The sequence below is a fragment of the Streptomyces sp. NPDC042102 genome, from assembly GCF_055582305.1.
In genome coordinates this window covers 349,924-406,151 of the sequence record NZ_JBVJDL010000005.1, presented here as the reverse complement: position 1 = coordinate 406,151, position 56,228 = coordinate 349,924, and the positions used below count along the sequence as shown (strand labels likewise).

At 74.3% G+C, this 56,228-nt stretch carries 49 protein-coding genes and 1 pseudogene (2 of these 50 only partly in view); 24 read left to right on the top strand and 26 right to left on the bottom strand.

From position 1 onward, the window contains the following. Window positions 1-429: the 5' portion of a cell division protein SepF gene (locus tag ACZ6KO_RS23985; protein ID WP_401456559.1), read on the bottom strand. The gene continues 18 nt to the left of window position 1, outside the view; 429 of the gene's 447 nt are visible here — the first part of the coding sequence; it begins with the start codon at window positions 427-429; its stop codon lies off the left edge, out of view. A 286-nt stretch (window positions 430-715) separates the two neighbouring features. On the opposite strand from ACZ6KO_RS23985, the gene ACZ6KO_RS23980 reads away from it, so the two are divergent. The 4 genes from ACZ6KO_RS23980 (at window position 716) to ACZ6KO_RS23965 (ending at window position 4,526) form a co-directional block, all read left to right on the top strand. Further along, window positions 716-2,002 (top strand): DUF5685 family protein, encoded by a 1,287-nt coding sequence (locus ACZ6KO_RS23980; RefSeq protein ID WP_469306034.1) that lies wholly within the window; start codon window positions 716-718, stop codon window positions 2,000-2,002. A gap of 88 nt (window positions 2,003-2,090) precedes the next feature. Next, window positions 2,091-2,912: a DUF1684 domain-containing protein gene (locus ACZ6KO_RS23975; RefSeq protein ID WP_469306033.1), complete on the top strand. Its 822-nt coding sequence runs from the start codon at window positions 2,091-2,093 to the stop codon at window positions 2,910-2,912. Between the two features lie 134 nt (window positions 2,913-3,046). Continuing rightward, window positions 3,047-3,931 carry a S1 family peptidase gene (locus tag ACZ6KO_RS23970; RefSeq protein WP_469306032.1) on the top strand — a complete coding sequence of 295 codons (885 nt, stop codon included), beginning with the start codon at window positions 3,047-3,049 and terminating at the stop codon, window positions 3,929-3,931. Window positions 3,932-4,046: 115 nt separating this feature from the next. Next, the gene (locus tag ACZ6KO_RS23965) at window positions 4,047-4,526 is read left to right on the top strand and encodes a hypothetical protein (RefSeq protein WP_469306031.1); all 480 of its coding nucleotides are present in this window, start codon (window positions 4,047-4,049) and stop codon (window positions 4,524-4,526) included. Between the two features lie 34 nt (window positions 4,527-4,560). Here the strand turns inward: ACZ6KO_RS23965 and ACZ6KO_RS23960 are convergent, their stop codons facing one another. The 7 genes from ACZ6KO_RS23960 to ACZ6KO_RS23930 form a co-directional block, all read right to left on the bottom strand. Further along, window positions 4,561-5,457: a DUF4231 domain-containing protein gene (locus ACZ6KO_RS23960; RefSeq protein ID WP_469306030.1), complete on the bottom strand. Its 897-nt coding sequence runs from the start codon at window positions 5,455-5,457 to the stop codon at window positions 4,561-4,563. A gap of 111 nt (window positions 5,458-5,568) precedes the next feature. Next, window positions 5,569-9,537, bottom strand: a complete 3,969-nt coding sequence (gene fxsT / locus ACZ6KO_RS23955; protein WP_469306029.1) for an FxSxx-COOH system tetratricopeptide repeat protein — start codon at window positions 9,535-9,537, stop codon at window positions 5,569-5,571. Continuing rightward, window positions 9,534-10,898, bottom strand: a complete 1,365-nt coding sequence (locus ACZ6KO_RS23950; protein ID WP_469306082.1) for a TIR-like protein FxsC — start codon at window positions 10,896-10,898, stop codon at window positions 9,534-9,536. The genes fxsT and ACZ6KO_RS23950 overlap by 4 nt, the downstream gene beginning before the upstream one ends. A gap of 43 nt (window positions 10,899-10,941) precedes the next feature. After that, entirely contained in the window at window positions 10,942-11,727 is a 786-nt protein-coding gene (locus ACZ6KO_RS23945; protein WP_469306028.1) for an AAC(3) family N-acetyltransferase, read from the bottom strand. Then, on the bottom strand, window positions 11,724-13,976 hold the full coding sequence (gene fxsBH / locus ACZ6KO_RS23940) for a radical SAM/SPASM protein FxsBH, inactivated beta-hydroxylase extension form (RefSeq protein WP_469306027.1): 2,253 nt from the start codon (window positions 13,974-13,976) through the stop codon (window positions 11,724-11,726). The genes ACZ6KO_RS23945 and fxsBH overlap by 4 nt, the downstream gene beginning before the upstream one ends. 29 nt (window positions 13,977-14,005) lie before the next feature. Then, window positions 14,006-14,170 (bottom strand): FxSxx-COOH cyclophane-containing RiPP peptide, encoded by a 165-nt coding sequence (fxsA, locus tag ACZ6KO_RS23935; RefSeq protein WP_401456545.1) that lies wholly within the window; start codon window positions 14,168-14,170, stop codon window positions 14,006-14,008. Window positions 14,171-14,330: 160 nt separating this feature from the next. Continuing rightward, entirely contained in the window at window positions 14,331-15,263 is a 933-nt protein-coding gene (locus ACZ6KO_RS23930; protein ID WP_469306026.1) for an alpha/beta fold hydrolase, read from the bottom strand. 251 nt (window positions 15,264-15,514) lie between these two features. Here ACZ6KO_RS23930 and ACZ6KO_RS23925 point away from each other — a divergent pair, with 251 nt between their 5' ends. Next, entirely contained in the window at window positions 15,515-19,087 is a 3,573-nt protein-coding gene (locus ACZ6KO_RS23925; protein WP_469306025.1) for a DNA polymerase III subunit alpha, read from the top strand. Window positions 19,088-19,296: 209 nt separating this feature from the next. Next, window positions 19,297-20,259, top strand: a complete 963-nt coding sequence (locus ACZ6KO_RS23920; protein WP_469306081.1) for a DNA polymerase Y family protein — start codon at window positions 19,297-19,299, stop codon at window positions 20,257-20,259. Here ACZ6KO_RS23920 and ACZ6KO_RS23915 read toward each other — a convergent pair. Next, window positions 20,236-20,646, bottom strand: coding sequence for a hypothetical protein (locus ACZ6KO_RS23915; RefSeq protein ID WP_469306024.1), 411 nt, complete (start codon window positions 20,644-20,646; stop codon window positions 20,236-20,238). The two genes, ACZ6KO_RS23920 and ACZ6KO_RS23915, sit on opposite strands and share 24 nt — an antisense overlap. 295 nt (window positions 20,647-20,941) lie before the next feature. Here ACZ6KO_RS23915 and ACZ6KO_RS23910 point away from each other — a divergent pair, with 295 nt between their 5' ends. Next, window positions 20,942-21,814, top strand: a complete 873-nt coding sequence (locus tag ACZ6KO_RS23910) for an esterase/lipase family protein (protein WP_469306023.1) — start codon at window positions 20,942-20,944, stop codon at window positions 21,812-21,814. A gap of 30 nt (window positions 21,815-21,844) precedes the next feature. Here ACZ6KO_RS23910 and ACZ6KO_RS23905 read toward each other — a convergent pair whose 3' ends face one another. From ACZ6KO_RS23905 to ACZ6KO_RS23895, 3 genes are all read right to left on the bottom strand, one after another. Beyond that, window positions 21,845-22,915, bottom strand: coding sequence for a lytic polysaccharide monooxygenase auxiliary activity family 9 protein (locus ACZ6KO_RS23905; protein WP_469306022.1), 1,071 nt, complete (start codon window positions 22,913-22,915; stop codon window positions 21,845-21,847). 181 nt (window positions 22,916-23,096) lie between these two features. Further along, a complete protein-coding gene (locus tag ACZ6KO_RS23900) occupies window positions 23,097-23,621 on the bottom strand; it encodes a ribonuclease FAU-1 family protein (RefSeq protein WP_469306021.1) in 525 nt (174 codons plus the stop codon). After that, window positions 23,618-24,574 (bottom strand): GNAT family N-acetyltransferase, encoded by a 957-nt coding sequence (locus ACZ6KO_RS23895; protein WP_469306020.1) that lies wholly within the window; start codon window positions 24,572-24,574, stop codon window positions 23,618-23,620. Before ACZ6KO_RS23895 ends, ACZ6KO_RS23900 begins: the two co-directional genes overlap by 4 nt. Before the next feature lie 52 nt (window positions 24,575-24,626). Here ACZ6KO_RS23895 and ACZ6KO_RS23890 point away from each other — a divergent pair, with 52 nt between their 5' ends. Then, window positions 24,627-25,031: a GntR family transcriptional regulator gene (locus ACZ6KO_RS23890; RefSeq protein WP_469306019.1), complete on the top strand. Its 405-nt coding sequence runs from the start codon at window positions 24,627-24,629 to the stop codon at window positions 25,029-25,031. Window positions 25,032-25,112: 81 nt separating this feature from the next. On the opposite strand, the gene ACZ6KO_RS23885 is transcribed toward ACZ6KO_RS23890, so the two are convergent. Continuing rightward, on the bottom strand, window positions 25,113-26,210 hold the full coding sequence (locus ACZ6KO_RS23885) for a DUF5925 domain-containing protein (RefSeq protein WP_469306018.1): 1,098 nt from the start codon (window positions 26,208-26,210) through the stop codon (window positions 25,113-25,115). 222 nt (window positions 26,211-26,432) lie between these two features. On the opposite strand from ACZ6KO_RS23885, the gene ACZ6KO_RS23880 reads away from it, so the two are divergent. Then, window positions 26,433-27,236, top strand: a complete 804-nt coding sequence (locus tag ACZ6KO_RS23880) for an SGNH/GDSL hydrolase family protein (RefSeq protein ID WP_469306017.1) — start codon at window positions 26,433-26,435, stop codon at window positions 27,234-27,236. Between the two features lie 341 nt (window positions 27,237-27,577). On the opposite strand, the pseudogene ACZ6KO_RS23875 reads toward ACZ6KO_RS23880, so the two are convergent. Beyond that, window positions 27,578-28,288 (bottom strand): annotated as a pseudogene (locus ACZ6KO_RS23875) (serine/threonine-protein kinase); the annotation flags it as partial. 281 nt (window positions 28,289-28,569) lie between these two features. Here ACZ6KO_RS23875 and ACZ6KO_RS23870 point away from each other — a divergent pair. Beyond that, complete coding sequence (locus ACZ6KO_RS23870; RefSeq protein WP_469306016.1) at window positions 28,570-28,839, top strand: hypothetical protein; 270 nt, start codon at window positions 28,570-28,572, stop codon at window positions 28,837-28,839. A gap of 42 nt (window positions 28,840-28,881) precedes the next feature. On the opposite strand, the gene ACZ6KO_RS23865 is transcribed toward ACZ6KO_RS23870, so the two are convergent. The 3 genes from ACZ6KO_RS23865 to ACZ6KO_RS23855 are packed head-to-tail and all read right to left on the bottom strand — an operon-like array spanning window position 28,882 to window position 31,921. After that, a complete protein-coding gene (locus ACZ6KO_RS23865) occupies window positions 28,882-30,084 on the bottom strand; it encodes a CaiB/BaiF CoA transferase family protein (protein WP_469306015.1) in 1,203 nt (400 codons plus the stop codon). Window positions 30,085-30,143: 59 nt separating this feature from the next. Continuing rightward, the gene (locus ACZ6KO_RS23860; protein ID WP_469306014.1) at window positions 30,144-30,947 is read right to left on the bottom strand and encodes an ABC transporter permease; all 804 of its coding nucleotides are present in this window, start codon (window positions 30,945-30,947) and stop codon (window positions 30,144-30,146) included. Beyond that, the gene (locus ACZ6KO_RS23855) at window positions 30,944-31,921 is read right to left on the bottom strand and encodes an ATP-binding cassette domain-containing protein (RefSeq protein ID WP_469306013.1); all 978 of its coding nucleotides are present in this window, start codon (window positions 31,919-31,921) and stop codon (window positions 30,944-30,946) included. Before ACZ6KO_RS23855 ends, ACZ6KO_RS23860 begins: the two co-directional genes overlap by 4 nt. 72 nt (window positions 31,922-31,993) lie before the next feature. Between ACZ6KO_RS23855 and ACZ6KO_RS23850 the strand changes: the two genes are divergently transcribed. Then, window positions 31,994-32,713, top strand: coding sequence for a TetR/AcrR family transcriptional regulator (locus tag ACZ6KO_RS23850; protein ID WP_469306012.1), 720 nt, complete (start codon window positions 31,994-31,996; stop codon window positions 32,711-32,713). A 110-nt stretch (window positions 32,714-32,823) separates the two neighbouring features. On the opposite strand, the gene ACZ6KO_RS23845 is transcribed toward ACZ6KO_RS23850, so the two are convergent. Continuing rightward, a complete protein-coding gene (locus ACZ6KO_RS23845; RefSeq protein ID WP_469306080.1) occupies window positions 32,824-33,999 on the bottom strand; it encodes a type ISP restriction/modification enzyme in 1,176 nt (391 codons plus the stop codon). Between the two features lie 88 nt (window positions 34,000-34,087). Between ACZ6KO_RS23845 and ACZ6KO_RS23840 the strand changes: the two genes are divergently transcribed. Continuing rightward, window positions 34,088-34,249, top strand: coding sequence for a hypothetical protein (locus ACZ6KO_RS23840; protein WP_469306011.1), 162 nt, complete (start codon window positions 34,088-34,090; stop codon window positions 34,247-34,249). 49 nt (window positions 34,250-34,298) lie between these two features. Here the strand turns inward: ACZ6KO_RS23840 and ACZ6KO_RS23835 are convergent, their stop codons facing one another. Next, entirely contained in the window at window positions 34,299-35,048 is a 750-nt protein-coding gene (locus tag ACZ6KO_RS23835) for a GntR family transcriptional regulator (protein ID WP_401456502.1), read from the bottom strand. A gap of 52 nt (window positions 35,049-35,100) precedes the next feature. Then, entirely contained in the window at window positions 35,101-36,423 is a 1,323-nt protein-coding gene (hmgA, locus tag ACZ6KO_RS23830; RefSeq protein ID WP_469306010.1) for a homogentisate 1,2-dioxygenase, read from the bottom strand. 159 nt (window positions 36,424-36,582) lie between these two features. Here hmgA and ACZ6KO_RS23825 point away from each other — a divergent pair, with 159 nt between their 5' ends. The 8 genes from ACZ6KO_RS23825 (at window position 36,583) to ACZ6KO_RS23790 (ending at window position 48,253) form a co-directional block, all read left to right on the top strand. Then, the gene (locus tag ACZ6KO_RS23825; protein ID WP_469306009.1) at window positions 36,583-38,760 is read left to right on the top strand and encodes a right-handed parallel beta-helix repeat-containing protein; all 2,178 of its coding nucleotides are present in this window, start codon (window positions 36,583-36,585) and stop codon (window positions 38,758-38,760) included. Further along, window positions 38,757-39,638, top strand: a complete 882-nt coding sequence (locus tag ACZ6KO_RS23820; protein ID WP_469306008.1) for a cupredoxin domain-containing protein — start codon at window positions 38,757-38,759, stop codon at window positions 39,636-39,638. The genes ACZ6KO_RS23825 and ACZ6KO_RS23820 overlap by 4 nt, the downstream gene beginning before the upstream one ends. Beyond that, entirely contained in the window at window positions 39,635-40,945 is a 1,311-nt protein-coding gene (locus tag ACZ6KO_RS23815; RefSeq protein ID WP_469306007.1) for a hypothetical protein, read from the top strand. The genes ACZ6KO_RS23820 and ACZ6KO_RS23815 overlap by 4 nt, the downstream gene beginning before the upstream one ends. 25 nt (window positions 40,946-40,970) lie before the next feature. Continuing rightward, complete coding sequence (locus ACZ6KO_RS23810; RefSeq protein WP_469306006.1) at window positions 40,971-41,609, top strand: TetR/AcrR family transcriptional regulator; 639 nt, start codon at window positions 40,971-40,973, stop codon at window positions 41,607-41,609. 137 nt (window positions 41,610-41,746) lie between these two features. Continuing rightward, on the top strand, window positions 41,747-43,999 hold the full coding sequence (locus ACZ6KO_RS23805; RefSeq protein ID WP_469306005.1) for a molybdopterin oxidoreductase family protein: 2,253 nt from the start codon (window positions 41,747-41,749) through the stop codon (window positions 43,997-43,999). Between the two features lie 87 nt (window positions 44,000-44,086). After that, window positions 44,087-45,562, top strand: coding sequence for a CitMHS family transporter (locus ACZ6KO_RS23800; RefSeq protein ID WP_469306004.1), 1,476 nt, complete (start codon window positions 44,087-44,089; stop codon window positions 45,560-45,562). A gap of 89 nt (window positions 45,563-45,651) precedes the next feature. Next, complete coding sequence (locus tag ACZ6KO_RS23795; RefSeq protein WP_469306003.1) at window positions 45,652-47,064, top strand: aldehyde dehydrogenase family protein; 1,413 nt, start codon at window positions 45,652-45,654, stop codon at window positions 47,062-47,064. 109 nt (window positions 47,065-47,173) lie between these two features. Further along, on the top strand, window positions 47,174-48,253 hold the full coding sequence (locus ACZ6KO_RS23790) for a Zn-dependent alcohol dehydrogenase (protein ID WP_469306002.1): 1,080 nt from the start codon (window positions 47,174-47,176) through the stop codon (window positions 48,251-48,253). A 93-nt stretch (window positions 48,254-48,346) separates the two neighbouring features. Here ACZ6KO_RS23790 and ACZ6KO_RS23785 read toward each other — a convergent pair whose 3' ends face one another. Then, a complete protein-coding gene (locus tag ACZ6KO_RS23785; RefSeq protein WP_469306001.1) occupies window positions 48,347-49,006 on the bottom strand; it encodes a TetR/AcrR family transcriptional regulator in 660 nt (219 codons plus the stop codon). A 75-nt stretch (window positions 49,007-49,081) separates the two neighbouring features. Between ACZ6KO_RS23785 and ACZ6KO_RS23780 the strand changes: the two genes are divergently transcribed. The 3 genes from ACZ6KO_RS23780 (at window position 49,082) to ACZ6KO_RS23770 (ending at window position 51,373) form a co-directional block, all read left to right on the top strand. Then, window positions 49,082-50,257, top strand: coding sequence for an acyl-CoA dehydrogenase family protein (locus tag ACZ6KO_RS23780; protein WP_469306000.1), 1,176 nt, complete (start codon window positions 49,082-49,084; stop codon window positions 50,255-50,257). Window positions 50,258-50,376: 119 nt separating this feature from the next. Then, a complete protein-coding gene (locus tag ACZ6KO_RS23775) occupies window positions 50,377-50,667 on the top strand; it encodes a YiaA/YiaB family inner membrane protein (RefSeq protein ID WP_469305999.1) in 291 nt (96 codons plus the stop codon). A 67-nt stretch (window positions 50,668-50,734) separates the two neighbouring features. Further along, a complete protein-coding gene (locus tag ACZ6KO_RS23770) occupies window positions 50,735-51,373 on the top strand; it encodes a TetR/AcrR family transcriptional regulator (RefSeq protein WP_469305998.1) in 639 nt (212 codons plus the stop codon). A gap of 55 nt (window positions 51,374-51,428) precedes the next feature. On the opposite strand, the gene ACZ6KO_RS23765 is transcribed toward ACZ6KO_RS23770, so the two are convergent. Then, entirely contained in the window at window positions 51,429-51,890 is a 462-nt protein-coding gene (locus ACZ6KO_RS23765) for a MaoC family dehydratase (protein WP_469305997.1), read from the bottom strand. Window positions 51,891-52,008: 118 nt separating this feature from the next. Between ACZ6KO_RS23765 and soxR the strand changes: the two genes are divergently transcribed. Further along, complete coding sequence (gene soxR, locus ACZ6KO_RS23760; RefSeq protein WP_401456473.1) at window positions 52,009-52,467, top strand: redox-sensitive transcriptional activator SoxR; 459 nt, start codon at window positions 52,009-52,011, stop codon at window positions 52,465-52,467. Here soxR and ACZ6KO_RS23755 read toward each other — a convergent pair. The 4 genes from ACZ6KO_RS23755 to ACZ6KO_RS23740 form a co-directional block, all read right to left on the bottom strand. Further along, the gene (locus ACZ6KO_RS23755; protein ID WP_469305996.1) at window positions 52,433-53,281 is read right to left on the bottom strand and encodes a 3-keto-5-aminohexanoate cleavage protein; all 849 of its coding nucleotides are present in this window, start codon (window positions 53,279-53,281) and stop codon (window positions 52,433-52,435) included. The genes soxR and ACZ6KO_RS23755 overlap by 35 nt on opposite strands. Beyond that, window positions 53,278-53,901, bottom strand: a complete 624-nt coding sequence (locus ACZ6KO_RS23750; RefSeq protein WP_469305995.1) for a hypothetical protein — start codon at window positions 53,899-53,901, stop codon at window positions 53,278-53,280. Before ACZ6KO_RS23750 ends, ACZ6KO_RS23755 begins: the two co-directional genes overlap by 4 nt. 105 nt (window positions 53,902-54,006) lie before the next feature. Further along, entirely contained in the window at window positions 54,007-55,320 is a 1,314-nt protein-coding gene (locus tag ACZ6KO_RS23745) for a serine-threonine protein kinase (protein WP_469305994.1), read from the bottom strand. Between the two features lie 114 nt (window positions 55,321-55,434). Next, on the bottom strand, window positions 55,435-56,228 hold the 3' portion of the coding sequence (locus ACZ6KO_RS23740) for an exo-beta-N-acetylmuramidase NamZ family protein (RefSeq protein ID WP_469305993.1). Its footprint extends 475 nt past the window's final position; 794 of the gene's 1,269 nt are visible here — the last part of the coding sequence; its start codon lies beyond the right edge, outside the window; the stop codon is at window positions 55,435-55,437.

Here is a 56,228-nt window from a genome sequence, read left to right as displayed (position 1 = left end):
GCCGTCCGCCGGGCGCCCGCCCGGTTCGCCGTTGACGATCTGGGTGTCGGCCGGGGTCAGCAGGAAGACCCTGGTCGCCACCCGCTCGATCGAGCCCCGCAGGCCGAAGGTCAGGCCGGCCGCGAAGTCGACCACGCGCTTGGCGTCGGCCGGGTCCATCGAGGACAGGTTGACGATGACGGGCACGCCCTCACGGAACAGTTCGCCGATGCCGCGCGCGTCCCGGAAGCCGTCCGGCGTGACCGTCGCGATGCGCCGGCCCTGCTCGACGGCCGAGTCCGAGGCCACCTTCACCCGCGGGTCGGTGACCCACTGGTCGCCGGAGTGCGGACCCTGCGGTGCCTCCGCGTAGTCGTCGTCGTAGTAACGCTCGTCGTCGCTGTCCTCCACGAGACCAAGCCACGCACTCGCCTTGCGCACCGAACCCATGGACGCCTCCTTTCACCGCGGTCTGTCGTTCTTCTTCTCTCCGCGTCCCTATGGTCGTCCATGATGCTGACAACGCGCCAAGTGGATAGCCGCCGCGCAGGGGTTTCGTGACGGTACTGGTGCAGAACATCCGTTGCACGCTCAAGGTTCCTGGCAGCTACCACTGCTGACTGAGTGAAAATACGACCACTGCCTCCGTCCGGGTGGCCACGGCGGACGTACGGGTGACGGATCAGGCTCGGTACGATGCCCCGCACGTACGCGCACCACACATCGGGGGAGCCAGTTGTTCGGCATCGTCAGACCTTGCACCCACCGGCTCGGGGACCGCTTGAAGACGGAGTGGATGGCCCATCTCTGCGGCCTCTGCCTGGCACTTCGCAAGGACCACGGCCAGTTCGCCCGCATCGTCACCAACTACGACGGCCTGCTCGCCTCCGTCCTGACGGAGGCTCAGTCGGGCCCGGCTCCCGGCGCGCGCCGTACGGCCGGGCCGTGTCCGCTGCGCGGCCTGCGCACCGCCAGCGTGGCCAACGGCGAGGGCGCGCGGCTCGCCGCCGCCGTGTCGCTGGTGCTCGCCTCGGCGAAGCTGCGCGACCACGTCGCCGACCGCGACGGCGTGTTGGCCCGCAAGCCGCTGGCCGCCGCCGCCCGCAGCGTCGCCCGCGGCTGGGACCGGGCCGGTGCCCGGACCGGCGCCTCGCTCGGCTTCGACACCGCGGTGCTCGTCGACGCCGTCGACCGGCAGGCGGGCATCGAGTCGCTGGCCGGGCTCGGCACGCCGGTGCTCGTGGTCACCGAGCCGACCGAGACCGCGACCGCGGCGGCCTTCGCGCACACCGCGCACCTGGCCGGCCGCCCCGGCAACGCCACCGCGCTCGCCGAGGCGGGCCGCTACTTCGGGCGGCTCGCGCACCTGCTGGACGCGGTCGAGGACCTCACCGCCGACCGCGCGGCGGGCGCCTGGAACCCGCTGGACGCCACCGGCACCTCGCTGACCGAGGCCCGCCGGCTGTGCGACGACGCGCTGCACGGCATACGCCTGGCCCTGCGCGAGGTCGAGTTCGTGGACGCCGGGCTGGCGCACCGGCTGCTGGTGCACGAACTGCGCGCCTCGGTCGACCGGGCCTTCGGCACGCGCGGCTGCGGCCACGCCGTCACCGCCTCGGCCGCCGGCCCGGGCCCGTACGGCCAGAACCCCTACGGTCAGCCCCCGCAGGGCCAGAACCCCTACGGTCAGCCCCCGCACGGGCAGAACCCGTACGGCCAGCACCCCCACGGGCAGAACCCGTACGGCGGTCCGGGCGCGCCCGGCGGTCACGGCGGCTCCGGTGGCCACGGTGGCCACGGCGGCTCCGGGGGGCACGGCGGATTCGACGGGCCCGGTGGTCCCGGCGGGCCCGAGCAGAAGCCGCGGCGCGGGCTGCTGGCCGGGTGCGCGGTGGCCATCGGCCTCTTCTGCACCTGCCAGATCTGCTGCACCGAGCACGAGGGCCCGTGGTCGCGCAAGAAGCGGGACCCCTGGTGCGACGCCTGCGAATGCTGCGACGGCTGCTGCTGCCCCTGCGACTGACCCCCACTCAGCTCCACCGGTCCGCCCGCAGGTCCGTACGGCCTACCGCGCCCGCGCTCCGCGCGCGGGTGTGGAAGCCTTGTCCGGCATGAGCGATGACGCCTCGACAGCCTGGCAGCACTGGCACGAACACCGGGTGGAGACGGTGTCCGCGCCCTACGGGCCCCTCGCGCTGACCGGGACCCACTGGCTCTCCGACTACCCGGAAGGTCGAATTCCGGCCGTTCCGGGTCACTGGCGCGAAGCACGGGGCGTACGGGGCGCGGACGCCGTCGTGCTCACGGCCGACCCGCAGGACGGGATCACCCTCGACGGCGCGCCCCTGGCCGGCGAGGCCGTCCTGGACGCCGACGAGGGGCCGCCCGCCCGGTCCCGGCTCGCGGCCGGGGCGCTGCACCTGGTGGTCATCCGCCGGGAAGGGGCCTGGGCGGTGCGCGTCTTCGACCCGGACGCCCCGGCGCGCGCCGGCTTCCTGGGGATCGAGGCCACCCCGTACGACCCGGCGTTCGTGCTGCCCGGCCGCTTCCGCCCCTACGGAGCGGACCGGACCGTACGGGTCGAGAACGCGGACGGGCACGTGCGCGGGCTCGGCCTCGGCGGCGAGCTGCACTTCGAGCACGACGGCGCCGGGCACATACTGCACGTGAGCGTCGACGACGGGGACGGCAGCCTGTGGGCCGTGTTCGCCGATGTCACCAGCACGCTGACCAGCTACCGCTTCCGTTTCCTCAAGCCCGGCGCCCCCGCGGACGACGGCGGTGTCACGGTGGACTTCAACCGGGCCCTGCTGCCGCCCTGCGCCTTCGCCGACCACTTCATCTGCCCGTTCCCGCCGCCCGGCAACACGCTGCCCTTCGACGTGGCGGCGGGCGAGCGGCGGCTGAAAGCCGCCCTTGCGACCCCTTTCTGACGCCACGACACTCCCCAGCAGCGCTTGTCAGGGGCACGGCCAATGCGCGTGCGCCGGGCCGTGCCCCCGACTGCGCCTCACCGGGCCCCACCCCCACGACACGGGGCCCTCGATCCCTCATGGGAGGACGAGCAGTGAGGATCAAGCGCATCACCCCCACCCGACTGATGGCCGTCGCCGCCGGACTGGCCGCCGTCGCCGCACTCGCCGCGCCCACCGCCGCCACCGCTGACCCGCGTGACGGCGGACTCGGCGCCGACCGGCTGGCCGCCGTCGGGGCATCGGTCCTGCGCGCCGATGTCGCCGGAACCGCCTGGCACACCGACCCCGCCACCGGGACGCTGGTGGTCGCCGCCGACTCCACCGTCTCCGAGGCCGCTCTCGCCCGCATCCGCCGGGAGGCGGGCGCGGACGCCGGGGCCCTGCGCATCGAGCGCACCCCGGGCAGGCTCACCAAACTGATCTCGGGCGGCGACGCCATCTACGCCACGAGCTGGCGCTGCTCGCTCGGTTTCAACGTCCGCAGCGGCAGCACCTACTACGTCCTGACCGCCGGGCACTGCACCGACGGCGCCGGCACCTGGTGGACCAACTCCGCCCGCAGCACCGCCATCGGCGCGACCGTCGGCTCCAGCTTCCCGAACAACGACTACGGGCTGGTCCGTTACGACAACACCTCCCTCGCCCACCCCGGCACCGTCGGCGGCCAGGACATCACCAGCGCCGTCAACGCCACCGTCGGCATGTCCGTGACCCGCCGGGGCTCCACCACCGGCACCCACAGCGGCCAGGTCACCGGCCTGAACGCCACCGTCAACTACGGCGGCGGCGACATCGTCTACGGCATGATCCGCACCAACGTCTGCGCCGAACCCGGCGACAGCGGCGGCCCCCTCTACTCGGGCACCCGCGCCGTCGGCCTCACCTCCGGCGGCAGCGGCAACTGCAGCTCCGGCGGGACGACCTTCTTCCAGCCCGTCACCGAGGCGCTCAGCGCGTACGGAGTGAGCGTCTACTGAGCCCCGGGGCTCCGCCCGTCCGTCCCCGCGCGCCCCGCCCGCACCCCTGGACGTCCCCCCGCCTTCTGGGAGGATGTCCGGGGGTTGCGCGGTTGTCGACGGGGGAGGCGCGTGTATGAAGCGGATCGGCGTGACCGGGCACCGGATCATTCCGGACGAGGTGCGCGGCCATGTGGAGGACCGGCTGCGGGCCCTCCTGGCCGGCCACGAGGGCCCGCTGGAGGCCCTGTCCAGCCTCGCGGACGGCGCCGACCAGATGTTCGCGGCGATCGCCCTCGACTGCGGCGCCGACCTCACCGTGGTGATCCCCAGCGCCGACTACGAGGAGGCCTTCGAGGACGCCGCCTCGCTGGCCCGCTACCGCCGCCTCGCGCGCCTGGCGACCCAGCGGATCCGCATGGACTTCGACCGCTCCACCGACGAGGCCTACTACGCGGCCGGCACGTTCATCGCCGACTCCTGCGACCGCCTCGTGGCCGTCTGGGACGGCCAGCCGGCCCGCGGCCACGGCGGCACCGCCGAGATCGTCGCCTACGCGCGCGACCGGGGCAAGCCGGTCACGGTCATCTGGCGCGAGGGCGTCAGACGGGACTGAGCGGGGCGCCGGGCCGGGGCAGCTGCCCGGCCGCTCAACTGCTGTGCCGCGCCAGCCAGTCCGTGTGCTGCGGCGAGACGTAGCGCTCGGTCTCGTACACCGCCGACGGCCACTGGGCCTGCGTGATCGTCGTCTGCATCACCACCATCATCGCCGCCAGGTCCTGCTCGATCAGGGTGTGCGCCTCGATCAGCGGATGGTGGCGGCGCACCTCGTTCCAGGCGATCCCGGCCGCGGCCGCCGCGCTCAGCAGGCCCGTCAGCCGCGCCCCGGGGCCCGTACCGAAGGCGCCCAGCAGCGCGAACAGCAGCGCCAGACAGGTCAGCAGCACGATCGACCACGACCACAGCGCCGTGGCCCGCCGCGACACCTCGGTGCGCCGCCGGTACCAGTTGCGCTGCTCGATCAGCCGGTCCCGTACATACGTCTCCCGCCGCACCTGGTACGTCAGCTCCCGCAGCCGCTCCATCGCCTCCGTGATCTCCGCGCCCGGCGGCAGCTGACCGCTGCCGCGCGGGTCCGACCAGCCCATCTTGCGCAGCTCGTCCAGGCCCTTCTCCAGACGGGTGCGGTACACCCCCGCCGGGTCGGCCACATCGGTGCCGAACGGCGCCCCGTGCACCGCGTACCGCCACGCCAGCGACTTGATGAACTCCGCGGCGCTCCGGTTGAGCTGCCACTGCGGCCGGGCCCGCCGCCGGGTGGCCACGATCCCCACCCCCAGCACCCCCGCGTACGCCAGCGCGCTCAGCGCCCCGAACAGGTGCACCCCGCCGAGCTCCGGCGAGGCGGGCAGGGCCGCCGCGGCCGCCGCCGCCACGAGCAGCAGCAGCTGGGCGCGGGTGGCCCGGGTGGACTCCCGCTGCCGGGAGACCGCCGCCCCGTCGGTGTGGTGGAAGAGCGCCGGCAGGTCGTCGTTGCGAAAGGTCATGCTGTGCGTCACAGCGCCCCCCAGGTTGCCGATCGATCGGTTCGCCGGTGGTGCGGGCCCGGCGGGCCCGGCAGCCGCCCGGCCGCCGCGCCCGCACCGCCGGCCGGCGGATCACACCGCCAGGGGCTCCAGGTCGCGGTGGACCCGGCGCTCGTCGCGGGCGAAGCGCGTGAGCCCGTGCTCCTCGCCCAGCAGCCGCGTCAGTTCGTGCACCACCTCGGTGCGCACCCGCGCGGCCTCCTCCTTGCGGCCCACCGCGTCCAGGCTGACCGCCATGTTCGAGGTCAGCGCCAGGGTCTCCGGATGGTGCGTGCCCAGCGCCTCGCGCAGCCGGGCCGCCGCCGCCCGCTCGATCTCCAGCGCGCCCCGCGGATCGCCGAGGTCGGCGAGCGCGTTGGCCAGGTTCAGGTGCGCGAAGATGGTGTGCGGGTGCATGTCGCCCAGCACGTCCTGCATCAGCCGGATCGTCTGGCGCAGCATCGGCTCGGCCGTCTCCGCCGCGCCCGTCCCCCAGTGGAAGACCGCCAGGTTGTTCAGCGCGGCCAGCGTGTACGGGTGCCGCTCGCCCGGCACCTTCATGTACTCGTCGACCACCTCCTGGGCCAGGTCCCGGGCCGCGGCCGTGTCCCCGGTCGCGTACAGGTCGGAGGCCATGTTCAGTTCACAGGCCAGCAGGTCCGGGTTGACCGAGGTGTACTTGGCCCGGTACCGGTTGCGGGTCGCCGTGGTCAGCCGCCGCGCGTCCTCCAGCTCGCCGGCCCGGCGCAGCGACACGGCGAGGTTCTTGGCCGCCGACAGCGTGCCCGGGAAGGCCCGGCCCAGCTGCCGCTTGTAGATCTCGTACGTACGGCTCAGCAGCTGCACCGAGTCGTCGTAGCGGCCGACCTCACGCAGGTCACGGGCCAGGTTCTGGGCCGAGGACAGGGTGTAGGGGTGCTCCGGGCCCAGCACCTCGGTGCGCCGGTCGAAGACCTCCTGGTCGATCTCGCGGGCCCGCGCGTACTGACCGACCATGCGCAGGTTCAGCGCCAGGTTGTTCGCGGCGGCCAGGGTGCGCGGGTGCGCCTCGTGGAAGATCTGCCCGAAACCCTCGTGGGCGGCGGTCGCCAGCTCCATCGCCTCCCCGTACCGCCCCAGCGCGCCCAGGTCCATCGCCAGACCGCTGGTGGTCATGTACGTGTGCGGGTGCGAGGGGCCCAGCGCCTCCCGCTGCCGCTCCAGGGTGACCTCGTCCAGCTCCTTGGCCTCCACGAACCGCCCCTGCGAGCGCAGGATGTTGGACAGGTGGAACCGCAGGTACAGGTACTGGAGGTCGTCGTTGCCGAGCATCTCGCGCCAGGACTCGCGCAGCTCCTCGCCCAGCTGGTACGCGGCCTTGAAGTCACCGCGCTTCCACAGGTAGCGCACCCGGTCGATCAGCAGCCGCCGGGTCTCCGGCTCCTTGCAGAACCGGGCCTCCGACGGGGTCAGGTGCGGCCAGATCGTGTTGAACCGCGGCCACGTCTCCGGGTTGTCGATCGGCTCGTCGTCGTCCGGCCGGGCCCCCGCCAGCACCCGGTGCACCGCGTGCCGCGCCTCGCGCTGCTCCTCCTCGGTCAGCTGCGCCCGGATCACCGCCTGCACCAGCCGGTGCACCTGGATGCTGTTGCTGACCTGGTCGACCTTGGCCAGCGCGAACCGGCCGATCTCCCGGATGACCCGGCCCAGCACCAGCTTCTCCTGCAGCGAGGAGTCGTACGGCTTGAGCGCGTCGATCATCTCCTTGCTGTAGAGGAGGTTGGCGCTGATCGGCTCCGGGGCGAAGAAGGCGCACAGCTGGAGCAGCCGCACGGCCGCCGGAGAGCGGGACTGCAGCCGCTCTATCGACACGTTCCAGGTGGCCGCGACCGGCTCCGGGTAGCCCGCCGGCTGGTTCAGCGCCAGGACCCGCGCGGCCTGCTGGGCCAGCTGCTCCAGGTACGCCGAGACGGGCGTCGCGGTCTCCGCGATCCAGGCGCCGGCCTGCTCGACCGCCAGCGGCAGGTCACCGACCGCGATCGCCACCTGCTCGGCGTCGTCCTTGGTCAGCCCCGGGGCGCGCCGCTGGAGGTGCTCCACCGACTCCTCGCGCAGGAACACGTCGACGGACAGCGCGTCGCCGTACTGCGACCAGCTCTGGTTGCGGGAGGTCACCAGCACGTGCCCGGGCCCGCCCGGCGGGAAGAACCGCTTCAGGGCCTCGGGGTCGTCGGCGTTGTCGAAGACCAGCAGCCAGCGCGCGGAGGGCACCCCGCGCCGCAGCAGGTCGATGGCCTCCTGGGAGGCGGCCGCCATGTCCTCGCCGGCCTGCGCCCCCAGCCGTACGGCGAGCTCCGCCAGGCCCGCGACCACGTCGTCGGTCTGCTCCGAGGAGATCCACCACACCAGGTCGTAGTCCGCCATGAAGCGGTGCACGTACTCCAGCGCCACCTGCGTCTTGCCGACCCCGCCGAGCCCGTACAGGGTCTGCGGCTGCGGCAGGACCACGGCCATGCCGCCGCCGAGCTGGTCGCGCATCCGCTCCAGCACGATCGACCGGCCGGTGAAGCCGGGGTTGCGGGGCGGCGCGTTCCAGATCTTGGGCACGGTGCCCGGGAAGCGCGGCCCGGGCCCCGAGGCGCCCGCCACCGTGTCGGCCAGCGCCATGGGCCGCTCCACGGCGCGCAGCAGGGCCGCCGTCGCGTGCACCTCGTCGAGGCGGAACAGGTCCACCGGGTTCCGGTCGATGTACGGGGTGCTCAGCCGTACGTCGCCCACCCGCAGCGGTATGAGCTGGCGCCGCCCGCCGGTCGGGTCCTCGGCGGCGGCCCGCTCCCACACGTCCACGGCGCGCGCGGACTTCAGGTACGCGCTGGAGAGCAGCACCACGGTGCGGGCGGCGGTGTCGATGCTGAACCCGGCCCCGCCCAGCGTGTCGCCGGGCGCGGTGTTCGCCGGCCGCTCGGCGGAGACGTCCCGGGGCACCACGCGGAAGCCGGCCCGGGTGAGCACCGACTCGATCCAGTCGGCCCACATGCGGTTCTCGGCGACGTACGACAGGAAGAGGTCGGCGGGCAGCGCGGGGCGGCGGCGCGTGAAGGCGTCGCGGATGCGCAGCCGCACCTCCTCGTTGATGGACGGCATGGCCGTGACCTCGCCGCCGCTGACCACGGTGGTCAGCCGCTCGAAGGCGGAGAGCAGGGAGTTGGTCAGCCCCGCCTCGTCGCCGAAGGTCGCGAGCGTCTCCTCGTACGCGTAGTAGGGCCGGTACGGGATCTCCACCGCGCCCCAGTAGGAGGTGAGGTCGTCCCCGGCGAGCCCGCTGGGGAAGCGGTCGAACTTCAGGCGGGCCAGGGCCCGGCCCGCGTCCGCCTTCTCCTTCTCGCCCTCGTCGATGCGCATCGGGACGGGGTAGATCTTGATGCCGCGGTCGCCGAAGCGGTCGTCGATCTGGCGGGCGACGGCGGCGGCCCCGTCGATGGACTGGTCGGAGAGGGTGAAGCAGTCCACCAGGATGTCGGGCAGGTGCACGGTGCAGATGTCCGCGATGTCGGACAGTCCGGTGCGGCTGTCGATCAGGACGTAGTCGTAGTTGTGCTTCATGTCGTCGCGTAACGCGTCGAAGAAGTGCCCGCCGCCCAGGCGGTCGTAGAAGTTGTCCCAGTCGAAGGTGGACACGGTCGCCGAGTACTCGCGGTTCTGCCGGCCGGCCGAGACGAAGTCGAGGGTGCCGCCGTCGGGGAACTCCCAGCCCAGGGTCTCCGGGGTGAGGGAGACCGCGTGCGGCTGGATCCGCGCGTAGTCCTTGTGCCAGTCGTCGGCGCGCTGCACGGGGCTGGTCGCCGCCCACGCGTACTCGCTGATCAGGTCGATGACCCCGGTGGTGGCGCCGAGCGTGGAGGGGTCGAGGAAGGGGTGGAAGAACCGGTGCAGGCCGGGCGCCTCCAGGTCCCAGTCCACCGCCAGCACCCGCTTGCCGTTGGCGGCCAGGATCCAGGCGGTGTTGGCCAGCGCCATGGTCCGGCCGGTGCCGCCCTTGTACGAGTAGAAAGTGACGATGCGTCCGTCACGACTGGCTGTCATTCGGCGTCCCCCGCATCGGTGGTCTGGTCGGCGTTCCCCGCGTCGGACGGGAACGGGGCCGGCCGTGACGGGCCCGGACCGGTCATTCCCATCGGCCCGAGCAGCCGGGGCCGTTCGGTGTGCGCCCCGCCCGCGGGCGGGTACACCTGGGCGTGTCTGAGGAACTGCTGGGCGGCGGCCTCGACCACCTGCGGCAGGATCTGCCCGAGCGTCTCCATGTTGGCCACGCCGTTGGCGGCGGCCCGGCAGGCGGCCCGGCCCTGGCCCATCTTGACCGGCATGGTCTCCTCCAGCTGCTGCACCAACTCCCTCTCCTTCGCGCGGCTCTGGTGGTCGTAGCGGTTCCACGGCACCACCACGCTCACCCACGGCCGGGGCTCCTGGTCGAAGGCGGCCAGCCGCTGGCGCCGCTGCTCGTCGGCCACCGCCCAGCGGTCGACGATCAGGATCTCCGGGCGGGTGGGCGGCGACTTGCTGTCGAAGTGCCCGGCCTCGTCGTCGAAGGAGGCCATCGTCGTCCGGTAGTTCAGGGTGCGGACCAGCTCCTCGGCGAGGTGGGCCACGGGCCGCTGCGCGGCCGGGTGGTAGGGGTTCCAGTCCAGGGCGGAGTCCCCGTAGTACTCGGGGCTGCGGCCCTCGGGCAGGTCGTGCCGGGTGGCGGCGGCCACCGACACGTGCAGGGAACGGGCGGTGCCGCCCGGGCCGGCGCCGCGCGGGCCGAAGGCGCTGGGGACGCCCCGGTAGTCCAGGGGGCGGCTGGAGTCGAGGCGGACGGACTCGGCGACCCTGACGATGCGCTTGGCGAGTTCGTACACCGCCCGCTCGTACTGCTCGGCGTACCCGCGCAGCTTGATCAGGCCGTACAGGCCGTCGGTGACGTAGCGGTCCCCGAAGGTGTTGTGGTTGAACTGCAGCCGTTCGGCCGGGCCCGGCAGCTGCGCCGGCGGCACCGGCACCCACAGGGCGGGCACGATGGCCTCGGCGTTGGTGTTGTTGGCCGCGCCGTGCCGGATCGCCCGCTGGGCGAAGGCGAACCACTCCTTGCCGCACATCTCACTGGCGAAGTACCGCGGCGAGAACAGGGGGACGAACACCCGGCAGGTGGCCAGTGCCGCGCCGAGCCGCTCCGACCAGCCCTCGCCGCTGCGTATCTCGCGGTCCATGAAACCGGCGTCGGACCCGGCCGGAAGATCGGTCAGCGCCATCACATGGCTGCAGAGATCACGGAAGAGCCGCTCGACCCACATGTCGGGGTCGGGCCCCCCGGCCCCGAATCTCGGCGTATGCGCATAGCTGAGAAAGAAGTACGGCTGCACTGATGCGGGCACACGACCCCCGTCCCGAAGATGCGAGAGAAACATCATTCCGGAGCTGCTTCACCACATCCCCTCATGGTTCAGTCAATCAGCGTCTGTTTTCGGTCATCCAGGCCAGGGCGTGATCGACCGCGTCGGGCAGCGAGAACAACATCGTCTCCGCCCTCCCGCCGGCCCCGCCCAGCCGCCCCCGGCGCACCAGGGAATACGGGAAATCCTTGCCGATCCGCTCGAAATCACCGTCGTCGAGCGCGACGTCCTCGTATGCGGTCCACTGATCACCCCCCGGTAGGTTCACCACACACGCGTACATGCGCAAGGGGGGCTTGGGAATTCGGTACTCCGCGAGATGGAACGCCGTACAGGCGGAGAATCCCACGTTGATCATGAGTACCTGGCCCCCCTCGCAGCACAGCGTCCCCAGTGGTGACTCCTCCCCCACATGGCAGGTCAGCCGGTGATCCGCACAGATCCGTTCCGCATCCCGGCCGAGCGCCGCGAACGAGGTCTGCGGATGCGCGCTGCGCGCGGCCCCCGGCGCGGTGCGCACCGCCTCGGCGAACGCGCCCATGCCCTGGCTCGGGGTGCGGCGCGGGTCGAAGGCGGGCATCCGGTCGCGGAAGGCGCGTACCTCGTCCTCGTCCATGCCGCGGATCCGGGCCAGATGGGCGCTGGAGGTGGTCGAGTTCTCCGGGGTGAAGGCGGGCACGACGAGGGTGCCGCGCGGGCCGAGTACGCCGACCAGCGCGTCCCGCAGCGCCGTCGGGGACAGCCCGGTCCCGCCGAGCGCGGCGTGCACGAGCAGCCGCGCGCCGGGGCGCACCCCGGCCAGCCGCAGCTGTCCGGCGAGCCCCGGCGCCCCGGGACCGCTCACGCGTCGACCGCTTTCAGTTCCCACCGCAGCTCCTCCACCAGGCGTTTGCCGCTGCTGGTCAGTTCGGCCGCCCCGGACAGCCGGTCCAGGGCCCGGTGGATCCGGTCGGAGGCGGGCGCCCGGCCCGGCTCCGTGGCCCGGCGGTAGGCCTCGACCGCCACCCGCTCGTGGACGTCGGCCAGCAGCCGGGACACCGGCACCGGCCGCTCGCGCCAGGGCGAGGGGTGCTGCCAGGCGCCGTCCAGGGCGTACAGGTCGGCCACCTCCGTCAGCGCCCGCAGCCGGGCCCGGCGCCGGCCGGTCAGCAGGGCCAGCGCCGTCTCGCGCACCCCGGCGGCGTACGGCAGGCCCAGCGCTCCCGGCCCGTGCCGGCCCGCCTCGCCCCGGTCCCCGGCCCGCGGGCCGCCCGCGAGCGGGGTCAGGGTGGTCAGCCCGGCGGCCGCCGACCGGGCGAACTCGGGCACCGACCGGTGCAGCAGCGCCCAGGCCGCGCCGAGCCGCTCGCGCCACTCCGCGGCCTCGCCCGTGCCGAGTCTGAGCCGGGGCGGGCGGGCGAAGCAGTTGCGGTGCGGGTCGAGGTCCTCCAGTGCCAGCGGGGCGGCGTCCGGTGCCGGGGCCCAGCCGCGCACCGGCTGCCACCGGGCGTCGCCGGCCGCCGCTCCGAAGCGGTGCTCGCGGCCGTCCTCGCGCACCGCGTAGCCCTCGCCGGTGGCGCGCAGGCCGGCCCGGCCGTCCGTGCCGGGCTCGCGGGCCCGCAGCAGGCCCAGCGTCGGCAGGTACACCTCGCCGTCGCGGTAGCGGATCTCGGCCGGCAGCTCCAGGCCGCCGCGCAGCACCGCGGCCGCGGCCAGCGCGGCCAGCCGCCGGGCGGCCCCCGGCCGGTCGGGGCGGCCGGCGGTCGCCCGGTCCAGCGCGGTGAGCACCCAGGTACGGGTGTACGGATGGCCCAGGACGGCGTCGAGGGCGGCCTCGCCCGCCGCTCCCGCGCCCTCGACGGCGGTCAGCAGGGCCCACGCCCGGTCCCAGTCCGCGTCGCCGGCCAGGTCGGCGTGCAGCCGGGCGAGCAGGACCCGGGTCAAGTGGTCGTGGACGGCGTCCAGTTCTCCGGTGTCCGTCAGCGCCGCCGCGGTCGCCTCGGCGGCCGTGCGGGCTTCGACGCCCTCGACGAGTTCCCGCAGGTCGGCGCAGTACACGGACGGGTTGTCGAAGCCATTGGCGGCACGGTAGCGGTGCGTGTAGAGGCCGCCGCCGCACGAGCGTACGACGGGGCAGCGGCGGCACGTGTCGCTGACCCCGGCCAGGCCCAGCTGCCGGGCGCGGACCCCCGGATGGGCCGCGACCTGGTCGAAGGAGTGCGCGAAGACGTCGAAGCCGGTGGCCGCGGCCCCGTCGTAGGCGGTCTTGAGGGAGTCGACCTGTTCGAGGGTGCCGTCCGTCTCGACCACCACGAGGTCGGTGGGCGCGAGCCCCAGCGACTCGGTCAGGCTCGGTCCGCCGCGCAGGGTGCTCAGCAGCGACTCGAAGAGCCGTACGGGGACCGGCCGGCCCAGCCGGTCCCAGTGGTCGAAGACGCGCAGCAGCCAGCGCGCGTACGCGTCGGGGGTGCCGTCGGGGCGGGCCGGCGGCGCCTCCCAGGTGGCGTGCGGCAGGAGGAAGTCCACGCGCGGCGGTTCGAGGGCGACCAGGGCGTCCAGGACGGCCACCGGGTCGTTGGCCACGTCCACGGTGCACAGCAGGCCCAGGTAGAGGTGGCGGTAGCGCTCCGAACGGAGCAGGTCGACGGCGGCGAGGACCAGGGGGTGGCTGGTGCGGCCGTCCGCGAAGCGGCGGTGCCGGTCGTTGGCGGCGCGGTCGCCGTCGAGCGAGACCCCGACGCGGACGTGGAACTCGTCGAAGAGGTCGAGGTGACGGCGGCTCAGCTGGAGGCCGTTGGTGTGGATCCGCAGGTCCAGTGCGGCGGTGCCGGCCAGGGCCCGGGTGAACTCCTCGCACACCAGACGGAGTCGGGCGGTGCCGGCCAGCAGGGGCTCACCGCCGTGGAGGATGACCGTGACGGACGGGAGCGCATGGGCGCGGGCGTGGTCGGCGAGCCGCGACGCGGTGTGGGAGACAGCCTCGGGGGAGATCACCTTCGGCCGGGCTCGCCAGCTCTGGTCTGCGTGTTCGTAGACGTAGCAATGATCACAGGCCAGATCGCACCTGCTGTGGACTTTCAGGACGATCTCGCGAAATGCGATCAGGCCGGTCATTCCACCAGTCTAGAGCGCTTACTCCGGGCTCAGAGAGCAGAGTTGAAGATGGGTGTCTGAACCGTGCGACCGGATTCCGTCGGCAGGACGCGACCGAGGGCGGCGGTGGCGGCGGCGCTGCGGACGTCGATCTCCGCGAGCGGGACCCGGCGGGTCTTGTCCGTGCCGGTCGGAGGGGTTGCGGAAGTGTTCACGACACCGTCCTTGGAGAGGCCATGTGAATGGTTGGAATGGGCATGGAAAATGACAAGAGCGAGTCCGCTGGTGTCAGCGTGGACTTTACCTGTCTGCGCCCTATTGGCAACCGAGACATGACGCCGGGTCAAGCGTTCTATCGAAAGCGTGACGGATTAGTCAGGTCGCATTCCGCGAGGGTTCACCGAGGGGGTCGGAGAAGGGGTTCGGCAGGGGGTCGGCGGGGGTTTCGCGCAGCAGCCAGGTGAGGACCTCGGGGAGCGCGCGGAAGGCGGCGAAGTGGGCCGCCTGCGGGTCGATGGTGGTGGTCGCGCCCGGGATCCGCCGGGCCAGCCAGCGGGAGTGCCCCACGGGCGAGAACACGTCCTGCTCGCCGTGCCAGATCAGCACCGGGCAGCGGATGTCGGCGGGGTCGAACCCCCAGGGCCGGGAGAAGGCGAGGACGTCGTCGATCCAGCCGTACGCGGAGGTGCGCAGGCCCTCTCGGTAGTTGCGCAGCAGCATGGTGCGCAGCCCGCTGTCCGAGACGATCATCCGGTCGTTCTCCGTGAGCTCCCGGCGCAGTTCGTCCAGCAGCTGCGCGGGGTTGCGGCGGATGCCGTCGGCCCGCGGGATCAGCCGGGCGGCCAGCTCCTCGGGATCGGCCGAAGCGGTGGTGTACTCGCGCACGTTGGAGGCGCCCATGCCCTCGAACCAGTCCAGGTCCTCCGCGTCCCGCGGGGCCAGTGCCACCAGGACGGCGGTCCGGGTGACCCGGTCGGGCAGCAGCGCCGCGCAGGCCAGGGCGCCCGGGGCGCCGCCGGAGCGGCCGGCGACCGCGAAGGTGTCCAGCCCCAGGGCGTCGGCGATCGCGGCGACGTCGGCGGCGACGTCGGCGACGGTACGGCCCTGGTGGCGGTCGGAGCCGCCGTAGCCGGGCCGGTCGTAGGCGATGAGCTGCATCCGGCGGTGGTAGAGGACCATGCCCCGGGGGGCCGGTCCCAGACGGCTGCCGGGCATGCCGTGGAGCAGGAAGACCGGCTTGCCGCGGGGGTCGCCGAACCGCTCCACCATCAGATGCCGCCCGTCCGCCACGCGCACCCGATCGCGCACGCGTTCCCTCCCTCACGGTCGACGCGCGTTGTCACCGTGATTGTGCGCGCTGGGGGAGGAGCGCGGTAGGGCGCACTTCGCGGGACCTTCCGGTGACACCGGGCCGTCGCGAGCGGGTGACGGGTCGGGCGAAGCCTGCGCGGGCGAACCGAGCCCTCAAAAAGTCGAACATACGTTTCGTACGGGCATTCGAATTGGTCTATGGTGGAGGTGGGGGAGGTGTTCTATCGAGGGAAAGCAGGAGGCCGCGGGTGGCTGGATTCACGCATCTGCACACCGTTTCCGGGTTCTCCATGCGCTACGGAGGCTCGCACCCGGAGCGGCTGGCGGAGCGTGCCGCCGAACGGGGCATGGACGCCCTCGCCCTCACCGACCGCGACACCGTCGCGGGCGCGGTGCGGTTCGCCAGGGCGTGCGCGAAGGCCGGGATCCGCCCGCTGTTCGGGGCGGACCTGGCCGTGGCCCCGGCGCCCCTGCCGTCCGGAGGGACCGGCCGGCCGCCGGCCGCCGGGACCTCGCACCGCCTGCGCGCCCCCGTCAAGGGCGGCGCCTTCGTCGACGAGTCCGCCGCCCGCGCGGTCTTCCTGGCCCAGGACGGGGCCGCCGGCTGGGCGGAACTGTGCCGGATGATCACGGCCGCGCACGCGGGTGGACACGGGACCGGTCCGGCCGGTGCCTGGGACGCGATCGACGGCGAGACCGGTACCGCGGGCGCGGCCGGGACCGGCGCTGGGACCCGGGGCGGGGCCGGCGCCGGGCAGCCCGTGGTGCCCTGGGACGCTCTGCGCGGGGAGGGCGTGTACGTCCTGCTCGGGCCCGGGTCCGAGGTGGGGCGGGCGCTGGCCGCCGGCCGGCCCGACCGGGCCGCGCGCCTGCTCGCGCCCTGGCGGGAGGTGTACGGCGACGCGCTGCGCCTGGAGGCCGTCGACCACGGCCGCACCGGTACCGGCCCCGGCTCGCTGCGGCTGGCCGCCCGTACCGTCGGCTTCGCCGCCGACCAGGGCGTCACCGCCGTCCTGACCAACGCCGTCCGCTACGCCGACCCCGGCCAGGGGCCGGTCGCCGACGTCCTCGACGCCGCGCGCCGGCTCGTGCCCATCGATCCCCGCGGCCCCCTCGACAGCGGCGAGCGCTGGCTCAAGGACCCCGGCGCCATGGCCGACGCCGCCGACCGGATCGCCCGCGCCGCGGGCCTGCGCCCGGCCGACGCCCGCCGCCTGCTGGAGGACACCCGGCGCACCGCCGAGGGCTGTGCCGTCGACCCCGAGGACGACCTGGGCCTGGGCTCGGTGCACTTTCCCGAGCCCTGGCTGGTCGGCGCCGCCCACCGCACCGCCCAGCGGGTGCTGGAGTCCCGCGCCGCCGCGGGCATGGTGCGGCGCGGCTACGCCGGCCGGCGCGCGTACTGGGACCGGATGCACCACGAGCTCGACATCATCGCCCACCACGGATACGCCTCGTACTTCCTGACGGTCGCCCAGGTCGTGGACGACGTACGGCGCATGGGCATCCGGGTGGCCGCCCGCGGCTCCGGTGCCGGGTCCCTCGTCAACCACCTGCTCGGCATCGCGCACGCCGACCCCGTCGAGCACGGCCTGCTGATGGAGCGCTTCCTGTCCAAGCGGCGCTCCGTGCTGCCCGACATCGACATCGACGTGGAGTCCGCCCGCCGGCTGGAGGTCTACCGCGAGATCATCGGCCGGTTCGGCGCCGAGCGCGTCGCCACCGTCGCCATGCCCGAGACCTACCGGGTCCGGCACGCCGTCCGGGACGTGGGAGCCGCCCTGTCCATGGACCCGGCCGAGACCGACCGGCTCGCCAAGGCCTTCCCGCACATCCGCGCCCGCGACGTCCGCGCGGCCCTCGCCGAACTGCCCGAACTGGCCGGCGTACGGGCGCGGGCCGAGCGGTACGGCCGGCTGTGGGACCTGGTCGAGGGCCTCGACGCGCTGCCGCGCGGGATCGCCATGCACCCGTGCGGGGTGCTGCTCTCCGACGCCTCCCTGCTCACCCGCACCCCGGTGGTGCCCACCAGCGGCGAGGGCTTCCCCATGTCCCAGTTCGACAAGGACGACGTGGAGCACCTCGGGCTGCTCAAACTCGACGTGCTCGGCGTACGGATGCAGTCGGCGATGGCCCACGCGGTCGCCGAGATCGGGCGGACCACGGGGGCGCGGCTGGACCTGGACGACCCGGCGCAGGTGCCGCCGGGCGACCGGGCGACGTACGACCTGATCCGCTCCGCCGAGACGCTCGGCTGCTTCCAGATCGAATCGCCGGGCCAGCGGGACCTGGTGGGCCGGCTCCAGCCGTCGACCTTCCACGACCTGGTCGTGGACATCTCCCTGTTCCGCCCCGGACCGGTGGCCGCCGACATGGTGCGCCCCTTCATCGCCGCCCGGCACGGGCGCGCGCCGGTCCGCTACCCGCACCCGGACCTGGAGGGTCCGCTGCGCGAGACGTACGGGGTGGTGGTCTTCCACGAGCAGATCATCCAGATCGTCGACATCATGACCGGCTGCGGGCGCGACGAGGCGGACCGGGTGCGGCGCGGGCTCTCCGACCCCGAGTCGCAGGGGCGGATCAAGGTCTGGTTCGCGCAGCGCGCGGGGGAGCGGGGCTACGGGGCCGACGTGATCGCCCGGACCTGGGAGATCGTCGAGGCGTTCGGGTCGTACGGCTTCTGCAAGGCGCACGCGGTGGCCTTCGCCGTGCCGACGTACCAGTCGGCCTGGCTCAAGGCCCACCATCCGGCGGCCTTCTACGCCGGACTGCTCACCCACGATCCCGGCATGTACCCCAAGCGGCTGCTGCTGGCGGACGCGCGGCGGCGCGGGGTGCCGGTGCTGCCGCTGGACGTGAACCGCTCGGCGGCGACCCACCGTATCGAACTGGTGTCCGACGAGCCGCGGGTGTGGGGGCTGCGACTGGCGCTGTCCGACGTCCACGGCATGAGCGAGGCGGAGGCGGGACGGATCGAGGCCGAGCAGCCGTACGCCTCCCTGCGGGACTTCTGGGACCGGGCCCACCCGGGGCGGCCGGTGGCCGAACGGCTGGCACAGGTGGGCGCGCTGGACGCGTTCGGCGCCAACCGCCGGGACCTGCTGCTGCACGTCTGCGAACTGCACGGCGCGCAGCGGGCCGCCGGTGCGCGGGGTGCGCGCGGCCCCCAGCTCCCGCTGGAGGGCGGGCGCGCCACCGCCGCCCTCGGCCTGCCCGACCTCGGCGACGCCGAGCGGCTCAGCGCCGAGCTGGGCGTCCTCGGCATGGACGCCTCCCGGCACCTGATGGACGACCACCACGCCTTCCTGGCGGAACTGGGCGTGACCCCGGCGCGGCGGCTGCGCGAGACCGAGCACGGGCAGACGGTGCTGGTCGCGGGCGCGAAGGCGGCCACCCAGACCCCGCCGATCCGCTCCGGGCGGCGGGTCATCTTCACGACGCTGGACGACGGGACGGGCCTGGTGGACCTGGCCTTCTTCGACGACAGCCACGAGGCCTGCGCGCACACCGTCTTCCACTCCTTCCTGCTGCTGGTGCGCGGTGTCGTCCAGCGGCGCGGGCCGCAGAGCCTGAGCGTGGTGGGGGCGGCGGCGTGGAACCTGGCGGAGCTGGCCGAGGTGCGTGCCACCGGCGGCCTGGACGCGGTCGCGGCGCGCCTGGCGGAGCCGCTCCCGGTGGCGGCGGACCCGGGTGACTCCGGGCGGCGGATCCAGCTGCCCACCGGGTACGAGATGCACCCGTGGGCGGACCTCCAGCCGGCGGGCGAGGGCGTGGCGACGGGGCGGAAGCTGTGGCATTCCAGCCCGGGGAGCGCGGGATGACCCGGTACCGGCCGACCCCCGGCCCACTGGAGCAGGTGCTCGGCGGAGCCCCCGGGGCTTCAGCCCCGCCGGCGATTGAGGCGCCGGGTCCGGAGCGGGGGCCCGGCGATCCAGCCCCGCCGGCGTTTGAGGCGCCAGGTTCCGGGCGGGGAGCCGCGGCTTCGGCCTCGGTGGTGGTCCGGGCGTCGGGTGCGGTGCTGGCCGTGCGGATGCGGGCGCCCGGGGGCGGGGGGATCGGGGCCGAGGCGTACGCCGGGGTGCTCGGGCTGTTCGAGGCCGTCACGCCCGCCGTGCAGCCGGTGCCCCCCGACACCGTCCTCCTCGACCTCCGCGGCGCCCTGCGCTACTTCGGCCGTGACGCGGCCGAGCTGGCCGCGCTGATCCGGGTCAGGGCCCTCGCCCTGTACGGCGTCGAGTGCACCGTCGGCGGCGCCGGCAACCCCATGCTGGCCCGGATGGCCCTCCGCGCGGCCGGCCCCGGCGGGACCCTGATCGTCCCTCGGGACGAAGCCTCCGTACGGGAGTTCCTCGACCGCAAGCCCGCCGTCGCCCTCGACGGCATCGGTCCCGGGACCGCCCGCACCCTGTGCCGGTACGGCCTCGACACCATCGGCCGGATCGCCGCCGCCCCGCCCGCCACCCTCCGCCGCATCCTCGGCCCCCGCGCCGGCCGCGAGCTCCACGAGCGGGCCAACGGCATCGACCGCACCCCGGTCCGCCCCGGCGCCGCCGCGCGCGCCCTGGCCGGGGAGCGGTCCTTCGACCGCGACGAGCTGGATCCCGTACGCCACCGCCGGGCCCTGCTCTCGCTCACCGAGGAACTCGGCGCTACCCTGCGCGCGCGGGGCCGGGTGTGCCGGTCGCTGACGCTCACCGTGCGCTGCGCCGACCGTACGGCCGTCACCCGCACCCGGAGTCTTCCCGAGGCCACCGCCCACTCGGCCGCCCTGACGGACGCCGCCTACGCGCTGTACGCCGCCCTCGGCCTCCAACGGGCCCGGGTCCGCGCGGTGTCGCTGCGCGCGGAGGACCTGACTCCCGTCGAGCGGGCGTCCCGGCAGCTCAGCCTGGATCCCGAGGACGACAGGGCCCGCCGCCTGGAGGCGGTCACGGACCGGATCCGGGGCCGCTTCGGCCCGGCCGCCATCTCACGCGGCAGCCTCGCCGCCTAGGTGTGATGCGCCCGGGCGCGCCGTCCGGACCAGGGCCAGCAGGCTGAGGGCGAACATCACCACGCCCAGGGGGACATGGACCGAGGGCACGTGCGCGATGCCCAGCACGACCTGCGCCGAGGCGAGGAGGAGGAACCCGGTGGCGTACAGGACGGGGCGCGGGGAACCGCCGCCCGGGCGCCAGGCCAGGACCGCGGCGAGTACGTACAGCATGGCGGCCGCGTACATCACCTTCGAGCCGACGTCGTGCATCAGGTACCCGTGGGACGAGGTCAGCAGCATGCCCGCGGTGACCGCCTGGAAGAACAGGGTCAGGGTCTGCAGGGCTGTCGCGGTCCTGAGGAAGGTGAGGCCGCGCGGCGCGCCGGCCGGTGTTCGTCTGGTCATGCTGTCTCCTGCGTCTCGAGGGGTCCGGCCTCAAGACACCGGGCGACTCACCGATGTGACGGCCTGTGAGCCAGATCACTCGCAGAGGGGCGGGCGGGTTCGGTCCACGACGACCCTGCGGCGCGGTCCGCTTATCACACGCGCCGTTCGACACCCGATTTTTTACTGACGCGTAACTTCCAACTCTTGCTACTGGACCGTAATTTAACGGCAGCAGCACCCCTTGTGATCCGGATCACGGGACGACGAACCCCCACGACCATCCCCTTGAGTCGAACCGCAAGGAGATCACACGATGCTGCCCTGGAGACGCCTGCTCCGCCCGCTGGCCGTCCTCGCCCTCACCGCCGCCGCGCTCGTCGCCCCCACCGGAACCGCGCAGGCGGCGCCCGCCGCCACCACCGCCACGAGCAGCGGCTGGAACAACTGGTCCTGCAAGCCGTCCGCCGCGCACCCGCGCCCCGTCGTCCTCGTGCACGGCACCTTCGGCAACTCCGTCGACAACTGGCTCGGCCTCGCGCCGTACCTGGTGCACCGCGGCTACTGCGTCTACTCGCTCGACTACGGGCAACTGCCCGGCGTGCCCTTCTTCCACGGGCTCGGCCCCGTCGACAAGTCGGCCGAGCAGCTCGCCGTCTTCGTCGACCGGGTGCTCGCCGCCACCGGCGCCAAGGAGACCGACATCATCGGCCACTCCCAGGGCGGCATGATGCCGAACTACTACGTCAAGTTCCTTGGCGGCGCCGCCAAGGTCAACGCGCTGATCGGGCTCGCCCCCGACAACCACGGGACGACCCTGCTCGGGCTCACCAAACTGCTGCCCTACTTCCCCGGCGCCGAGGACCTGATCAGCTCCGCCACCCCGGGGCTGGCCGACCAGATCGCCGGATCGGCGTTCCTGACGAAGCTCAACGCGGGCGGCGACACCGTCCCGGGGGTCAGTTACACCGTCATCGCCACCCAGTACGACCAGGTGGTCACGCCGTACCGCAGCGCCTTCCTGACGGGGCCGAACGTACGCAACGTGGTCCTGCAGGACCTGTGCCCCGTCGACTTCTCCGAGCACGTCGGGATCGGTCTCACCGACCGGATCGCCTGGCACGAGGCGCTCAACGCGCTCGACCCCGCACACGCCAAGCGGACCACCTGCGCCTCCGTCTTCGAGTGACGCGCAGGTGGTCCGGACGGACCGCCGGGGTCAGCGGCCGTGCCGCCCCCCGACGGTCCGGCGGCGGGCCACGGCGAACAGCACGGCCGTGCCGACGGCCAGGACGCCCGCGCCGCCGATCGCGATGAGCGGGGTGGTGCTGTCGCCGCCGGTCGCGGCCAGGCCGGTACCGGCCTGGCCGTCGGCCTCGCCGGTGCCGGCCACCGCGGTCGCCCCGCCCCCGGGGGCGTGGGGGACCGCGCTGCCCGGAACACCGTTGGTCTTCGGGTCGTTGTCACCGTGACCGTTGTGCTCGACCGAGGACTTGCTCTGCCCGGCCGCGATCTGCTGGTCGGTGGGGGCCGACGGCTTCGATGCCGGCTTCTCCGACGGCTTGGCGGAGGGCTTGGCGCCGCCCTGGCCGCCACCGTTCTGGTTGCCGCCGTTCTGGCCGCCGCCGCCCGGCACCGGGGCGGTGCCGCTGTCCTTGCCGAACACCACGTCCGAGCAGGTGTAGAAGGCCTCCGGGCTGTCCGAGCGCTGCCAGATGCTGTAGATCAGGTGGCGGCCGGACTTGTTCGGCACGGTCCCCGTGAAGACGTAGTCACCGTTCTGCATGCCCGGGTCGGTGACCTTCGCGAACGGCGCGGGCTCCAGGTCCGACCACTTCAGCGGCTTGGCGGGGTCGTAGCCGTCCTTGGTGACGTACAGCTCGAACGACCCCTTGTGCGGGGCCGTGCCCTTGTAGCGGAAGGTGTGCGGGCCCGCCGACATCGGGCTGGCCGGCCAGTCCCCGCGGGCCAGGTCCAGACCCTGGTACTTGTCGTTGCCGGCCGAGCACAGCTGGCCGTTGGGGATGAGCGAGCGGTGGTTCCCGGCGGCGTTGGCGATGTTGACCGCGTTCCAGTCGTAGAACGCCTGGGTGCCGCTGGCCGCCACGGCCGCCTTGCACGCGGCCGACTTCGGCGCCTCCGGCCCCTCGGCGTAGCACGCGGCCACCCGGCTGACCGGGTCCGTCATCGAACCGTGGGCGGCGGCCGGGGTGACGGCGTACGCGGTGACGGCGAGCGGCGCGAAGCCGAGCGCGGCGAGACGGGTGACGGTACGGCGGCGTGCGGGCATCGGTGGGATCTCCTTCGAGCAGCGGTCGGGCCGTGCGGCGCCACGCCCCCCGTGGGTCGCGACGCCGCCCCGTGCCCTGTCCTGTCCCGGCCAAGCTAGCCGCCCTGACCACGGCTTCCGCCGGGATCTGGGCCCCGGAGGGGATCCTTAGGTTCCCTTTAAGGAAGGGCTAAGCGCCCCGTCAGGATGCGCCCCCGAGGGCGCCCCCGAGGGCGTGCCCGGGGTGCTCGCCGAGCAGCTTCGCGAAGCCGCCGGAGCGGGCCAGGTCCTCCAGCTCGTCGAGGGCGGCGACGGCCGCGCGGGCCGCCTCCGGGTCGCGCCCGGCCAGGCCGCTCGCCGCGAACTCGTCCTCGTCCAGGCGCCGTACGTCCGTCAGGTCCGCCGAGACCCACAGGTCGAGATCGAGGTCCTCGACGAGGATCCCGTCCTCCCCTACGGCCGTGGGGCGGGTGATGTCGCAGTACCAGCCCTTGAGCGCACCCGCGCCGGTACGGACCTCCTTGACCGCGAACCAGCGGTCCCGCCAGAAGTGCTCGACGAACACGTCCCCCGGCTCGAAGCGGACGAAGCCGAAGTCACGGACGCCGTCCGCCGCCCACGGGGCGCGGACGGTGACGCGCGCGCCGTCGTCGCCGAGCCGCTCCGCGGGGTAGCTGATCTTGGTGCGGCCGCCCTTGGTCAGCGTGACGGTGACGCGGTCGGTCACGGCTGGTCCTTCCTCAGTCGTCTGGCGTGCCGTACCTCGGTGGCGCAGATCTCGTAGCCGAACCGGGCGTTGACGGCGAGCATCGGTGCGTTCCCGGCGTCGTTGCCGGTGAACGCCTCCGTGTAGCCGGCCGCGCGGGCCCGGCGCAGGGAGTCGGCCTTGGCGAGCCGGGCCAGGCCGCGGCCGCGGTGGGCGCGCAGGGTGCCGGTCATGCCGGAGGCGTAACGGGTGCGGCCGTCGGTGAGGGCCGCGGTGAAGGCGGCCACCGCGCCGTCGACCAGGACCACGGTGGTGAGGTCCTTGTCGAGGTCGGGGTTGTGCCAGGTGTGCCGCAGCCAGTCCTCGTAGTCGTCGAACTCGGTGTCGATGTCGCCCGGTTCGTCGGCGGTCGTCTCCGCGTCGGCCTCGAAGAGGGGGCGGGGGTCGGCGGCGAACGCGGACCCGGGGCGCAGCTCGACGCCGGCGGGCAGGTCGGCCGGGGGAGCGGGGAGCGTAACGGTGGCCAGGTCCAGGCGCAGGAAGTGCGCGCTCCGGCTCGCACGGTAGCCGTGCCGCTCGGCGAACGCCCGGTGCCCGGGCTCGTCCAGCACCCACGCGTACACGTCGACGGCGCCCTCGGCCGCCAGGTACGCCTCGGCCGTGCGCAGCAGGGCGGTGCCGGCCCCGCGCCCGCGGTGGGCCGGGTCGACGTAGGCGTTGAGGTACGACTGGCCCGGCTCCGGGCTGTCATGGGCGATCCCGACCTGCGCGGTACCGACGACGTGGCCGTCGGGGGTCTCGGCGACGAGGATGCGGTAGCGCCGGGCGGGAGGGGAGTTGGTGAGTTCGGACGCCACCCCGGCGGCGGTGGTGATCATGAAGGGCAGGGTGGCGCGGCGCACCCGTACGACGGCCTCGGCGTCCACGGGGTCACCGGGGCGGAGGTCGCGGATCAGAACGGTGGTATCGGTCACGGGCCCCGACGCTACGCATGGTCGCCGCCGGACCGCCTCCGAATTACCGGTGATGAGGGAGAATCGGCCGGTGACCTCGACGAACCTCAGGATCTCCCTCGACGCGTCGGCCGCGGCGGCGCCGTACGAACAACTGCGCGCGCAGATCGCCGACCAGGCCAGGTCGGGCCGGCTGCCGGCCGGTTTCAAACTGCCGACGGTACGGGGGCTGGCGCAGGAGCTCGGGCTGGCGGTGAACACGGTCGCGAAGGCGTACCGGGCGCTGGAGGCGGACGGGGTGATCGAGACGCGGGGACGGCACGGCACGTTCGTGGCGGCGGCCGGGGACGCGGCGGCGCGGGAAGCCGCGGCCGCGGCGCAGGACTTCGCGGACCGCGCGCACCGGCTGGGGCTGACGCTGGACGAAGCCGGTGCCGTCGCGGTGGAGGCGTTGCGGGCGCGGTACGGCCGGCCGTGACCGGGGTGCGCCCGCCCGGCGTGTGAGCGCACCCTGGTCACGGCCGGCGCTCCGGGGGAGGGCACGGGGGCGGAGCCCCCGTCACAGGTACAGGCCCGCGTCCGCGCCCTGGGGCTGGGGCGGGAGGATCGCCGCCGGGCCGGAGCCGCGGCGCAGGGCGAAGAGCTCCGCCAGCGTCGCCCCGTCCCGCGCCACCCCCTCGTCCGTGCCCAGCCACTCCACCGCCTCGCGGTGCGTCAGCCGGCCCACCTCGATCCGCGCCAGGCACCGCCCGGGCCGGACCACCGCCGGGTGCAGCCGTTCGAGGTCCTCGTTCGTGGTGACGCCCACCAGCACGTTGCGCCCCTGCCCCAGCAGCCCGTCCGTCAGGTTGAGCAGCCGTGACAGCGCCTGCCCGGCCGTGTGCCGGGCCTCGCCGCGGATCAGTTCGTCGCAGTCCTCCAGCAGCAGCAGCCGCCAGCGGCCCTTCGACGCCCCCTCGTCCTCGCCGATCGCGATGTCCATCAGGTAGCCGACGTCGTTGAACAGCCGCTCCGGGTCCAGGACGCAGTCCACCTGGCACCAGTCCCGCCACGACCGGGCCAGCGTGCGCAATGCGGAGGTCTTGCCCGTGCCCGGCGGGCCGTGCAGCAGGAGCAGCCGGCCCGCGATGTCGTCCGGGGTCACCTTCATCAGGCGGTCCATCGCCCCGGCCACCGGCGCGGTGTAGTTCGGCCGTACCTCCTCCCAGGTGCCCGCCGCGATCTGACGCGTCGTCCGGTACGGGCCGCGCCGCGGCGAGACGTACCAGAAGCCCATCGTCACGTTCTCCGGCTGCGGCTCCGGTTCGTCCTGCGCCCCCGCCGTCGCCTCCCCGAGCACGCTGGCCGCCAGCTCGTCGCTGACCGCCGTCACCGTCACGTCCGCGCCCCGGCTCCAGCGCGAGACGAGCATGGTCCACCCCTCGCCCTCGGCGAGCGTGGCGCTGCGGTCGGTGTCGCGCGCCGAGCGCAGCACCGTGGCCGCGGGCGGCAGCAGGGTCACTCCGGCCTTGACCCGTTCGATCGTCACGCTCCGCGAGTACGGCTGCTCGCCGGACGCGAACCGGCCGAGGAACAGCGCGTCGACGACGTCCGACGGGGAATCGCTGTCGTCGACGTTGAGCCGGATCGGCAGCGCGTCATGAGGGTTGGCTGGCATGGCGCCCATGATCCGGCACGAAGTGCCCTTGCGCACCCGTGTTTCCCCGGTTCGTTCGCTGGAACGGGTGTCGTACTTCCCCCTTCAAACGCTCCGCGCGTGAAGATTCGGCCCGCATCTCCACCCCGAATCTTCTTGGCATGGACACTTCCAGACAGCCCCTGTGCGCCGGTACCACGGAACTCGGCAGTAACCCCCACACGAAGCCGCAGGAGCCGCACCATGAAGCTGTCTCGTTTCGCCGCCCTGTCCTCGTCCCTCTTACTCGCCGCGGGCGCCGCTCTGTTCGGCGCCGGCCAGGCCTCCGCCGCCGCCGACTTCGGCTACGTCGCGCTCGGCGACTCGTACTCCTCCGGCGTCGGCGCCGGGAACTACGACGGCACCAGCGGGAACTGCAAGCGCACCGCCCGCGCCTACCCGGCCCTGTGGGCCGCCGCCCACGCCCCGCAGACCTTCTCCTTCGTCGCCTGCTCCGGCGCCCGTACGGACGACGTCCTCTCCGGGCAGCTCGCCCCGCTCAACTCCGGCACCGACCTCGTCAGCATCACCATCGGCGGCAACGACGCCGGCTTCGCCGACGTCATGACCACCTGCGTGCTGCAGTCCGAGGCCACCTGCGTCAACCGCGTCAACCAGGCCAAGGCGTACGTCACCTCCACCCTGCCCGGCAAGCTCGACCAGGTCTACAACGCGATCGACAGCCGCGCTCCGGGCGCGCACGTCGTCGTCCTCGGCTACCCCCGCTTTTACAAGCTGAACGGCACCTGCACCGCGGGCCTGACCGAGAACGAGCGGGCCGCCATTAACGGCGCCGCCGACCACCTCAACGCCGCCATCGCCAAGCGCGCCGCCGACCACGGTTTCACCTTCGCCTCGGTCGTCGGCTCCTTCACGGGCCACGAGATCTGCTCCTCCGGGACCGCGTGGCTGCACAGCGTCAACTGGCTCAACATCGGCGAGTCGTACCACCCGACGGCCGCCGGACAGTCCGGCGGCTACCTGCCGGTCTTCACGAACGCCGCGTAACCGCTCCCGCGGGACGAGGGGAGGAGGCCCCGCCGGGCGGGGCCTCCTTGCGCGGTCCGGGCGGGCGGGCGTCAATCGAGCAGGCGCCACCCCAGGACGGTCAGGGCCGTCAGCAGCGCCACCAGGGCGAGGACGCCGAGCGCCAGCACCGCCCCCGCCCGCCGCGACCCCGACTCCGGCTCCGGCCCCGGCCCCCGGTCCGGCTCCTGTTCCGGCGTCGGTTCCGGAGCCGGGCCGCGACTCCCGCCCCCGGCCCGGCTCTTCGCCCCGTCGCGTTCCGGCGCCGTCCGGTCCGCGGCCGCCCGGTCCGCCGCCGGCCCGCCCGCACCCGGCGGCGACCCGCCCGCGGCGACCACCCGCAGCAGCTCCGCCGCCCGCGCCGCCGGCATCCGCGCGGCCGGATCCTCGTGCAGCAGCCCCTCCAGTACGGGCGCCAGCGCGCCCGCCCGGCGCGGCCGCGGGGAGTCCACCGGGACGGGCGGGATCCCCTCCACCGCCGTATACAACAGCACCCCCAGCGCCCGCAGATCCGGCTCCTCGTCGTCCGGTGCCACGTCGTCCGGCGTGCCGGACCCGAAGCCGCTCACGTGCACCCGGCCGTCGTTGCCGATCAGCACCGTGCCGGGCCCGACGCCCCGGTGCGGCACCCCGGCGCCCTGCGCCGCGCGCAGCGCCGCCAGGACCTGGACCCCGATGCCCGCGGCCTCGCGCGGGGACACCGGACCGTCGGCGGCCAGCACGTCCGCGAGCGAGAGCCCGCGCACGAGCTCCATCACGATCCACGGCCGGCCGTCCTCGCTCGCCACGTCGTGGACGGCCACCACGGCGTCGTGCGCGATCCGCGCCGCCGCCCACGCCGCGCGCTCCCGGCGCGCGTACATGAGCCGTACCCGCGACGGGTCCAGTCCGTCCGGGGCGCGGACCTCCTTGACCGCCACCTCGCGGCCCAGCACCTCGTCCCGGGCCCGCCACACGATGCTCGTGCCGCCCCGGCCCACCTCGTCCAGCAGCCGGTACCGGCCCGCCACCACACGCTCCGGATCCTCGCTCACGCGCGCCCCCCACCGTGTCACAGGTCGATCACCCCAAGTTAGCGCCAGTCCGGCATTTTGCCCCCCGCCGTGACGGAGCCGGTCCGCTCGGTGACGGTCGTGCGACGACGGCCCCCCGGAGCACGGGTTTTGTGCGGAGAGTGACTGCCGACTCCGCTGAGTAATCGTCAACTCCCCGTACGGATAGGGGTAATTCACACGACCGGGATACCCGGCAGCGACTCGGGGGCGATAGGGTTACCCTGCCCGGGCCGGGTGCCCTCGTTTGGGTGGGGAGAGACATGGAACAGATAACAATGCGCAGCAGGCCGCCCCGCGTGCCTGCCATCACGTGCGGCAGCAGCGCGACCAGCTCGCGCCTCGACCGCCACCTCGCCGTGCTGGGCGGCCCCGCCGTCCCGCACCGGGAGGCGGCCGAGGCGACCTTGCTGATGCGCGAGCTCACGTCCCGCGACCACACGCACGTCCAGCGGAGCCGGAGCGCGCGCGTCTCGCTCTTCGCACCGCTGCGCCGGCTGCGTCGCACGCTCTTCGGCAGCCGCCGCCACTAGGGGGGCGTACCGCACCACCACCCGTCCCCGACCCCGGCTCCCTCAGGCGACCACACCGTCCCGGCGCAGTGCCGAGATCTGCGCGTCCGTCATCCCCAGGGCCCGCAGCAGGACATCGGTGTGTTCGCCCAGCGCGGGCACCGCGCCCATGCGCGGTGCCGTGCCGCCCGGCAGCACGATCGGCGGCAGCAGGGCCCGCAGCGGCCCGGCCGGCGATCCCACCTCCCGCCAGCGGTCCCGCGCCGCCAGCTGGGGGTGATCGGCCAGCTGCGCCACCGAGTTCAGCCGCGCGCAGGCGATGCCGGCCGACTCCAGGCGCGCGAGCGCCTCGTCCGCGCCGAGCCGGCCCAGCGCGTCGGCGACCGCCGCGTCGGTCTTCTCCCGGTTCGCGGTCCGCGCCGCGTTCGTCGCGAACGCCGGATCCTCCGCCAGCTCGGGCCGCTCCAGCACCTGCCGCGCCAGCCGCCGCCACTCCCGGTCGTTCTGCACCGACAGCAGCACCCGGTCCCCGTCCGCCGTCCCGTACGCGTCGTAGGGCGCGATCACCGCGTGCGCCAGGCCCGTGCGCACGGGCTGCTCCCCGCCGTGCATCGTGTGGTGCAGCGGATGTCCCATCCACTCGGCGAGCGCGTCCAGCATCGCGATCTCGACCGGGCCGCCGCGGCCGGTCGTACCGCGCCGCAGCAGGGCGGCGAGGACGCCGGAGAACGCGTACATGGCGGCCGCGATGTCGGCCGCCGGGATCCCGGCCTTGACGGGCCGTCCGGGCGTGCCCGTCACCGAGACGAGCCCCGCCTCGCACTGCACGAGCATGTCGTACGCCCGCTTGTGGGCGTACGGGCCCTGCGCGCCGTAGCCGGAGACGTCCACGGCGACCAGCCGCTCGTAGCGCCCGCACAGGGTCGCCGCGTCCAGGCCGAGGCGGGCGGCGGCGCCCTGGGCGAGGTTCTGCACGAACACGTCCGCGCCCGCCAGCAGCCCGTGCAGGACTTCCCGGCCGCGCGGGTCCTTCAGGTCCAGGGCGATCGACTCCTTGCCCCGGTTCGTCCACACGAAGTGCGAGGCCAGGCCCTGGGCGGCGGTGTCGTAGCCGCGCGCGAAGTCGCCGCCGTCGGGGCGCTCGACCTTGATCACCCGCGCGCCGAGGTCGGCGAGCTGGCGGGTGGCGAAGGGGGCCGAGACGGCCTGTTCGACGGCGACGACGGTGATCCCGTCCAACGGGAGGGGTGCGGCGAGCTGTTCCATGACACCGATGCCTACCGGGTGCGGACCGCTCCTGTCACCCCCTGCCGGGGACGGCGGTGTCAGTCCCGGCCGCGCGCGAACCCGCGGGCGGTCAGCGGTACGAACACCACCAGCAGCGCCAGCGACCAGAGCACGGCCCCGGCCACCGGGTGCGCGGCCGGCCAGGCGGCGCCGGCCGCCGCCTGCGCGCCCGGGCCGCCGCACAGCTCGCGCACCGCCGAGGCGACCGCGCTGATCGGGTTCCACTCGGCGACCGTGCGCAGCCACGCCGGCAGCCCGGCGGTCGGCAGGTAGGCGCTGGACAGCAGCGGCAGCACGAAGGTGGCGCTGCCGAGCTGTCCGGCCGCCTCCTCGCTCGCACTGATCAGCCCGAGGTACGTGCCCACCCAGGCCATGGCGAAGCGGAACAGCATCAGGACGCCGAACGCCCCGAGCGCGCCCGGCAGTCCGTTCTCCACGCGCCAGCCCATGGCCAGGCCCACCAGCATCAGCGGGACCGTGCCGACGGCCGTGGTGACCAGGTCGGCGGCCGTCTGGCCCAGCGGTACGGCCGCCCGGCTCATCGGCAGTGACCGGAACCGGTCGGTCACCCCGCGGTGGGCGTCCTGCGCGGCGGTGAACATACCGGTCATCAGCCCGCCGGCGGCGGTCGCGGCGAGCAGGCCCGGGACCAGGAACGCGCGGTACTCGTCGCCGGGCATGGCCATCGCGCTGCCGAAGACGTAACCGAAGAACAGCAGCATCGTGATCGGCATCGTCTGGGTGAGCAGCAGCAGCGCAGGGGCGTGGCGGGCCTTCTGCAGCTGCCGGGTCAGGACGGCGGCCCCGTCGGACAGGGCGGTGGTGCGGGTCGCGGTGCTCATGCGGCGTGCTCCTGTGCCGGTGCGGTCGTGGTCGCTGCGGTCGAGGTCAGGCGGAGGAAGACCTCGTCGAGGGTGGGCGGGCGCAGGCTCGCGTCCGTCACCGCCACCCCGGCGGCGTCGAGCCGGCGGATGATCCGCGGCAGGGTGACGGAGGGGTCCAGCACCGTGACGCCGGCCGTGAGCCGTTCCTCGTCGAGGACGGGGCGGCCGCCGGTGAGCTGGTCCAGGACGGCGGCGGCCCCGGCGAGCGCCTCGGGCGCGCCGACGGTGACCTCGGCACGGGCGCCGATCCGGGCCTTGAGCGCGGCCGGGGTCCCGGTCGTCGCGGCCCGGCCGCCGTCGATGAGCACGATGTCGTCGGCGAGCCGGTCGGCCTCCTCCAGGTACTGGGTGGTCAGGAGCACCGTGGTGCCCGCGTCGGCCAGCGCCCGTACCTCGGTCCAGATGTGCTCGCGGGAGGCCGGGTCCAGGCCGGTCGTCGGCTCGTCGAGGAACAGCACCCGGGGGCGGGTGAGCAGGCCGGCGGCCAGGTCGAGCCGGCGCCGCATGCCGCCGGAGTAGGTGCCGGCGGTGCGGTCGGCGGCCTCCTCCAGCCCGAATCGCCCCAGGAGTTCGTCGGCGCGGGCCCGGCCGGCGGGCCCGCGCAGCCCGGTCAGCCGGGCGAACAGCCGCAGGTTCTCGCGGCCCGTCAGATCCCCGTCCACGGAGGCGTACTGGCCGGTGACGCCGATCGCGCGGCGCACCGCCACGGGATCGCGCACCACGTCGTGCCCCGCGACCAAGGCGCGTCCCCCGGTCGGGCGGGTGAGGGTCGCGAGGATGCGGACCGCGGTGGTCTTGCCCGCGCCGTTGGGCCCCAGCAGGCCGCAGACGGAGCCCTCGGGGACGGCGAGGTCGAGGCCGCGCAGGGCGTGGACCGTCCCGAAGTCCTTGGTCAGACCCTCACTAAGTACGGCGTACGTAGTTGTTGTCATGGCGGAGACCCTACCTCACTACGTACGGTGTACGTAACTAGGATGGGGGAGCGACGCGAGAGAGGACGAGGCATGGCAGCGAGCGGGCGCCCCACCGGCCCCGAGGTGATCTGGACCAGGCCGCAGCGCGCGGGCCGCGGCCCGCGGCCGGCGCACAGCCGCGACTCGATCGTGGCGGAGGCGGTGCGGATCGCCGACGCCGAGGGGATCGAGGCGGTCTCGATGCGGCGGGTGGCGGCCGGGATCGGCGCGGGCACGATGTCGCTGTACAACTACGTGCCGCGCAAGGAGGACCTGTACGAGCTGATGGTCGACGCGGTGGGCGGCGAGTACGACCTGGCCGCGCCGACCGGCGACTGGCGCGCCGACCTGCTGGGCGTGGCCCGCCAGGGCCGGGCCCTGATGCACCGGCACCCGTGGCTGCCGCGGCTGCTCACCCCCGCCTACGGCTTCGGCCCGAACGTCCTGCGCTACCTGGAGCACTGCCTGACCTGCCTGGCGCCGCTGGACATCGCGGCCGCGGACAAGCTGGAGCTGGTCGCCGCCGTCAACGGGACGGTGGCGACGTACGTGGGCGGCGAGCTGGCCCTGGCGGAGCGGGCCCGCGCGCTGCCGTGGAGCGAGGAGGAGGAGCAGCGGGTCCGCGCCGACTACCTCGGCGCCCGGCTCGCGACCGGCGCGTACCCCCTGCTGGCCGGAGCCTTCGGGGCGGCCGGCACCGCCGCCCCCGACATGGACGAGGTCTTCGACCGCACCCTGCTGCGCCTCCTGGCGGGCTGGTCCGCCCGCTGACACCACGCGCGCCGGGACCCGCCGACGCCGCGCGCAGGCTGGGGGCGGGGCCCGGTTCGCGGCGGCCGGCGCGCCGCCCGCCCGTGCGGGGCGGACCGGCCGCGGACGGTTCAGAGCAGGGCGAACTGGCCGCCCGGGCCCTCCTCGTGGTGGTCCAGGACCGAGGCGGGCCGGCGGGACCAGCGCGGCGGCGGCAGTACGCCGGCCGCCCGCAGCTCGGCCGCCGGCAGCGGCGGGCCGGGTTCCAGGGCGCTGCGCGCCGGGGCGAGGTCGGCCAGCAGGGCCAGCGTGGTCAGCAGCGCCAGCAGTTCGGAGGTCCAGGCCTGGGGCCACTCGGCCGGACCGAGCGCCTCCAGGCCGTCGAGTCCGCGGTGTGCGGTCCGGGCGGCGAACCACCGCTCCAGCACCCGGACGCCGCCCGTCTCGTACGCCCAGGCCGCGGCCGGGACGGGGGAGACCGCCCCGTCGTCCAGGTGCAGGGTCTCGGTCTCCGGGTCGTACGACAGGGCCGTCGGCCGGGCCGGGACCGCCCGGCGCACGTACGGCCGCCGCCCGCCCGGCAGCCGCGGCGGCTCCCCGCCCCGGGCGCCGCGCAGCTGGACGGTCAGCAGCCGGTGGCCGAGCTCGAGGCCCGCCCGCCAGCCCTCGGGCCCGGCGGGCAGCGGGACTTCGTGGCCGCGGGGGCCGGGCCGGCCGGCCGCGAGGATCCACGACAGGACGTCCTCCGGGGTCACCCAGGTGCGGTAGCGCTCACCGAGGTACGCCAGCAGCCCCGGCGCCAGGTTCGGCTCGGTGCCGCCCGGGCGCCGGTGCAGCGGCCGGACCCGGACGGTCCGGCCGGGCCCGGGGCCGACGGCCGGCAGATGGGCGCTGACCAGCAGTTCCGGTCCCGCCTCCACGGCGAAGAGCTGGTGCTCGTCCTGGACCCGCCACAGCTCCGGCCGGGCCGCGTCGATCAGCCGCTGGTCGGGCAGCAGCCACTGCTCGTCGAAGGGGTCGCGCAGCACCCTTACCGGCTCCGGGCACGGTCCGGGCGCCCGGGAGAACCGGTCGGTGGCCGTCCGCTGCCCCGGCAGCGCGGCCGCGCCCGCGTCGGGCGTCCGGGCCCGGCTCGGGCGGAACAGCCGCTCCCGCTCGGCGGCTTCGGCCCCGGCCAGGGCGGTCCAGCGGGCCCGCAGGGTCGCCGGGTCGGGCGCGGCCACCCAGGCCCGCCCGAGCCGCAGCCCCGGCACCGACCAGGGCATCAGATCGTCCAGCAGCGGTACGTCGTCGCTCACCCGGCCGATGGTAGCGACGCCGCCCGGAGCCCGGGCCCCGTCCAGGCCGAAGCGTTACGCTCCTTATGTATGGATATCTCCCGACGAGGAGACGGTCATGAGCCAGTACGACGAATACTCGACCCCGTCCCAGGCCGAGGGCGAGCGGCTCGACGAGGACATGGACGAGAAGGAGAAGAGCCAGCGGCACCCGCAGACGATGCGGACCACGCCGTCCCAGGCCGAGGGCGAGCGCCGCGCGGAGGACGAGGAGAAGTAGGCCCGTCGGCAGCACCGCCGGCAGGTGAGCGGGGCCGTGGGCCAGTGGGTCAGTGGGCGTCGACGGTGACCGTGAAGGAGAACCGGTCGCCGCGGTACCGGATCCGGGCGACGTCCACGACCCGGCCGTCCTCGTCGTACGTCACCCCCGTGTAGTGCAGGATCGGGCTGAGCAGCGGGACCTGGAGCAGCTCGGCGGTGAGGGGATCGGCCAGCCGCGCCTCCACGGTGTCCGTGATCCGGCTGATCCGCACGCCCACGACGTCCCGCAGCACCTTGGTCATCGGCCAGCGCTCCAGATCGGCCACGTCCACGGCCTCCGCGAGCTCCGGCCGTACCGCGTTCTCCGCCCAGTTGGTGGGCTCCCCGCTCTCCCCGTCGCGGCGCAGCCGGCGGTAGGTGACCACCTCCGCGGTGTCCGGGAAGTGCTCCAGCAGCTCCCCGGGCACCGCGGTGCGCTCCTGGCCCAGCACCGTCGTGCGCTCCCCCGACTGCTGGGCCACGATCGCGTCGACCGAGCCCAGCAGCCGGACCGGCGCCCCGCGCTGGGCGCCCGGCTCGATGAAGGTCCCGCGCCGCCGGTGCCTGCTGATCAGGCCCTCCTGCTCCAGCTCCTTGAGGGCCTGGCGCATGGTCAGCACGCTCACCCCGTAGTGCTCGGCGAGCTGTTCCTCGGTGGGCAGGCGCAGCGAGGCGTCCGGGGTGCGCCCCAGTATCGAGGCGCGCAGCGACTGCGACACCTGATACCAGAGGGGCAGCTTCCGGTTCAGCACCAGCGAGTCGGGGGCGAAGGCGGTCACGGGCGGTTCTCCGTACGGGCGGGGCGACGTGCAGGAATCCTAAGGCGGCGCCTCAGGCGCGGAAATGCCGCTGGAGGCCCTGCCACACGTCGTCGTAGCCGCGCTGGAGGTGCTCGGCGCCGGCCGCCTGGGCGGTGGCGGTGATCGGCCAGCGGGTCTCGAACATGAACGCCAGCCCGTCGTCGATCTTCTGCGGCTTGAGCTCGGCGGCGCTGGCCCGGTCGAAGGTCTCCCGGTCCGGGCCGTGCGCGGACATCATGTTGTGCAGCGAGCCGCCGCCGGGCACGAAGCCCTCGGCCTTGGCGTCGTAGGCGCCCTCGATCAGGCCCATGTACTCGCTCATCACGTTGCGGTGGAAGTACGGCGGCCGGAAGGTGTCCTCGCCGACCAGCCAGCGCGGGGCGAAGACGACGAAGTCCACGCCCGCCAGCCCCGGGGTGTCCGAGGGCGAGGTCAGCACCGTGAAGATCGACGGGTCCGGGTGGTCGTAGCTGATGGTGCCCAGCACGTTGAAACGGCGCAGGTCGTAGACGTACGGCACGTGCGTGCCGTGCCAGGCGACGACATCGAGGGGGGAGTGGTCGTAGGTGGCGGCCCAGAGGTTGCCGCAGAACTTGTTGATCACCTCGACGGGGGTCTCGACGTCCTCGTACGCCGCGACCGGGGCCTGGAAGTCCCGGGCGGCGGCGAGCCCGTTGGCGCCGATCGGGCCGAGGTCCGGCAGCTCGAACGGCTGGCCGTAGTTCTCGCAGACGTACCCGCGGGCGTCCGCGTCCAGCAGCTCGACGCGGAAGCGCACGCCGCGCGGGACGAGGGCGACGTGGCCGGGCTCGGCGCGCAGCAGGCCGAACTCGGTGCGCAGCAGCAGCCCGCCGCGCTCGGGGACGATCAGCAGCTCGCCGTCGGAGTCGCTGAAGACCCGGTCGGTCATCGAGGCGTTGGCGGCGTAGAGGTGGATGGCCATGCCGCTGCGCTGGGACACGTCGCCGTTGCCGCCCAGGGTCCACAGGCCGGCCACGAAGTCGGTGCCGGGCACGGGGTCGGGCAGCGGGTTCCAGCGCAGCCGGTTGGGGTCCGCGACGCTCTCGGTGAAGGGCGCGGAGCGCAGTGCCCCGTTGTCGATCCGGGTGAACGGCGGGTGCGCGGCCGAGGGGCGGATCCGGTAGAGCCACGACCGGCGGTTGTGGGCGCGCGGCTCGGTGAACGCGCTGCCGCTGAGCTGCTCGGCGTAGAGGCCGAGGGGGGCGATCTGCGGCGAGTTGCGGGCGATGGGGAGGGCGCCCGGGACGGCCTCCGAGCTGTGCTCGTTGCCGAAGCCCGTGAGGTACACCAGCCCCTCCGCCGTCTTCCTGGCCCGCTCGGCCTGCTCGCTCATGCCTGCTCCCGCTCCGTCGAAGGAATCCTATGGTCGACAGTAGGATTCCCGGCCCGCGGCGTCAACGGCGGACGGGAACGGGTGGCGGAAAGGTGCCGTGCGGAAAAGGCCGTGCGCGGGGGGATCCCAAAAGATGAACAATGCTCTACTCTCTCGCGCATGTCGTGGACCCGCAGGTTCCCTGCCGTGCCGGCGGCGCTCCTCGCCGCCCTCCTCGCCCTGGTGTCCCTCCTGGCCCTGCTCGCCGCCGCCCCGGCCGCGCAGGCGCACGAGGAACGCCCCGTCGCCTTCCCGGACGGCTCCGGATCCGTGCCGCAGTACCGCACGGGCGAGCCCGACCTCATCGTGTGCAAGACCGACCGGGCCGCCTTCGAGCAGCGCATCGCGGCCTTCCCCGAAGAGCTCAAGGCGCGCAACCTCGCCCTCTTCGCGCGCTGCGAGCAGAGCGGCTTCCGGCACATCCAGGAAGCCGTCGACCGGGTCGACCGGCCCGGTATGACCATCGCGATCCTGCCCGGTCTCTACGAGGAGGAGCCCTCGCTGCCCGCGCCGACGGGGGAGTGCGCGGCGCTGAAGGCCCCCGACTCGGCGCTGGGCTACCAGATCCTGTCGTACGAGCAGCAGGAGCGCTGCCGCCACAACCAGAACCTGGTGGCCATCCTCGGCAAGACGAACCTGCAGATCGAGGGCACCGGCGCGAGCCGCCTCGACGTCGTCGTCGACGCCAAGTACCAGAAGCTCAACGGCATCCGCGCCGACAAGTCCAACGGCATCTACTTCCGCAACTTCACCGCCCAGCGCACCACCTTCAACTCGCTGTACGTGCTGGCGGGCGACGGGTTCGTCATCGACGACGTGCTGACCCGCTGGAACGACGAGTACGGCTTCCTGACCTTCGCCAGCGACCACGGCCTGTACAAGAACTGCGAGTCCTACGGCAACGGCGACTCCGGCATCTACCCGGGCAGCGCCTCCGACATCAACAACGGCCGCGGCTACGACGTGCCCCGCTACTCGATCGAGATCACCGGCTGCCGCAGCCACCACAACATGGTCGGCTACTCGGGCACGGCCGGGGACTCCGTCTGGGTCCACGACAACGAGTTCGACCACAACATGGGCGGCGCCTCGATGGACAGCGCCTTCCCCGGCCACCCCGGACTCCCGCAGAACCACGCCAAGTTCGAGCGCAACCTCATCCACGACAACAACCAGGACTACTACCGCCACGTCGCGGACGGCACCTGCGCCAAGCCGCCCGTCGAGCGCGGCTACGAGCAGGGCGTGGTCTGCCCGCAGATCTCCATGCCGCCGGGCACCGGCATCATCACCGCGGGCGGCAACTGGAACATCTACGAGAAGAACTGGGTCTACGGCCACGAACGCGCCGGCTTCTTCCTCTCGGCCGTCCCCGCCTTCATCCGCGGCGAGGAGGAGTGGTCCAAGCAGACGGACACCTCCCACCACAACCGCTACGCCGGCAACATCCTGGGCAGGGACAAGGCCGGCGCCTCCCGGCCCAACGGCATGGACGTCTGGTGGGACGGCCAGGGCAGGGGCAACTGCTGGCAGTCCGGACCCGACGGCTCCACCCCCGGTACCCTGCCGCGGTGCGGTGCGGCGCGCGGCGACGTCTCCGGCGCCTCGGCCCGCCTGGTCGGCGAACCGGTCAAGCTGGCCCAGCTGATGGTCTGTGCCGACTACAACGTGCAGGCGCGCCGGCTGCCGGCCGGCTGCGACTGGTACGGCGCGCGGGGCCTGGAACGCGTGGAGACCCAGGTCGCCGCCGCCGTCGCGGCCGTCCTCCTGCTGGTCGGCGGGGTGCTGTGGTGGCGCCGGCTGCGCGGCTCCCGGCTGGGTACGGCCGCCACGCTCGCGGGCCTCGCGGGCCTGGCCCTGGACGTGGCCGGCTCCACCATGGCCCTGACCGCCACCCCCGTCCCGGCCCTGGCCCTGCTGCTCCTGGGCCTGTGGTGGACCGGCGCCGGCCTCGCGCTGCGGCCCGACCGCCCCTGGCTCGCCCGCGTCACCCTGCTGCTGGGCGCCCTCACCCTCCTCGACGCCTTCGACAAGGCGGTGCTGATGATCCCGTGGATCCCGGTCGGCCCCGCCTGGATCCGTGCCCTGCTCGCCGTCCTGTGGGTGCTCTGGGCCGTGATCGCCTCGGCCCGCCCCGGTCCGGCCCCCGCCCGTCCCGGCGGCCCGGGCGGCGCCGACCCGGCGGGCGACCGTACCCCCGTACCGCCCGCCCCGGCCCCGGCCCTGAGCGCGGCCGCGGACCACCCGACGGCTCCCGCCCCGGGCGGCGCCGACCCCGCCCCGGGAGCCGCGGCGTGAACGCCGGGCGCCGGGCGGCGGTACTCGCCCTCGCACTCCTGCTCGCCGCAGCCGGACTGACCGGCTGCGGCGGGCGGGCCACCACCCACCACAAGCCGGGCACGAGCCACGAGCAGGCCTCGGGAAACGTGGGCAGGCTGCTGGACACCACGGACGCGACGGGCCACCGCTTCCGCGAGGTCCCGGCCGACGGCGCACCACAGGTACGGCTGGCCGTCCGCCCCGACAGCGAGGACGGCTGGAACCTGCAACTGACCGTCCAGAACTACCGGTTCACGCCCGACAGCACCGGCGGCGCGGCCCTCCCGGGCGCCGGCCACGCCCACCTGGAGCTGGACGGCCGCAAACTGGCCCGGCTGTACGGCCCCTGGTATCACCTGCCGGCCGCGCAGGTGCCCCAGGGGACGCACACCCTGACCGTCCGCCTCTACGCCGACGACCACACCGCCTGGGCCGTCGGCGGCAAGGCCGTCGAGGCCACGGCCCCGCTCACCGCCGCCCAGCCGGGCGCCTCCGGCCAGGGCCACGACCACGGCGCCCCGCCCGCTTCCGCCCCGCCGGCGTCCGCCCCGGCCACCACGCCCCCGGCTCCGCCGGCCGGAGGCGGTGAGGAGGCCGACCGCACGATCACCGTCACCGTCCGCGACGGCAAGGTCGCCCCCGCGCCCGGCCGTACCGAGGTCAAGCGCGGCGAACGGGTGGCCCTGCGCGTCACCAGCGACCGCGCCGACACGCTGCACGTCCACGGCTACGACAAGGAACTCGCCCTCCCTCCGGGCCAGGAGGCCACGCTCGTCCTCACCGCCGACCGCACCGGACTCTTCGAGGTGGAGACGCACGCGTCGGGCCTCCTGCTGACCCAGCTCGTCGTCCGGTGACCGGCTCCGGAGCCGACCCCCACGCCGCCCCGGCCACCGTGCTGGCCCACGGCGTGGGCTCCACCCACGACCTGCCCATCTCTCCCTTCTACGCCTTCGCCGGGGCCTTCACCGCGCTCTTCGTCTCCTTCCTCGCGCTCGCCCTGCTCTGGTCCACCTCCCGCTTCCGCGGCGACCGCTCCGGCCTGCCGCTGCCCGCCGCCCTCCAGCGGGTGGCCGACGCGCCGGCCACCCGCACCACCCTGCGCGTCCTCGGCCTCGCCGCCGCGCTGTTCGTCGCCGCCCACCTCCTCCTCGGTCCCGACGACCCCGACCGCAACCCCGCGCCCGGCGCCGTCTACGTCCTGTTCTGGGTCGGACTCGTGCCCGCCTCCCTCCTCCTCGGTCCCGTCTGGCGCCTGCTCAACCCGCTGCGCACCCTGCACCGCCTGATCTGCCGGGCCACCCGCCGCCGGCCCGACCGTCCCCTGCCGCCACGGCTCGGCCTGTGGCCCGCGGCCGCCGGGCTCCTGGCCTTCACCTGGCTCGAACTCGTCTCACCCGAACCCGCTTCCACCACCCCCCTCCTGATCGCCCTCGCCGCCTATGCCACCCTCCAGCTCGCCCTCGCGGCCCGCTTCGGCGAGCGCTGGTTCGCCGACGGCGACGCCTTCGAGGCGTACTCCGGCCTCCTCGCCCGGCTCTCCCCCCTCGGCCGCCGCACCGACGGGCGCCTGGTCCTGCGCAACCCCTTCCACGGACTCGACGCGACGCCCGAGCGGCCCGGACTCGTCGCCACCGTCTGCGTCCTGCTCGGCTCCACCGCCTACGACGGCCTTTCCGACAACCCTTCCTGGATCAACGCCGTCCAGACCTCCCCCCTCGGCCGCACTCCCACGGCCACGCTCGGACTGCTCGCCACCATCGGCCTCGTCGCCGCCCTCTACTGCCTGTGCACCCTCGCCACCCGCCTCGTCAGCGGACCCCACCCCCGTCCCCTCACCGCCTTCGCGCACTCACTCGTGCCCATCGCCCTCGGCTATCTCATCGCCCACTACTTCTCCCTCCTCGTGACCGAAGGACCACGCACAGTAAGCATGGCACTCGGCACTGACAACGCCTCCCCGGCCGCTCCACCCCTGGCCCCCGGGGGCCTCGCCGCCCTCCAGGTCACCGCCGTCGTCGCCGGCCACGTCCTCGGTGTCGTCGCCGCCCACGACCGCTCCGTACGCCTCTTCCCGCCCGCCCGGGCCGTGGCCGGCCAATTGCCACTGCTCGTGCTGATGATCACGTACACCCTCGGCGGGATCGGTCTCCTCCTGAACTGACCCGCCCCGGCCCAGGAGCGGCATGATGGACCCCGTGCCTCCCGCCCACCCTCTCCGCCGCACCCCGATCCAGCAGCGCAGCGCCGACCGCCTCGCCCGGATCCTCGACGCCTGCGCCGAACTCCTCGACGAGACGGGGTACGAGAACCTCAGCACCCGCGCCGTCGCCCAGCGCGCCGGTGTGCCCATCGGCTCCGTGTACCGCTTCTTCGGCAACAAGCGCGCCATGGCCGACGCCCTCGCCCACCGCAACCTCGACCGCTACGCCGAGGGCATCGCGCACCGGCTCGCGGGCCTGCCGGGCACCCACTGGCGGCCGGTCGTGGACGCCGTGCTCGACGAGTACCTCGCCATGAAGCGCTCCGTCCCCGGCTTCGCCCTCGTCGACTTCGGCGTCCCCGCGCCCCCGGCCGGCGCCGACGGCGACCCGCACCGCGCCTCCGACGACCCCAACGACCTGGTCGCCGCCCGCCTCACCGAACTGCTCTGCGGCCACCTCCGGCTCGACCCCGCGCCCGAACTGCGGCGCGCCGTCCTGGTCGCCGTCGAGGCCACCGACGCCCTGGTCCAACTGGCCTTCCGCGCCCACCCCTCCGGCGATCCCGACATCGTCGCCGAGACCCGCGCGATGATGCACGCCTACCTCGCCCGCGTCCTCGACTGACCCGGCCCTCCCGGCACCACCGGGCCGGGGCCGGTGCACCCCTCGCCACCCTCCATACCGTTCGGTATGCTCGGTCCGCCCGCGCCCCGGCGCCCACCCGCGCCCCCGTGCCGACGCCTGCCGCCCCTGGAGGGCCCATGCCCCGCACCGCCCTGCGCATCTGCCCCCTCTGCGAAGCCACCTGCGGCCTCACCCTCACCCTCGACGGCGCCACCGTCACCGGCGCCCGCGGCGACCGCGAGGACGTCTTCAGCCGCGGCTTCATCTGCCCCAAGGGCGCCGCGTTCGGCGCCGTCGACGCCGACCCCGACCGGCTGCGCACCCCGCTCGTACGCCGCGGCGGCCGGCTCGTCGAAGCCACCTGGCAGGAGGCCTTCGACGCGATCGCCGCCGCCCTGCCCGCCCTGGTCCGCGCCCACGGGCCCGACGGCGTCGGCGTCGTCCTCGGCAACCCCAACGTCCACACCATGGCCGGCGCCCTCTACCCACCGCTGCTCCTCAAAGCCCTCGGCACCCGCAACCTCTTCACCGCCAGCACCCTCGACCAGATGCCCAAGCACGTCTCCAGCGGACTGCTCTTCGGAGACCCCTTCGCCATCCCCGTCCCCGACCTCGACCGCACCGACTTCCTGCTGCTCCTGGGCGCCAACCCGCTCGACTCCAACGGCTCCCTGTGCACCGCCCCCGACTTCCCCGGCCGCCTGAAGGCCCTGCGCGCCCGCGGCGGCACCCTCGTCGTCGTCGACCCGCGCCGCACCCGCACCGCCGCCCTCGCCGACCGCCACCTCGCGCCCCGCCCCGGCAGCGACGCCCTGCTGCTGGCCGCCCTGGCGCACACCCTCCTCGCCGAGAAGCTCGCCGACCCCGGCCCGCACCTGGAGCGGCACACCGAAGGCCTGCCCCGACTCGCCGACGCCCTCGCCGACTTCACCCCCGAGGCCGTCGCCCCCGCCTGCGACCTGGCCGCCGACGAGATCCGCGGCCTCGCCCGGGCCCTGGCCGCCGCCCCCACCGCCGCCGTCTACGGCCGGATCGGCAGCTGCACCGTCGAGCACGGCACCCTGGCCAGCTGGCTGGTCGACGTCCTCAACCTCCTCACCGGCAACCTCGACCGCCCCGGCGGCGCCCTCTTCCCGCTCTCCGCCACCGCGCCCCGCCCGGCCGGCCCCGGCAAGGGCTTCTCGCTCGGCCGCTGGACCAGCCGCGTCTCCGGCCACCCCGAGGCCAAGAGCGAACTCCCCATCGCCGCCCTCGCCGAGGAGATCGACACCCCGGGCGAGGGCCGGATCCGGGCGGTGATCGCCATCGCCGCCAACCCCGTCCTGTCCGCGCCCGACGGCGACCGCCTCGACGCGGCCCTGGCCGGGCTGGACTTCATGGTCTCCGTCGACCCGTACCTGAACGAGACCTCCCGCCACGCCCACGTCGTCCTGCCCCCGCCGCCGCCCGCGCAGAGCGCCCACTTCGACTTCGCCTTCAACGCCTTCGCCGTCCGCAACCAGGCCCGCTTCAGCCCCGCCGCCGTGCCCCTCCAGCCCGGCCGCATGGACGAGTGCGAGATCCACGCGCGCCTGATCCTGGCCGCGTCCGGCATGCACGGCACGCCCGCCACCGCCGTCGACGAACTCGCCGTCACCACCACCCTCACCCGGGCCGCGGCCGACCCCGCCTCCCCGCTGCACGGCGAGGACCCCGACCGCCTCGCCGGCCTGCTCACCGGGACGAGCGGCCCCGAACGGCGCCTGGACCTGATGCTCCGGCTCGGCCCGTACGGCGACCGGTTCGGCCTCGGGCCCCGCCCGGCGGAGCTGCCGGACGAGGCGGGCGACGGACTCACCCTGGAGCGCTTGCGCGCCCACCCGCACGGCATCGACCTGGGCCCCCTGCGCCCCCGGATCCCGGGCGTACTGAACACCCGCAGCGGCGGGATCGAGCTGCTGCCGGAGCCGATCGCGGCCGAGCTGCCGAGACTGCGCGCGGCGCTCGGCGCCCGCCCCGCGACCCTCGTGCTCGTGGGCCGCCGCCATCTGCGGTCCAACAACAGCTGGCTGCACAACGTCCCGGCCCTCACCGGAGGTTCCAACCGCTGCACCCTCCAGGTCCACCCCGAGGACGCCGGCCGGCTGGGCCTGGCCGACGGCGGCCGGGCCCGGATCACCGCCGACGGCGGCAGTCTCGACGTACCCGTCGAGGTCACCGACGCCGTCCGCACGGGCGTGGTGTCCCTGCCGCACGGCTGGGGCCACGACCGGCCCGGAGCCCGGCTCTCGGTGGCCGCCGTCCGGCCCGGTCACAACGTCAACCAGCTGCTCGACGGCAGCCGCCTGGATCCGCTCTCCGGTACCGCCGTCCTGAACGGCTTCCCCGTGGAGCTCCGGCCCCTTCCCTAAGATCACCCGCCTGACCTGGGGTTTTGCTCGTATTGCTCACGCGCCCACGTCTTGTTGGCGTAAAGATGCGGGACCTACCGTCCCTGCATGCTGACCTTCCTCGGCTTCGCCATGATCGGGACCTTCCTGGTCCTGATCATGATGAAGAAAATGTCGCCCATCGCGGCGCTCGTCCTCATTCCCGCGCTCTTCTGCGTCGTCGCCGGACAGGGCGCGCAGCTGGGCGACTACGTCATCGACGGCGTCGGCAAACTCGCGCCGACCGCCGCGATGCTCATGTTCGCCATCGTCTACTTCGGCGTGATGATCGACGTCGGCCTGTTCGACCCGATCGTCCGGGTCATCCTGCGGTTCTGCAAGGCCGACCCGATGCGCGTCGTGGTCGGCACCGCGCTGCTCGCCGCGATCGTCTCGCTCGACGGCGACGGCTCCACCACCTTCATGATCACGGTGTCGGCCATGTATCCGCTCTACAAGCGCCTCGGCCTGAGCCTGGTGGTGATGACGGGCGTCGCCGCCACCGCCAACGGCGTCATGAACACCCTGCCCTGGGGCGGCCCCACCGCCCGCGCCGCCTCCGCGCTGGGGCTCGACGCGGGCGAGATCTTCGTGCCGATGATCCCGGCCCTCGCGGTCGGCCTGCTCTGCGTCTTCCTCCTGGCGTACGTCCTCGGCATCCGCGAGCGCCGCCGCCTCGGCACGCTGGCGCTCCCCGGTACGCCGGAGACGGACGCCGTGACCGAGCCGGAGCCGGTGTCCGTGGCGGCGGCCCCCGGCGGCGGCGCGTCCGGCAGCGGCCGTGCGCCCTCCCGCCCGACCGGAGGCTCCGGTACGACGGGCGCCGACGCCGAGTCCGCCCCCGGCGCCGAGTCCGCGGCGACCGGGTCCGACGCCGACGCCGACGCCGACGCCGAGGACGGCTTCCAGGGCCTCGATCCCCACCGCGAGACCCTGCGCCCCAAGCTCTACTGGTTCAACGCGGGCCTCACCCTCGCCCTGCTCACCGCGATGATCACCGAGCTGCTCCCCATCCCGGTGCTCTTCCTGCTCGGCGCCGCCCTCGCCCTCACCGTCAACTTCCCCCACATGCCGGACCAGAAGGCCCGCATCGCCGCCCACGCCGACAACGTCCTCAACGTCGCCGGCATGGTCTTCGCCGCCGCCGTCTTCACCGGCGTCCTCACCGGCACCGGCATGGTCAAGCACATGGCCGACTGGCTGGTGGACGCCGTACCCGAGGGAATGGGCCCGCACATGGCCCTGGTCACCGGCCTGCTCAGCCTGCCGCTCACGTACTTCATGTCCAACGACGGCTTCTACTTCGGCGTCCTGCCGGTCCTCGCCGAGGCCGGCGCCGCCCACGGCGTCTCCCCGGTGGAGATCGCCCGCGCCTCCCTGGTCGGCCAGGCCCTGCACATGTCCAGCCCGCTCGTCCCGGCCGTCTACGTGCTCGTCGGGATGGCGAAGGTCGAGTTCGGCGACCACACCCGCTTCACCGTGAAGTGGGCCGCGCTCACCTCCCTCGTGGTCCTGGCCGCGGGGATGCTTTTCGGCATCATCTGAGGCGTCGGGGGCCGGCCGACCGAAAACTACCGGCGCTCGTTTGTAAGGTGTCGGCGGAGGTCCACGCGTTCGTGCTCGGGAGGAATGCCATGAAGGTCCACGACGGGATGTACATCGACGGCGCATGGCGGCCCGCCGCCGGCCGCGAGCGGATCGATGTCCTGAACCCGGCCGACGAGCAGGTCATCGCCGGTGTCCCGGCCGGTAACGCCGACGACGTGGACGCGGCGGTACGGGCCGCCCGCGCCGCCTTCCCCGGCTGGGCCGCGACCCCGCCGGCCGAGCGGGCCGCGCTGATCGGCGCGGTGCGCGACGTCCTGGTGGCCCGCAAGGGCGAGTTCGCCGAGGTCATCACCGCCGAGCTGGGCTCCCCGCTCGGCTTCTCGGAGAAGATCCACGTCGGCGCCCCGGTCGCGGTGGCCTCCACGTACGCCGACCTGGCGGCGACGTACGGGTTCGAGGAGCGGCTCGGCAACTCCACCGTGCTCATGGAGCCGGTCGGCGTGGTCGGGGCGATCACGCCCTGGAACTACCCGCTGCACCAGATCGTTGCCAAGGTGGCACCCGCTCTCGCCGCCGGGTGCACCGTCGTCCTCAAGCCCGCCGAGGACACCCCGCTGACCGCGCAGCTCTTCGCCGAGGCCGTGCACGAGGCGGGCGTCCCGGCCGGTGTCTTCAACCTGGTCACCGGCACGGGCCCGGTCGCCGGGCAGGCGCTGGCCGCCCACCCGGAGGTGGACCTGGTCTCCTTCACCGGATCCACCGCCGTCGGCAAGCTGATCGGCGCCACCGCCGGCGCCGCGATCAAGCGCGTCGCGCTGGAGCTGGGTGGCAAATCGGCCAATGTCATCCTGCCCGGGGCCGACCTGCCCAAGGCCGTCGCCACCGGTGTCGGCCACGTCATGAACAACGCCGGCCAGAGCTGCAACGCGCTGACCCGGATGCTCGTCCACCGCGACCAGTACGAGGAGGCCGTCGCCCTCGCCGCCGACGCCATGGCCGCGTACCCGGTGGGCGACCCGCAGGCGGAGGGCACCCGCCTCGGCCCGGTCGTCAGCGCCAAGCAGCGCGACCGCGTGCGCGGATACATCGAGAAGGGAGTCGAGGAGGGCGCGCGCCTGGTCGTCGGCGGCCCCGACGCGCCGCGCGGCCACGGTTACTACATCGCCCCGACCCTCTTCGCCGACGTCACGCCCGACATGACCATCGCCCAGGAGGAGATCTTCGGCCCGGTCCTGTCGGTCCTGGCGTACGAGGACGAGGAGGACGCGGTACGGATCGCCAACGGCACCGTCTACGGTCTGGGCGGCGCGGTCTGGGCGGCGGACGAGGAGACGGCGGTCGCCTTCGCCCGCCGGATGGAGACGGGCCAGGTGGACATCAACGGCGGCCGGTTCAACCCGCTGGCGCCGTTCGGCGGCTACAAGCAGTCGGGCGTCGGCCGCGAGCTGGGCCCGCACGGTCTGGCGGAGTACCTCCAGACCAAGTCCCTGCAGTTCTGACCCCGGGCGAGGCGGGCGGCGCGGCAGCCGCCCGCCGCCCGCCGTCCACCGCCCGCCGTCCACCGCCCGCCGCCCGCCGCCCGCCGTTCAACAGACGAGAGAAACCACCATGGTCCGCGCCGCCGTCCTGCCCGCCGTCGGAGCCCCGCTCGAGATAGTGGACATCGTGCTGCCCGAGCCCGGTCCCGGCCAGGTCCGGGTCAAGCTCGCCGCCGCCGGGGTCTGCCACTCCGACCTCTCCCTCACCAACGGCACCATGAGGATCCCCGTGCCCGCCGTCCTCGGCCACGAGGGCGCGGGTACCGTCCTCGCGGTCGGCGAGGGCGTCACCCACGTCGCCCCCGGGGACGGGGTCGTCCTCAACTGGGCCCCGTCCTGCGGACGGTGCCACCACTGCGCGATGGGCGAGGTCTGGCTCTGCGCCCACGCCCTCACCGGTGTCGGCGCCGTACACGGCCACACCGCCGACGGCACCGAGCTGCACCCGGGGCTGAACGTGGCCGCGTTCGCCGAGGAGACCGTGGTGGCGGCCAACTGCGTGCTGCCCGCACCGGCCGGTGTCCCGCTCACCGAAGCCGCGCTGCTCGGCTGCGCCGTCCTCACCGGCTACGGCGCCGTCCACCACAGCGCCCGCGTCCGCTCCGGCGAGTCCGTCGCCGTCTTCGGCGTCGGCGGCGTGGGGCTGGCCGCCCTGCAGGCCGCCCGGATCGCCGGAGCCGGCCCGGTCGTCGCCGTGGACGTCTCGCCCGCCAAGGAGGAACTGGCCCGCGCGGCCGGCGCCACCGAGTTCGTCCTCGCCTCCGACACCACCGCCAAGGAGATCCGGGCGCTGACCGGCGGCCAGGGCGCCGATGTCGCCGTCGAGTGCGTCGGCCGGGCCGCGGCCATCCGTACCGCCTGGGAATCGACCCGGCGCGGCGGGCGCACGACGGTCGTCGGCATCGGCGGCAAGGAGCAGCAGATCACCTTCCACGCCCTGGAGATCTTCCACTTCGCCCGCACCCTCACCGGCTGCGTCTACGGCAACAGCGATCCGGCCCGCGACCTCCCGGTCATCGCCGACCACGTCCGCGCCGGCCGCCTCGACCTCGGCTCCCTGGTCACCGACCGGATCGGCCTCGAGGGCATCCCGGCGGCCTTCGACGCGATGCTCGCGGGCAAGGGCGGCCGCTCCCTGGTCGTCTTCTAGGGCCACGGCACACCTAGGCCACGGCACAACCAGACCACGGCACAACCAGACCACGGCACAACCAGACCACGGCACAACCAGGCCGCGGCACGACTAGGCCGGGTCCGCCTCCGGTCCGCGCACCGTCGCGAACTGCAGGGCCAGGCCGTCCAGGAGGGCGGCCAGGCCCGTCTCGAAGGCACCCTCGTCCACCTCGCGGCGGCGTTCGGCCAGCAGGTGCGCCCGCCCCAGGTGGGGGTAGTCCGCCGGGTCGTAGGCGGCGGCGTCGTCCACGAAGCCCTGGGCGAAGGAGCCGACCGCCGAGCCCAGGATGAAGTAGCGCATCAGGGCGCCGATGCGGGTGGCGTGCGCCGCGGGCCAGCCCGCGGCCGTCATCCCGCCGAACACCGCGTCGGCCACCCGCAGTCCGGCCGGCCGGCGCCCCGGTCCGCGCGCGAGCACCGGCACCAGGTGGGGGTGGTCCGCCAGCGCGTCGCGGTAGGAGTGCGCCCAGTCGTACAGCGCCGTGCGCCAGTCACGCGGGTCACCCTCCTCGAACATGGACAGGTCCACGCGGGCGCTCACCGCGTCCGCGACCGCGTCCAGGATCTCGTCCTTCGTACGGAAGTGGTTGTAGAGCGACGGTCCGCTGACCCCGAGCGAGGCCGCCAGCCGCCGCGTCGACAGCGCTTCCAGACCCTCCGCGTCCACCAGCGCGCCCGCCGCCGTGACGATCCGGTCCCGGCTGAGGAGGGGCTTGCGCGGTCTGGCCATGCGCCACATAGTAGGGCCTGCCCACTAAAAACTACCGCCGCTAATTTATTGGCCGCGGCCCGTCGAGGGGTGGTCATGAACCTGGAGCTCACACCGGAGCAGACCGCGGTACGCCGGCTCGCCCGCGACTTCGTCGAGCGCGAGGTCCTGCCGTACGCCGCCGCCTGGGACCGCGCCGAGAGCGTGGACCGGGCCATCGTCGAGAAGCTCGGCGCGCTCGGCTTCCTCGGGCTGACCGTCCCCGAGGAGTACGGCGGCAGCGGCGGCGACCACCTCACGTACGTCCTGGTCACCGAGGAGCTCGGGCGCGGCGATTCCGCCGTGCGCGGCATCGTCTCCGTCTCGCTCGGCCTGGTCGCCAAGACGATCGCCGCCTGGGGGAGCGAGGACCAGAAGCAGGCCTGGCTGCCCCGGCTGTGCTCCGGCGACGCCCTCGGCTGCTTCGGCCTGACCGAGCCCGGCACCGGATCCGACGCCGCCGCCCTGACCACCCGCGCGACGCCCGTCGGCAGCGATGCCGCCGACGGTGACGGCGACGGCTATGTGATCAACGGCAGCAAGATGTTCATCACCAACGGCACCTGGGCCGACGTCGTCCTCCTCTTCGCCCGCACCGGCGACGAGCCCGGCCACCGCGGTGTCTCCGCCTTCCTCGTGCCCACCGACACCCCCGGCCTGACCCGCCGTGAGATCCACGGCAAGCTCGGCCTGCGCGGCCAGGCGACCGCCGAACTGGTCCTCCAGGACGTACGGGTACCGGCCTCCGCGCTGCTCGGCCCGGCCGGCAAGGGCTTCTCGGTGGCCATGTCGGCGCTGGCCAAGGGCCGGATGTCGGTCGCCGCGGGCTGCGTCGGCATCGCGCAGGCGGCCCTGGACGCGGCCGTCTCCTACGCCACCGAACGCGAGCAGTTCGGCAAGTCGATCGCGCACCACCAGCTGGTCCAGGAGCTCATCGCCGACATCTCCGTGGACGTCGACGCGGCCCGTCTGCTGACCTGGCGGGTCGCCGACCTCATCGACCGCGGGCAGCCCTTCGCCACCGAGTCCGCCACCGCCAAGCTCTTCGCCTCCGAGGCGGCCGTCCGCGCGGCGAGCAACGCCCTCCAGGTGCACGGCGGTTACGGCTACATCGACGAGTACCCGGCGGGCAAGCTGCTGCGCGACGCCCGGGTGATGACCCTCTACGAGGGCACCAGCCAGATCCAGAAGCTGCTCATCGGCCGCGCCCGCACCGGGGTTTCGGCGTTCTGACCCGCCCGGGCCCTGGCCCGGACCCGGCTCGCGCCGGCCCGGGCCGAGTGCCCCACGTGAGTACCCGGCTGAGTAGCTGTACGGATGTGGCGCGGGCCACAGGGGCGGATCCTGTGGTCATGAACGAGACACCGGTCAAGCAGCAGAACACGGCGGCGTACTACGGCCAGGCCATCGCCTCCTTCGGTATCGCGCTCGCCGCCGTGGCCATCGGGATCTGGAACCTGGACGCGGACGCCTGGGTGCGCGCCTTCCTCGGCATCGCGGCCCTCTACCTGACCACCTCCGCCTTCACCCTCGCCAAGGTGATCCGCGACCGCCAGGAGGTCGGCCAGATCGTCAGCCGCGTCGACCAGGCCCGGATGGAGAAGCTCATGGTGGACTACGACCCCTTCCAGCCGAAGGCCTGAACACCTAAGCGCTTGCTCACCCTCCGGTAAGGTGGCACCTCACACACGGTGGAAAGGGTGGGCGACGATGGACAGCGCGGAGGAGACCGCGGGGCGGCCCGACGGGTACGTGCCGTGGTCGGAGGTCACTCCCGACGCGGCCCGGCGGCTGCTGATCGCCGCCGTCGAGGCCTTCGCCGAGCGCGGGTACCACGCCACCACCACGCGTGACATCGCGGGCCGCGCCGGCATGAGCCCCGCCGCGCTCTACATCCACTACAAGACCAAGGAAGAGCTGCTCCACCGGATCAGCCGGATCGGCCACGACAAGGCCCTGGAGATCCTGACCACCGCGGCCGACGGCCCCGGCACCGCCGCCGACCGGCTCGACGCCGCCGTGCGGTCCTTCGTACGGTGGCACGCCGCCCACCACACCACCGCCCGGGTGGTCCAGTACGAGCTCGACGCTCTCGGTCCGGAGCACCGCTCCGAAATCATCGAACTGCGCCGCCTGAGCGACGCCGCGGTACGCCGGATCCTCTCCGACGGCGTCCGGGCGGGCGAGTTCGACGTACCCGACGTGCCCGGGACCACCCTCGCCGTGCTCTCGCTCTGCATCGACGTGGCCCGCTGGTTCAACGTGGCCGGCCGGCGCACCCCCGACGAGGTCGGCGCGCTCTACGCCGACCTCGTGCTCCGCATGGTCGGGGCCGGCCGGCAGCGGTAGCCCCGGGGGCGCGGGGGAGGCGCCGCGACGGAGGTACCGCGAAGCAGGTACCGCGTCAGAAGTAGTAACGCGAGACCGTCTCCGCCACGCACACCGGCTTGTCGCCGCCCTCCCGCTCGACGGTCACGGTCGCGGCCACCTGCACGCCCTCGCCCGCCTCCGTCACCGCCGTGATCACGGCACGGGCCCGCAGCCGCGAGCCGACCGGCACCGGCGCCGGGAAGCGCACCTTGTCCGTGCCGTAGTTGATGCCCATCCGCATGCCCTCGACCCGCATCACCTGCGGTACCAGGCTCGGCAGCAGCGACAGCGTCAGGTACCCGTGGGCGATGGTCGTGCCGAACGGCCCCGAGGCGGCCCGCTCCGGATCCACGTGGATCCACTGGTGGTCGCCGGTCGCGTCGGCGAAGAGGTCGATCCGCTTCTGGTCGACCTCCAGCCAGTCGCTGGGCCCCAGTGGTTCGCCGGTCCCGGCGCGCAGTTCCTCGGCGGATGTGAAGATCCTCGGCTCGGCCATGCCCTACCCTCTCGCACTGCGTCCACGGACTCGGAACAAGCGCTTGCTCAGCGCACAGCATGGGTGGCGCACCCGCCCCTGTCAACGGAGCCGCGGCCCGCCCACTAGGCTCGGCCGGGTGCCGCAGATTCCCGAGAAGATCCACGAACTCACCGTCGGTCAGCTGTCCGCGCGCAGCGGAGCCGCGGTCTCCGCCCTCCACTTCTACGAGGCCAAGGGCCTGATCAGCAGCCGCCGCACCGCAGGGAACCAGCGCCGCTACAGCCGCGACGCGCTGCGCCGGGTGGCCTTCGTACGCGCCGCCCAGCGCGTGGGCATCCCGCTGGCCACGATCCGCGAGGCCCTCTCCCAACTGCCCGAGGAACGCACCCCCAACCGCGAGGACTGGGCCCGCCTCTCCGAGAACTGGCGGGCCGTGCTCGACGAGCGCATCCAGCAACTGGGCCGCCTGCGCGACCACTTGACCGACTGCATCGGCTGCGGCTGCCTGTCGCTGGAGACGTGCGTGCTCTCCAACCCCGACGACGTCTTCGGCGAGCGCCTCACCGGCTCCCGTCTGTGGCCCGGCAAGCCCTGAGAGCCTGCCCTCCGAGCAACACGGCGGCCGCCGCCACCAGTTCCTCGTTGGACCGGGCCGGCCGCCCGTCCGGCAGCAGCAGTACGTCGCCCAGCCCCACCCGGACGCCACCGCCCCACCGCGCCGCCGCCTCCAGCACCGGCCAGGCGGCGGCGTCCCGCCCGTACGCCAGCACCCCGCCCGGCGGCAGCCGGTACAGCTCGCCCGGGCCCGGCGCCGGCCCGGCGGAGCGCAGCTCGACCACCAGCCGCACCGCACGGCCGCCCGCACCCGGACCCCGATCCGGACCCCGGTCCGGATCGGGACCCGGATCCGGGTCCAGGCCCAGTACGGCGACCACCGCGGCGCCGATCGCCCCGCCGCCCGCCGGGACCAGCGCGTCCACCGCCACGCCCCGCTCCAGCAGCGCCGACATCAGCCCCGCCGCGCCGGGCTGGCCGGTGTCGACCACCGCCCGGTCCGGCAGGACGGTCCACGACCGCACCCGCTCGATCCGCCCGGCCGTATCCGGCTCGGCGGCCACACTCGCGCACACCGCCAGCGGCACCGGGCCCCCGCCCCCGGCGCCACCCCCGCCGCCACCCCCGATCCCGCTCGCCCGCAGGGCCTCCAGCACCGGCCCGACCACCCGGGGCGAGAGGCTCTCGCGCCCGCACGGAGTCCGCGGGTGCACCAGCACCTCCGTGGCCCCGGCCGCCACCGACCGCACCGCCGACTCCACCAGCGTGTCCGGTGACATCGGCACGGCCGCGCCGTCCGCCGCCGTCCGCGAACCGTTGAGCGAGACCTGGAGCACCGGGACCCGCCGCCTCACGCGGCCCTGGCCTCCGTGACCGCCGGGCGCGGCACCACGATGCCGCACCCCGCGCACACCGGCCCGTCCCACGGCCCGTGCGTCCCCGGCGGCGTGGGCCGCGGCGGCCGGCCCGCCGCCGTACCGAACGGGGCCGCCCCCGGCCCCCGCCCGTGCCGCCCGTCCGCCGGCCAGCGCAGTTCCTCCTCGCCGCAGACCGGGCAGCCCGTCCCCGGCTCCGACTCCAGCGCCTTCACCAGCCGCCGCAGCACCTCGCCCAGCGTCCCGTCCGGCCGTACGCCCGGGTCCGCGCAGCGCACCACCGCCTCGCCGCCCCACGCCCACTCCGGCCGGCGCAGCCCGTCGTGCTTCTCCCGGCGGCGCCGCTCGGCGAACTGCCGCTCGTACGCCAGCCAGACCGCCCGCGCCTCCTCCAGTTCCTCCAGCGCCGCCACCAGCCGCTGCGGGTCGGCGGCCCGGTCCTCCGGTGCGATACCGTGCCGGTCGCACAGGTGCCACCAGGTCGCCCGATGCCCGTAGGGAGCGAATCTCTCCAGGCAGCGGCGCAGCGAATGGCGCCGTAACGCGCGGTCGTTGCCCGCATCGCGTACCTGACACGCCAGACTCCGGAAACCCGCCATCACCCCTGCACCTCCGTCCGCGGCGGCCGATGTGCCCAACATGCCCGGCCGGGTGCGGGCGCATGCGGGGGCGGTCGAGGCGTGCGGGTGGCACATGGCCGGAAGTCAGCGCCCCAGCCGTCCCGCGGACACCACCACCCGGGCCAGCTCCTCGTGGCAGATGTCGCTGTGCGCCCCCGAGGGCGCCCCGCCGCGGCGGACCACGGAACCCGCGTCCACGCTGACGCAGCCGCCCTGGGGCAGGCCCCCGCGCAGGGCGCCGTCGAGGGTCAGCCGGGGTGCCCCGGGCACCGCCCGGACCCCGTCGTGACCGATCGCGCCCCACCGGGCGTCGAACCCGGCGAGTCCGGCCGAATCCCCTGCCATCCGGGAGGCCAGGGGATAGAACACCTTCAGGGCGGTGTCGTGGTCGGAGTGGCAGGCGACCACCGGGCCGGCGACCCGGCGCTGCAGCCCGCCCAGCCCCCCGCCGCGGCCGTGGTCGTGCGGCAGCCGCTCGGCGAACGCGTAGTGGGAGAAGGCTCCTTGGAGCAGGGTCAGCGACCTGACGAAGTCCCAGCCGTCGGGCACCGCGCGCAGCGCGTACGCCACCACGCGGGCCCCGAAGCTGTGCCCGATCAGGTGCACCCGCAGCTCCGGGCGGCCGCGCGCGATGTCCACCAGGGCCGGGCCGAGGCCGCGCTCGCCGACCACGCCGGCGCGCTTCTTCATCTGGTAGTACGTGGCCTGCCGCAGGACTTCCTTGCCGCCGCTCCACAGCCGGCGCAGCCCGCCGCCCACCGACAGGGCCTGCCCACCGCCACCGGCTCCCGCGCCACCGGCTCCCGCGCCCAGTGCGCCCGTCTCGGCGAGGGCGTCGGTGAAGGCCCGGCACACCTCCAGGACGTCCAGGGTGAACAGGGCCGGCACCTCGTCGGCCGCGACCGCCCGCACCGACGCGGTCGCCACCACCTCCACCCCGGCCAGTTCGCGCACGAGCGCCCCGAACTCGACGAAGGCCGCCTCGGACTCCGGCCGGAGCTCCAGCAGTTCGGCGACCCGGTCCAGCTCGGCCCGCCGGCCCGGCCAGAATTCCCCCAGGGCCCGCCGGGTGCCGGGGTCCAGCGCGGCGCCGTAGCCGGGCTCGCCGAGCGCGCCCATCGCCTCGAAGTCGGGGATCGGCTCGTCGGAGAACCGCATCGCCGGCCACACCACACCCACGTAGCCCAGCCGTATTCCCGGTCGCACGAGTCCCGGGAAGGGGGCGAAGAAGCGGTCGTAGAGCCGGGTCGCCGTCGACCGGTCGCTGTTCCAGCCGTGCGAGAAGACCAGCAGGTCGGTGGCGTCCAGCCCGGCCACCGCGTCCCGGGTCGGCCCGGACACGTCCCCTTCCGCGTCGATGGTCAGCTCCGCGTACGGTCCCACGCCCACACCCGACATGACGTCCCCCTTCGCCACGTGCCGCGCCGCCCGGCCCCGGTCGCCGGTACCGGTCGCCGGCACCGCGTCCTCACGCGGGACGCGCGCGGCCCTCGGGCGGTCCTCGCGCTGTCCTCACGTGTAGAGGAGATACCGCTCCCGGACCGCCGCGAACCGCGCGAGTCCCGCCGACCAGTCGCCCACGATCTCCTCCACTCCGGCGCCCGCGTCCACCAGCCGCCGCACCCGGTCGGATCCGGTGAGCCTGTCGATCCAGTGGTCCGCGCGCCAGGCGAAGCCGGCCCAGGACCGCCGCGCGGTCACCAGCAGCCCGATGCCGGCCCGCACCGGATCGAAGACCTCCCGGTCGTGCACCAGCAGCCGCACCCCGCCGCAGGTCCTGCCGGTGAACTTCGAGAAGGTGGGCGTGAAGTACGCCTCGCGGAACCACACGCCGGGCAGCTCCAGAGCGGCGGCCGCCTCCGCCCACCGGCGGTCGATCCCCTCGGCGCCGACCACCTCGAAGGGGGTGGTCGTGCCCCGCCCCTCGGACAGGTTCGTCCCCTCGAACAGGCAGGTGCCGGCGTACGCGAGGGCGGTGTCCGGGGTCGGCACGTTCGGGCTCGGCGGCACCCAGGGCAGCCCGGTCGCCCCGAAGAAGGACTCCCGCCGCCACCCGTCCAGCGCGACGGTGCGCAGCCGCGCGGGGGCCGCCGTCAGGAACTCCCCGTTGAAGAGCCGGGCCAGTTCCGCCGCCGTCATCCCGTGCGCGAGCGCGATCGGCTCCCGGCCGACGAAGCTCGCGTACGCCGGCTCCAGCACCGGCCCCGCGGCCCGCCGGCCGCCCACCGGGTTGGGGCGGTCGAGCACCACGACCGTCAGGTCCGCGAGGGCGGCGGCGCGCATGACGTCGTACAGCGTCCAGATGT

What these genes read in the sequence shown, in the direction of transcription:
- ACZ6KO_RS23975 (WP_469306033.1), top strand. Translation starts at nt 2,091, where the DNA reads ATGAGCGATGACGCCTCGACAGCCTGGCAGCACTGGCACGAACACCGG.
- ACZ6KO_RS23965 (WP_469306031.1), top strand. Translation starts at nt 4,047, where the DNA reads ATGAAGCGGATCGGCGTGACCGGGCACCGGATCATTCCGGACGAGGTG.
- ACZ6KO_RS23960 (WP_469306030.1), bottom strand. Translation starts at nt 5,457, where the DNA reads ATGACCTTTCGCAACGACGACCTGCCGGCGCTCTTCCACCACACCGAC.
- fxsT (WP_469306029.1), bottom strand. Translation starts at nt 9,537, where the DNA reads ATGACAGCCAGTCGTGACGGACGCATCGTCACTTTCTACTCGTACAAG.
- ACZ6KO_RS23950 (WP_469306082.1), bottom strand. Translation starts at nt 10,898, where the DNA reads ATGTTTCTCTCGCATCTTCGGGACGGGGGTCGTGTGCCCGCATCAGTG.
- fxsBH (WP_469306027.1), bottom strand. Translation starts at nt 13,976, where the DNA reads ATGACCGGCCTGATCGCATTTCGCGAGATCGTCCTGAAAGTCCACAGC.
- ACZ6KO_RS23920 (WP_469306081.1), top strand. Translation starts at nt 19,297, where the DNA reads ATGCGGGCGCCCGGGGGCGGGGGGATCGGGGCCGAGGCGTACGCCGGG.
- ACZ6KO_RS23915 (WP_469306024.1), bottom strand. Translation starts at nt 20,646, where the DNA reads ATGACCAGACGAACACCGGCCGGCGCGCCGCGCGGCCTCACCTTCCTC.
- ACZ6KO_RS23910 (WP_469306023.1), top strand. Translation starts at nt 20,942, where the DNA reads ATGCTGCCCTGGAGACGCCTGCTCCGCCCGCTGGCCGTCCTCGCCCTC.
- ACZ6KO_RS23905 (WP_469306022.1), bottom strand. Translation starts at nt 22,915, where the DNA reads ATGCCCGCACGCCGCCGTACCGTCACCCGTCTCGCCGCGCTCGGCTTC.
- ACZ6KO_RS23890 (WP_469306019.1), top strand. Translation starts at nt 24,627, where the DNA reads ATGAGGGAGAATCGGCCGGTGACCTCGACGAACCTCAGGATCTCCCTC.
- ACZ6KO_RS23885 (WP_469306018.1), bottom strand. Translation starts at nt 26,210, where the DNA reads ATGCCAGCCAACCCTCATGACGCGCTGCCGATCCGGCTCAACGTCGAC.
- ACZ6KO_RS23880 (WP_469306017.1), top strand. Translation starts at nt 26,433, where the DNA reads ATGAAGCTGTCTCGTTTCGCCGCCCTGTCCTCGTCCCTCTTACTCGCC.
- ACZ6KO_RS23870 (WP_469306016.1), top strand. Translation starts at nt 28,570, where the DNA reads ATGGAACAGATAACAATGCGCAGCAGGCCGCCCCGCGTGCCTGCCATC.
- ACZ6KO_RS23865 (WP_469306015.1), bottom strand. Translation starts at nt 30,084, where the DNA reads ATGGAACAGCTCGCCGCACCCCTCCCGTTGGACGGGATCACCGTCGTC.
- ACZ6KO_RS23860 (WP_469306014.1), bottom strand. Translation starts at nt 30,947, where the DNA reads ATGAGCACCGCGACCCGCACCACCGCCCTGTCCGACGGGGCCGCCGTC.
- ACZ6KO_RS23855 (WP_469306013.1), bottom strand. Translation starts at nt 31,921, where the DNA reads ATGACAACAACTACGTACGCCGTACTTAGTGAGGGTCTGACCAAGGAC.
- ACZ6KO_RS23850 (WP_469306012.1), top strand. Translation starts at nt 31,994, where the DNA reads ATGGCAGCGAGCGGGCGCCCCACCGGCCCCGAGGTGATCTGGACCAGG.
- ACZ6KO_RS23840 (WP_469306011.1), top strand. Translation starts at nt 34,088, where the DNA reads ATGAGCCAGTACGACGAATACTCGACCCCGTCCCAGGCCGAGGGCGAG.
- hmgA (WP_469306010.1), bottom strand. Translation starts at nt 36,423, where the DNA reads ATGAGCGAGCAGGCCGAGCGGGCCAGGAAGACGGCGGAGGGGCTGGTG.
- ACZ6KO_RS23825 (WP_469306009.1), top strand. Translation starts at nt 36,583, where the DNA reads ATGTCGTGGACCCGCAGGTTCCCTGCCGTGCCGGCGGCGCTCCTCGCC.
- ACZ6KO_RS23810 (WP_469306006.1), top strand. Translation starts at nt 40,971, where the DNA reads ATGGACCCCGTGCCTCCCGCCCACCCTCTCCGCCGCACCCCGATCCAG.
- ACZ6KO_RS23805 (WP_469306005.1), top strand. Translation starts at nt 41,747, where the DNA reads ATGCCCCGCACCGCCCTGCGCATCTGCCCCCTCTGCGAAGCCACCTGC.
- ACZ6KO_RS23800 (WP_469306004.1), top strand. Translation starts at nt 44,087, where the DNA reads ATGCTGACCTTCCTCGGCTTCGCCATGATCGGGACCTTCCTGGTCCTG.
- ACZ6KO_RS23795 (WP_469306003.1), top strand. Translation starts at nt 45,652, where the DNA reads ATGAAGGTCCACGACGGGATGTACATCGACGGCGCATGGCGGCCCGCC.
- ACZ6KO_RS23790 (WP_469306002.1), top strand. Translation starts at nt 47,174, where the DNA reads ATGGTCCGCGCCGCCGTCCTGCCCGCCGTCGGAGCCCCGCTCGAGATA.
- ACZ6KO_RS23785 (WP_469306001.1), bottom strand. Translation starts at nt 49,006, where the DNA reads ATGGCCAGACCGCGCAAGCCCCTCCTCAGCCGGGACCGGATCGTCACG.
- ACZ6KO_RS23780 (WP_469306000.1), top strand. Translation starts at nt 49,082, where the DNA reads ATGAACCTGGAGCTCACACCGGAGCAGACCGCGGTACGCCGGCTCGCC.
- ACZ6KO_RS23775 (WP_469305999.1), top strand. Translation starts at nt 50,377, where the DNA reads ATGAACGAGACACCGGTCAAGCAGCAGAACACGGCGGCGTACTACGGC.
- ACZ6KO_RS23770 (WP_469305998.1), top strand. Translation starts at nt 50,735, where the DNA reads ATGGACAGCGCGGAGGAGACCGCGGGGCGGCCCGACGGGTACGTGCCG.
- ACZ6KO_RS23765 (WP_469305997.1), bottom strand. Translation starts at nt 51,890, where the DNA reads ATGGCCGAGCCGAGGATCTTCACATCCGCCGAGGAACTGCGCGCCGGG.
- ACZ6KO_RS23750 (WP_469305995.1), bottom strand. Translation starts at nt 53,901, where the DNA reads ATGGCGGGTTTCCGGAGTCTGGCGTGTCAGGTACGCGATGCGGGCAAC.
- ACZ6KO_RS23745 (WP_469305994.1), bottom strand. Translation starts at nt 55,320, where the DNA reads ATGTCGGGTGTGGGCGTGGGACCGTACGCGGAGCTGACCATCGACGCG.